Origin of the sequence: Halalkalibaculum sp. DA3122 (genome assembly GCF_043951865.1) — a bacterium.
Lineage (GTDB): Bacteria > Bacteroidota > Rhodothermia > Balneolales > Balneolaceae > JAMQKA01.
In genome coordinates, this window is sequence record NZ_JBINJF010000025.1 from 1 (window position 1) to 57,671 (window position 57,671).

At 51.0% G+C, this 57,671-nt stretch carries 42 protein-coding genes; 24 read left to right on the forward strand and 18 right to left on the reverse strand.

All coding sequences use genetic code 11. The features are described 5' to 3' along the window. Window positions 1-908: 908 nt before the first annotated feature. Window positions 909-1,475, forward strand: coding sequence for an RNA polymerase sigma factor (locus tag ACG2F4_RS14545; protein ID WP_395261610.1), 567 nt, complete (start codon window positions 909-911; stop codon window positions 1,473-1,475). A 189-nt stretch (window positions 1,476-1,664) separates the two neighbouring features. Here ACG2F4_RS14545 and pdeM read toward each other — a convergent pair whose 3' ends face one another. Beyond that, a complete protein-coding gene (pdeM, locus tag ACG2F4_RS14550) occupies window positions 1,665-2,342 on the reverse strand; it encodes a ligase-associated DNA damage response endonuclease PdeM (protein ID WP_395261611.1) in 678 nt (225 codons plus the stop codon). Window positions 2,343-2,344: 2 nt separating this feature from the next. After that, the gene (locus ACG2F4_RS14555) at window positions 2,345-4,813 is read right to left on the reverse strand and encodes a ligase-associated DNA damage response DEXH box helicase (protein WP_395261612.1); all 2,469 of its coding nucleotides are present in this window, start codon (window positions 4,811-4,813) and stop codon (window positions 2,345-2,347) included. A gap of 200 nt (window positions 4,814-5,013) precedes the next feature. On the opposite strand from ACG2F4_RS14555, the gene ACG2F4_RS14560 reads away from it, so the two are divergent. The 3 genes from ACG2F4_RS14560 to acs all read left to right on the forward strand — a co-directional run bounded on the left by ACG2F4_RS14560 (window position 5,014) and on the right by acs (window position 9,274). Then, window positions 5,014-5,277, forward strand: a complete 264-nt coding sequence (locus ACG2F4_RS14560) for a DUF4212 domain-containing protein (RefSeq protein ID WP_395261613.1) — start codon at window positions 5,014-5,016, stop codon at window positions 5,275-5,277. Between the two features lie 141 nt (window positions 5,278-5,418). Then, entirely contained in the window at window positions 5,419-7,134 is a 1,716-nt protein-coding gene (locus ACG2F4_RS14565) for a sodium:solute symporter family protein (RefSeq protein ID WP_395261614.1), read from the forward strand. A gap of 241 nt (window positions 7,135-7,375) precedes the next feature. Further along, window positions 7,376-9,274 carry an acetate--CoA ligase gene (acs, locus tag ACG2F4_RS14570; RefSeq protein WP_395261615.1) on the forward strand — a complete coding sequence of 633 codons (1,899 nt, stop codon included), beginning with the start codon at window positions 7,376-7,378 and terminating at the stop codon, window positions 9,272-9,274. 147 nt (window positions 9,275-9,421) lie between these two features. On the opposite strand, the gene ACG2F4_RS14575 is transcribed toward acs, so the two are convergent. Next, window positions 9,422-9,790, reverse strand: a complete 369-nt coding sequence (locus ACG2F4_RS14575; RefSeq protein WP_395261616.1) for a hypothetical protein — start codon at window positions 9,788-9,790, stop codon at window positions 9,422-9,424. A 252-nt stretch (window positions 9,791-10,042) separates the two neighbouring features. Beyond that, the gene (locus tag ACG2F4_RS14580) at window positions 10,043-11,257 is read right to left on the reverse strand and encodes an alanine dehydrogenase (protein WP_395261617.1); all 1,215 of its coding nucleotides are present in this window, start codon (window positions 11,255-11,257) and stop codon (window positions 10,043-10,045) included. A 337-nt stretch (window positions 11,258-11,594) separates the two neighbouring features. Here ACG2F4_RS14580 and rsmA point away from each other — a divergent pair, with 337 nt between their 5' ends. The 3 genes from rsmA to groL all read left to right on the forward strand — a co-directional run bounded on the left by rsmA (window position 11,595) and on the right by groL (window position 14,647). Then, window positions 11,595-12,371 carry a 16S rRNA (adenine(1518)-N(6)/adenine(1519)-N(6))-dimethyltransferase RsmA gene (gene rsmA / locus ACG2F4_RS14585; protein WP_395261618.1) on the forward strand — a complete coding sequence of 259 codons (777 nt, stop codon included), beginning with the start codon at window positions 11,595-11,597 and terminating at the stop codon, window positions 12,369-12,371. Between the two features lie 241 nt (window positions 12,372-12,612). Further along, a complete protein-coding gene (groES, locus tag ACG2F4_RS14590) occupies window positions 12,613-12,906 on the forward strand; it encodes a co-chaperone GroES (RefSeq protein WP_310685076.1) in 294 nt (97 codons plus the stop codon). Window positions 12,907-12,967: 61 nt separating this feature from the next. After that, the gene (groL, locus tag ACG2F4_RS14595) at window positions 12,968-14,647 is read left to right on the forward strand and encodes a chaperonin GroEL (protein WP_395261619.1); all 1,680 of its coding nucleotides are present in this window, start codon (window positions 12,968-12,970) and stop codon (window positions 14,645-14,647) included. A 527-nt stretch (window positions 14,648-15,174) separates the two neighbouring features. Here the strand turns inward: groL and ACG2F4_RS14600 are convergent. The 5 genes from ACG2F4_RS14600 to ACG2F4_RS14620 form a co-directional block, all read right to left on the reverse strand. After that, window positions 15,175-16,041: a lytic murein transglycosylase gene (locus tag ACG2F4_RS14600; RefSeq protein ID WP_395261620.1), complete on the reverse strand. Its 867-nt coding sequence runs from the start codon at window positions 16,039-16,041 to the stop codon at window positions 15,175-15,177. Between the two features lie 235 nt (window positions 16,042-16,276). Continuing rightward, window positions 16,277-17,863: a beta-N-acetylhexosaminidase gene (locus tag ACG2F4_RS14605; RefSeq protein ID WP_395261621.1), complete on the reverse strand. Its 1,587-nt coding sequence runs from the start codon at window positions 17,861-17,863 to the stop codon at window positions 16,277-16,279. 443 nt (window positions 17,864-18,306) lie between these two features. Beyond that, window positions 18,307-19,263 (reverse strand): DUF1080 domain-containing protein, encoded by a 957-nt coding sequence (locus ACG2F4_RS14610; protein WP_395261622.1) that lies wholly within the window; start codon window positions 19,261-19,263, stop codon window positions 18,307-18,309. 83 nt (window positions 19,264-19,346) lie between these two features. Then, window positions 19,347-23,330, reverse strand: a complete 3,984-nt coding sequence (locus tag ACG2F4_RS14615; RefSeq protein WP_395261623.1) for a DUF1080 domain-containing protein — start codon at window positions 23,328-23,330, stop codon at window positions 19,347-19,349. A 58-nt stretch (window positions 23,331-23,388) separates the two neighbouring features. Continuing rightward, window positions 23,389-24,657, reverse strand: coding sequence for a Gfo/Idh/MocA family oxidoreductase (locus tag ACG2F4_RS14620; RefSeq protein ID WP_395261624.1), 1,269 nt, complete (start codon window positions 24,655-24,657; stop codon window positions 23,389-23,391). A gap of 428 nt (window positions 24,658-25,085) precedes the next feature. Here ACG2F4_RS14620 and ACG2F4_RS14625 point away from each other — a divergent pair, with 428 nt between their 5' ends. The 5 genes from ACG2F4_RS14625 to ACG2F4_RS14645 all read left to right on the forward strand — a co-directional run bounded on the left by ACG2F4_RS14625 (window position 25,086) and on the right by ACG2F4_RS14645 (window position 31,303). Further along, entirely contained in the window at window positions 25,086-26,909 is a 1,824-nt protein-coding gene (locus ACG2F4_RS14625; RefSeq protein WP_395261625.1) for a sodium:solute symporter family protein, read from the forward strand. 320 nt (window positions 26,910-27,229) lie between these two features. Then, window positions 27,230-28,099, forward strand: coding sequence for an endonuclease/exonuclease/phosphatase family protein (locus tag ACG2F4_RS14630; protein WP_395261626.1), 870 nt, complete (start codon window positions 27,230-27,232; stop codon window positions 28,097-28,099). A 29-nt stretch (window positions 28,100-28,128) separates the two neighbouring features. Further along, window positions 28,129-28,944, forward strand: coding sequence for an endonuclease/exonuclease/phosphatase family protein (locus ACG2F4_RS14635; RefSeq protein ID WP_395261627.1), 816 nt, complete (start codon window positions 28,129-28,131; stop codon window positions 28,942-28,944). A 196-nt stretch (window positions 28,945-29,140) separates the two neighbouring features. Then, complete coding sequence (locus ACG2F4_RS14640) at window positions 29,141-30,526, forward strand: Gfo/Idh/MocA family protein (protein ID WP_395261628.1); 1,386 nt, start codon at window positions 29,141-29,143, stop codon at window positions 30,524-30,526. A gap of 21 nt (window positions 30,527-30,547) precedes the next feature. Then, window positions 30,548-31,303 (forward strand): DUF1080 domain-containing protein, encoded by a 756-nt coding sequence (locus ACG2F4_RS14645; RefSeq protein ID WP_395261629.1) that lies wholly within the window; start codon window positions 30,548-30,550, stop codon window positions 31,301-31,303. 173 nt (window positions 31,304-31,476) lie between these two features. On the opposite strand, the gene ACG2F4_RS14650 is transcribed toward ACG2F4_RS14645, so the two are convergent. The 3 genes from ACG2F4_RS14650 to ACG2F4_RS14660 form a co-directional block, all read right to left on the reverse strand. Then, window positions 31,477-32,424, reverse strand: a complete 948-nt coding sequence (locus tag ACG2F4_RS14650) for a DNA-3-methyladenine glycosylase family protein (RefSeq protein ID WP_395261630.1) — start codon at window positions 32,422-32,424, stop codon at window positions 31,477-31,479. Window positions 32,425-32,762: 338 nt separating this feature from the next. Then, a complete protein-coding gene (locus ACG2F4_RS14655) occupies window positions 32,763-34,613 on the reverse strand; it encodes a 7TM diverse intracellular signaling domain-containing protein (RefSeq protein WP_395261631.1) in 1,851 nt (616 codons plus the stop codon). Beyond that, on the reverse strand, window positions 34,600-35,217 hold the full coding sequence (locus tag ACG2F4_RS14660) for a response regulator (protein ID WP_395261632.1): 618 nt from the start codon (window positions 35,215-35,217) through the stop codon (window positions 34,600-34,602). Before ACG2F4_RS14660 ends, ACG2F4_RS14655 begins: the two co-directional genes overlap by 14 nt. Before the next feature lie 516 nt (window positions 35,218-35,733). Here ACG2F4_RS14660 and ACG2F4_RS14665 point away from each other — a divergent pair. Further along, window positions 35,734-36,783, forward strand: a complete 1,050-nt coding sequence (locus tag ACG2F4_RS14665; RefSeq protein ID WP_395261633.1) for a T9SS type A sorting domain-containing protein — start codon at window positions 35,734-35,736, stop codon at window positions 36,781-36,783. 81 nt (window positions 36,784-36,864) lie between these two features. Continuing rightward, the gene (locus ACG2F4_RS14670; protein WP_395261634.1) at window positions 36,865-37,356 is read left to right on the forward strand and encodes a fibronectin type III domain-containing protein; all 492 of its coding nucleotides are present in this window, start codon (window positions 36,865-36,867) and stop codon (window positions 37,354-37,356) included. 66 nt (window positions 37,357-37,422) lie between these two features. Here the strand turns inward: ACG2F4_RS14670 and ACG2F4_RS14675 are convergent, their stop codons facing one another. The 5 genes from ACG2F4_RS14675 to ACG2F4_RS14695 all read right to left on the reverse strand — a co-directional run bounded on the left by ACG2F4_RS14675 (window position 37,423) and on the right by ACG2F4_RS14695 (window position 43,181). Beyond that, on the reverse strand, window positions 37,423-39,135 hold the full coding sequence (locus ACG2F4_RS14675) for an ATP-dependent DNA ligase (protein ID WP_395261635.1): 1,713 nt from the start codon (window positions 39,133-39,135) through the stop codon (window positions 37,423-37,425). Between the two features lie 385 nt (window positions 39,136-39,520). Continuing rightward, window positions 39,521-40,504, reverse strand: a complete 984-nt coding sequence (locus ACG2F4_RS14680; RefSeq protein WP_395261636.1) for a hypothetical protein — start codon at window positions 40,502-40,504, stop codon at window positions 39,521-39,523. Between the two features lie 116 nt (window positions 40,505-40,620). Beyond that, window positions 40,621-41,058 carry a hypothetical protein gene (locus ACG2F4_RS14685; RefSeq protein ID WP_395261637.1) on the reverse strand — a complete coding sequence of 146 codons (438 nt, stop codon included), beginning with the start codon at window positions 41,056-41,058 and terminating at the stop codon, window positions 40,621-40,623. Then, complete coding sequence (locus tag ACG2F4_RS14690) at window positions 41,055-42,008, reverse strand: TerC family protein (RefSeq protein ID WP_395261638.1); 954 nt, start codon at window positions 42,006-42,008, stop codon at window positions 41,055-41,057. The genes ACG2F4_RS14685 and ACG2F4_RS14690 overlap by 4 nt, the downstream gene beginning before the upstream one ends. Before the next feature lie 234 nt (window positions 42,009-42,242). Beyond that, complete coding sequence (locus ACG2F4_RS14695; RefSeq protein WP_395261639.1) at window positions 42,243-43,181, reverse strand: hydrogen peroxide-inducible genes activator; 939 nt, start codon at window positions 43,179-43,181, stop codon at window positions 42,243-42,245. A 140-nt stretch (window positions 43,182-43,321) separates the two neighbouring features. Here ACG2F4_RS14695 and ACG2F4_RS14700 point away from each other — a divergent pair, with 140 nt between their 5' ends. From ACG2F4_RS14700 to ACG2F4_RS14745, 10 genes are all read left to right on the forward strand, one after another. Further along, window positions 43,322-43,594 (forward strand): acylphosphatase, encoded by a 273-nt coding sequence (locus tag ACG2F4_RS14700; protein WP_395261640.1) that lies wholly within the window; start codon window positions 43,322-43,324, stop codon window positions 43,592-43,594. Between the two features lie 96 nt (window positions 43,595-43,690). Beyond that, window positions 43,691-44,242 carry an RNA 2',3'-cyclic phosphodiesterase gene (gene thpR / locus ACG2F4_RS14705; RefSeq protein WP_395261641.1) on the forward strand — a complete coding sequence of 184 codons (552 nt, stop codon included), beginning with the start codon at window positions 43,691-43,693 and terminating at the stop codon, window positions 44,240-44,242. Beyond that, the gene (locus tag ACG2F4_RS14710; RefSeq protein ID WP_395261642.1) at window positions 44,239-45,096 is read left to right on the forward strand and encodes an alpha/beta hydrolase; all 858 of its coding nucleotides are present in this window, start codon (window positions 44,239-44,241) and stop codon (window positions 45,094-45,096) included. The genes thpR and ACG2F4_RS14710 overlap by 4 nt, the downstream gene beginning before the upstream one ends. A gap of 5 nt (window positions 45,097-45,101) precedes the next feature. Then, window positions 45,102-45,524, forward strand: coding sequence for a secondary thiamine-phosphate synthase enzyme YjbQ (locus ACG2F4_RS14715; RefSeq protein ID WP_395261643.1), 423 nt, complete (start codon window positions 45,102-45,104; stop codon window positions 45,522-45,524). Between the two features lie 129 nt (window positions 45,525-45,653). Continuing rightward, window positions 45,654-49,136, forward strand: a complete 3,483-nt coding sequence (dnaE, locus tag ACG2F4_RS14720) for a DNA polymerase III subunit alpha (RefSeq protein ID WP_395261644.1) — start codon at window positions 45,654-45,656, stop codon at window positions 49,134-49,136. Between the two features lie 256 nt (window positions 49,137-49,392). Further along, window positions 49,393-49,719, forward strand: a complete 327-nt coding sequence (gene trxA / locus ACG2F4_RS14725) for a thioredoxin TrxA (protein WP_395261645.1) — start codon at window positions 49,393-49,395, stop codon at window positions 49,717-49,719. 210 nt (window positions 49,720-49,929) lie between these two features. After that, window positions 49,930-51,000: an efflux RND transporter periplasmic adaptor subunit gene (locus ACG2F4_RS14730; protein ID WP_395261646.1), complete on the forward strand. Its 1,071-nt coding sequence runs from the start codon at window positions 49,930-49,932 to the stop codon at window positions 50,998-51,000. A 20-nt stretch (window positions 51,001-51,020) separates the two neighbouring features. After that, window positions 51,021-54,128, forward strand: coding sequence for an efflux RND transporter permease subunit (locus ACG2F4_RS14735; RefSeq protein ID WP_395261647.1), 3,108 nt, complete (start codon window positions 51,021-51,023; stop codon window positions 54,126-54,128). 107 nt (window positions 54,129-54,235) lie between these two features. Beyond that, on the forward strand, window positions 54,236-55,567 hold the full coding sequence (locus tag ACG2F4_RS14740) for a TolC family protein (RefSeq protein WP_395261648.1): 1,332 nt from the start codon (window positions 54,236-54,238) through the stop codon (window positions 55,565-55,567). Window positions 55,568-56,126: 559 nt separating this feature from the next. After that, window positions 56,127-56,756 (forward strand): RNA polymerase sigma factor, encoded by a 630-nt coding sequence (locus ACG2F4_RS14745; protein WP_395261649.1) that lies wholly within the window; start codon window positions 56,127-56,129, stop codon window positions 56,754-56,756. Between the two features lie 213 nt (window positions 56,757-56,969). Here the strand turns inward: ACG2F4_RS14745 and ACG2F4_RS14750 are convergent, their stop codons facing one another. Continuing rightward, entirely contained in the window at window positions 56,970-57,452 is a 483-nt protein-coding gene (locus tag ACG2F4_RS14750; protein WP_395261650.1) for a hypothetical protein, read from the reverse strand. Window positions 57,453-57,671 lie beyond the last annotated feature (219 nt).

The following is a 57,671-nucleotide window of genomic DNA, read 5'->3' on the forward strand; positions in this document are numbered from 1 at the left end:
AGGGTGGCATCGGTGACGGATCCGCACGCGGCGGCGGTCCCGAGGATGAGGATGAACGCGAATGTTTTGGCGGCAAATGTTTTGATGGTCTTCATAACTATGCTGTTTTTTAGGATTATGGATTGCGAAAGTAAATCTATTTGCAGGTTCTTATTTACAAGAAGGTAAATCTTCCCATCAGAATAAGAGTGATCTTTCAGGTAATTGTTACAAAAAAATATGCCTTCTTGGTTTTTAAGTGTGCAAATATCTTTTGTAACAATTTATTAGACTAATATAAATTTTAAAATAAATACAAAATTTGTAGGTAACATAAATTATTATGTTATTTTATTATTACAGTTTATATTATAAATTAAATTTCAAAAGGAATCTAGCGTTTGTTTGAGTTTTAATATTTTATAAATTTTGATAACTCTCGGCGAGGCAAATGCCCTCATTGCTATGAATTTCTTGCAGAACCCAATAGTTGTCTGCAGTTTTTTGGTGACAGGCGTGAATATCCATATTTCCACGAATTCGAAATCCTCATTTATGGAGTCTAAGCTCCGGTTACGAATCCGTTCAGGTGTTGACCCTGACCAAAACCCCTGGTTTTGCAAAACCCTTAAATCGGGATCTGAAAATATGAGTACGTCGCTTTGGCCGCGCCCCTGAGATGCTGAATTCTGAAGGCACAGATCTTTATTGAAGAAAGGAACACTGGCAAGTTATTTCTTTATATTAAAGGGCGTGCAAAATCGTTGGTTTCCGGTCCCGGTATTTTTACAATGCGGATTTCTCAAAAAAAGACAATAGATTGTGGTTTCGAACACGCTCGGTGACTGGCGCTGGAAAATCCCGGGTTTTTAAAGCCCTGTTTTTTCAAATTATGGAGCTAAAACAGAAATAGGTAGAGATTTATCCCATTGAGTTCTTCCAGAGTTGATTATTCAGAGTTGGTTTTCGCTTTACAGGAAAATAGGGAGGCCAAAGCAAATGAGCTGCTCGAAGAGCTGCTTCCCCGTTTGATCGATTACCTGAAAGTGACGATGGGTGCGTCCGAGCAGGATGCGGAAGAGTGTGTGCACCAGGCGATATTAAATGTATTGGAACAGATCCGAAAGGATAATATTCGAAGGGAGAAATATATATTCATGTATATGATCCGGGCGTGCAAACATGAATATATTCGTTATGCAAAAGATAAGCACAAATTTAACCATCCAATTGAGGATCATGAACAGCACATGGTGGAGCCGGCCGAACAATATGAAAACCTGCTGGAAGAAGAGCGGCAGGTAATTCTCAGAGAGTGCCTGCAGGAACTGCGACCCAAATCAAGACGATTTATTAAATATTTTATAGATAAACCGCAGGCAACAACAAAGCAGGCCAGTGACCATTTTGATATATCAGGGGCCAATGTTCGAACCAAGAAGTCGCGGATTTTGAGTCGCCTGCATCACTGCGTGAAGAGGAAATCCAGCCAGTAGTCATATCGCCTGGATGGACATAAATCCCCAAATTGTACAAGACACACAAGACAAATTTTTTGCCAATCTGACTTACACATCTTTTTTTGTTTAGAAACTACGGGATGTATTCATCTCCTGCCAGGTGATCGCCGCTTCATAGTTCTGAATGGTAACCTGGAATGGAATTTTATGCTTGCAACCGGTAGTTCAGCTTGACCTATCAAAAGGTAAAATATGATCCTCAACGACGGCATACACCCGGTCGTTTGGGGCCGGTTTTACCACATGCGTACCGGTGAAGGCCCCGAATGCTGGTAAAATTCCTTTGTTTGCACTAAAATAGAAACAGGGCAATTTCATTGATTGGCGACCTTTGCCCCGCAGTCTCACAGCCGGATGAATATGTCCGCTGAGCAGGTAACCGGGACGAGTACCATGACGTTGCAGCGTTTCGGGATCGTGGACAAGTAAAAACGGCCCGATTCGTAGCTTGTTAAAGAGATTGATGTGCGAGGCGTGGTACGCCTGGTGTTCCAGGATGTCATGATTGCCCATAACGAGTGTAATTTCGAGGCCTGCATGGCGCGATCTCCACTCAAAAAAATGATCCCACTCCCGGTTTTTTCGGCTGTGGAACAGGTCGCCCAGCATAATGAGATGCCGAGCATCCACCGATTCCAGCAGGTGGTCGAACCGATCCAGGTTGGAGACGTTGAGATGACCAGGCACGGGGATGCCGTTTTTGCGAAAATGTCCCGCTTTGCCCAGGTGAAGGTCGGCCACCATCAATATCTGCTTTTCCTCCCAAAAGAGAGCGTGTTGCGGCAGCAGCCACATTGACTGTTGCTGCAACTGAATTTTTCGGGCATTTGCAACATCGATCATAATCAAACTTCGTTCTCGAGTTCAACCTGCATTCTTTTAACCTGGTCAATCAGTTTTTCTGAAGTAAGTCGTTCACGAAGCCGATCTACCATAATGGGAAAGGCGAACGGGGTGAATTTTTTGGTATTCTTCAGCGTAATTTTTTGAGACTGAATGCGCTTCAGGGCTCTGCGCAATCGCGCTTCATCCAGCTGGTGGGAGAGTACCTCGTCATAGGCTTGTTGCAGGAGCAGGTTGTCGGGTTCATATTCAGAAAACACATCGAAAAAGAGGCCCGATGACATCTGAAGGTGCCTTCCCGTTTTTTTCTGACCGGGAAATCCCGGGAAAACCAATCCTGAAATCTGGCAGATTTGCCGAAAGCGGTGCCGGGCCATTTCGGTGTCATTGAGACTGGAGAAAATGTCTTCCACCAACTGTTTGTCTGAAAAAAGATTTTGCTTCAGCGCTTTTTCTATGGGGATATCCTGATCCGAGAGGAGTTCGAAACCGTAGTTGTTCATCGCAATGGAGAAGGTGATCGGGGTCATTTGGGAGATCCGGTAGGCAATCAGTGCAGACATCCCCTCATGAACATAGCGACCTTCAAATGGAAAGAAGAACAGGTGACAGCCTTCCTCCGAGAATGTTTTTTCGATGACCAGCTCATCCTCATCCGGGAGCATCGACCAGTCGTTTTGCACCTTCAGAATAGGTTGTATGGCAGTCAGCTCGATATCCTCGGAGGTGCCTTCAATCGCTTCGTGGATTTTTTGGCGCAGCAGTTTTGACATGTTGGAAGAGAGCGACATCCGTCCGCCCATCCAGCTGGGGACAATCGCTTTGGAGGCGTTGGAACGGCGTACATATGCCGTCATGTCTTTGGTGCGGATCAATTCCACTGCACGACCGGCAAACCAGAATGTATCACCGGGGTTAAGCCTGGTGATAAACCACTCCTCAATATGGCCCAGCGTGGCTCCTTTCATATATTTCACCTTCATCATGGTATCGCTGGTGATAGTACCGATCGACATCCGGTGGCGGCGCTTTATTTTTCGGTCCGTTACTTTGTACATCCCCTTTTCCTGAACCAGTTTTGAATACTCGTCGTAACGGGTCAGGGATTTACCGCCGGTAGTCAGAAACTGCATTATCCAGTTCCATTCCTTTTCGGAAAGCGCCTGGTAGACAAAGGTTGTTTTAAGTTCTGAGAAAATCTGCCCGGGATGAAAGCCCTCCGAGACTCCAAGGGTGACCAGGTACTGGACAAGCACATCGAACGGTTTGAGGATCGGATCCCGGCTTTCGAGGGCCGTCCTGTTTTGCGCGGCTGTTTTAAGGGCAGCGGCTTCAAACAGTTCCAAAGCGTTGGTCGGAACGAAATGGATTCGGCTCGTAGCCCCGGGTTGATGACCGCTGCGCCCGGCGCGTTGCAGGAAACGGGCCACCCCCTTGGGACTCCCCACCTGTATGACCGTCTCCACCGGGGTGAAGTCTACGCCCAGATCCAGGCTGGAAGTACAGACCACCGCTTTTAGTGCTCCTTCATGCAGCGAAGTTTCTACCCATGAGCGTATTTTGGGATCCAGGGACCCGTGGTGGAGGGCGATAGAGCCTGCCAGTTCCGGCTGGGCCTCCAGCAGTTGCTGGAACCAGACCTCTGACTGCGAACGCGTGTTGCAGAAAATGAGTGTGGAGTGGCTTTTATTGATAATGGGCAATACTTTTGGAAGCAGCCGGGTACCGAGATGCCCGGACCACGGGAATGTTTCCACATCATCGGGCAGCACAGAACGGACCTCCAGCTTTTTTTCAACGTCCGCTTTGATGATAACCGAGGAGTCGGAGTTGTGATCAGCTCCCAAAAGAACCTGCAATGCCTCGTCAATGTTGCCGATTGTCGCGGAAATGCCCCAGATCTGGAGCTCTTTTTGGAGGTGCTTCAGCCGGGAGAGTCCCAGCTCTACCTGCGTGCCGCGCTTCGATCCCAAAAGTTCATGCCATTCGTCCACTACAACCGCCTGCAGATCCTCAAAATAGGTCGGATATCCTTTTTGCGCCAGCAGAATATGCAGGCTTTCCGGGGTCGTGATCAAGACTTCGGGCATCTGCTGTTTCATTTTTCTCTTTTTGTACGCGGAGACGTCCCCGGTACGGCGTGCCACCTCCCAGGGAATACCCAGTTCATCAACCACGGTTTGGAGAGCCTGTTCAAGATCTTTTGCCAGGGCCCGCAGCGGGGTAATCCACAAAAGCTGAAGTCCGTTGCCGGTCAGTTCGCGATACGTTTCGGGATGTTCGTTAATCCACCGGATCAGGATCGGGATCCACAGAGCATAGGTTTTTCCGCTTCCGGTCGGGGCGTTGAGTAAGCCGTTACGGCCGGATAATACGTTATTCCAGACCTCCCGCTGGTAACTGAACGGTTCCCAGGCCCGTTCTTCAAACCACGTTTCAATAATCTTTAACCCTGGATGTTGCTTCGACATTTTTTTGTTTTTTCATTCAATGAGGACTAACGCAAACGATCGAAATATAATTTATAAACTGTTGCAAAAAACAGCGACAGAAACAGATTTGGTATTTGACTTACTCCTCGAACACAATTATTTAGGAGACTGGAATAATTGCAGGGCAGCATCCTGCCTTGTACGGGGATAAGCTATGATAAAACCAACGCATTAGCAGCATGGAAAAGAAGGAGCATTTGGAAGGATACTGGCGTGCCAATCTAAAATATGTCGGTATCCTGTTGTCGATCTGGTTCGTCGTTTCTTTCGGTTTTGGAATACTGCTTGTGGAACCGCTCAATACCATTCAGATTGGTGGATTTAAACTGGGGTTCTGGTTCGCCCAGCAGGGATCGATCTACGTGTTTGTGGTACTCATTTTCGTCTACGTCTGGCTGATGAACCGGCTGGACAAAAAGTTTGATCTGGATGAAGAGGATTGATGCCCGACTTTAGATCCGCGGGTACCGTTACCCAAAACTGCGACCTCGAGTGAAATGATATAAGCGAGCTTCCCGGGCACAGGTCGCAGGATCTGTTTAAAGGAAAATTTGCTAACTGCTATTTAAATTTAAGGATAGAATATGGGAATTCAGGGATGGACCTATTTATTAGTCGGACTCACATTTGCAGTGTATGTAGGCATCGCGATATGGTCGCGTGCCGGTTCCACCAGTGATTTCTATATCGCCGGAACCGGTGTTTCGCCCCTGGCCAATGGCATGGCTACTGCCGCCGACTGGATGTCGGCCGCCTCCTTTATATCCATGGCCGGCCTGATTTCGTTTATGGGCTACGACGGGGCCGTGTACCTCATGGGATGGACCGGCGGCTATGTACTCCTGGCACTGCTGCTGGCACCATACCTCCGAAAATTTGGCAAATTTACGGTACCCGACTTTATCGGAGATCGCTATTACTCGAACCTGGCGCGTACCGTTGCGGTTATTTGTGCTGTTATTGTCTCCTTTACCTACGTGGCCGGCCAGATGCGCGGGGTGGGCGTCGTCTTTGCCCGTTTCCTGGAGGTGCCGGTGAATATAGGCGTCTACATCGGTATGTTGATTGTGTTTTCCTATGCCGTACTGGGTGGAATGAAAGGGATCACCTACACCCAGGTGGCACAGTATTGTATTCTCATTTTTGCATTCATGGTTCCCGCCTTCTTTATCTCTTTCCAGTTGACGGGCGTGTTTATTCCCCAGATCGGCTTTGGGAGCACACTGGCCGACAGCTCTACCTACCTGCTTGAAAAGCTTAATCAGCTTAATACCGATCTCGGGTTTTCGGAATATACCTCCGGAACGCGTTCCATGATCGACGTATTTGCTATTACGCTGGCACTAATGATCGGGACCGCCGGACTCCCGCACGTGATTGTACGGTTTTTTACGGTACCCAAGGTCCGTGATGCACGAAAGTCGGTAGGCTATGCATTGCTCTTTATCGCCATCCTCTATACCACGGCACCAGCCATTGCCGCTTTTGCCCGCGTTAACTTGATTCAAACGGTCTCAAATACCGAATATACGGAGGTGCCCGCCTGGTTCACCACGTGGGAGCAGACCGGGCTCATCGAGTTTGAAGACAAAAACAGTGATGGCAAGATCCAGTACGTGGCAGACGAAAATGCCAACGAACTGACCGTCGATCGCGATATTATGGTGCTGGCCAATCCGGAAATTGCCAATCTCCCCAGCTGGGTGGTGGGACTGGTCGCCGCCGGTGGACTGGCAGCCGCGCTTTCAACGGCAGCGGGCCTGCTGCTTGTTATCTCAACCAGTATTTCCCATGACTTGATCAAGAAACAGATATATCCCTCAATTTCTGAAAAGATGGAGCTGGTGTGGGCACGGGTGGCCGCCGGGTTTGCGGTCATCGTGGCGGGCTATTTTGGAATCAATCCCCCCGGATTTGTAGCTGCCACCGTGGCCCTTGCATTCGGGCTGGCTGCGGCTTCGTTCTTCCCGGCCATCTTGCTCGGAATATTTGACAAGAGAATGAACCGGGAGGGGGCCATTACCGGTATGATTGTAGGAATTTTGCTGATGCTGTTTTACATGATCAAGTACAAGCTCGGCGGATTCGGAGGGGGAACGGAGGCCGACTGGTGGTTCGGTATTTCACCGGAAGGATTCGGTACCATTGCCGGCCTGGTGAATCTCGTGGTCGCATTTACCATTTCGCGGCTGACCTCCACCCCCCCGGAGGATGTACAGGAGATGGTGGAACAGATCCGGTATCCCGCACAGGTAGTCAGGGGTTTTGATGAGGAATCACCGCCAGATAGCGAGTCATAGAGAGCTGTAGCTCAATGTAGTAACTCGTCGAATATCGCGTGGCAGGAAATTGCTGGTGCAGGGGCCGAAAGCAAGCCTCAGCGTGGAATCGAGCTTTCCTCCAAATTTCTGTAAAAACAATTAAAGTCGGTGTTTTCTTTGAAACAGAATGGGTATTTAAACTTGATTCTGATCTTAAATTATTTAACATACGAGAACCAAAGTTTAACGAAATTTCAATTAGCAACAAGGGGATGAACCTATGTGGTTGAATATTAAATCTTTTGAGGAATACAAGAAGGTCTATGATGAAAGCATAAAAAATCCCGAAGCGTTTTGGGAGCATGAAGCGGGTACCTTCTACTGGCGCAAGCGTTGGGACAAAACGCACAGCGGCAGCTTTGAAGAAGGGAACGTCAAATGGTTTGAAGGCGGCAAAATGAATATCACCGAAAATTGCTTGGATCGGCACCTGAGCACGATGGGCAACAAGCCCGCCTTTATTTTTGAACCCAATCACCCGGATTCTTTCCGCCGGACGATCACCTACCGCCAGCTTCACGAAGATGTGTGCCGGTTTGCCAATGTGCTGCAGGAGCAGGGCATACGAAAAGGCGACCGCGTGGCAATCTATATGGCGATGACCCCGGAACTGGCTATTGCAGCCCTGGCCTGTGCGCGGATCGGGGCCGTTCACTCCATCGTTTTTGCCGGGTTTTCGGCCCAGTCGCTGGCCGAGCGCATCCAGGACTGTGACGCCAAAATGCTGATCACAAATGACGGGTTGCGGCGGGGCGACAAGCACGTACCGCTGAAGGATATTTCAGACGAAGCGCTGGAAGAGTGTCCCTCGGTGGATAAAGTGATCGTCTGCCAGCGAACCAACCGCGAGATCGACTGGGTGGAAGGGCGCGACCACTGGTGGCACATGCTCATCCGCAACGCCTCGAAAGAACACAAAGCGGTGGAGATGGATGCAGAAGATCCGCTGTTTATCCTGTATACTTCCGGCTCCACGGGCAAGCCGAAAGGACAGGTCCACACGTGTGGTGGCTACATGGTGTATGTCAGCTACACGATGCGGAATGTATTCCAGGTAGAAGAAAATGATGTGTACTGGTGTACGGCGGACGCCGGATGGATTACGGGGCACTCATATGTGACCTACGGGCCGCTGCTGAATGGGAATACCAGCATTATATTTGAAGGTACGCCGACCTATCCCGACCCGGGTCGATTCTGGGAAGTAGTGGAGAAATACAACGTTACTCACTTTTACACGGCGCCAACCGCTATCCGCGCGCTGATGAAGGAGGATATCGAATACGTGAACAAGTATGATCTCAGCTCCCTGAAAGTTCTGGGAACGGTCGGGGAGCCGATCAACGAGGAGGCCTGGCACTGGTATCACGACAAGATCGGGAACGGCGAGTGTCCCATTGTTGACACCTGGTGGCAGACCGAAACCGGCGGCATCATGATTTCCCCGCTTGCGGGCATCACCCCAACCAAGCCGGGTTATGCCACCCTGCCGCTGCCGGGCATTGAGCCGGCACTGGTGGATGAAAACGGCGAGGAGATCAAGGGCAACGGCGTGCAGGGGAACCTGGTAATCAAACAGCCGTGGCCCGGAATGACCCGCGGCATATGGGGCGAACATGAACGGTATATGGAAACCTATTTTACGCCCTATGAAGGATATTACTTTACCGGCGACGGGTGCCGGCGCGATGAGGATGGGTACTATCGCATCACCGGTCGGGTAGACGACGTGTTGAACGTGAGCGGCCACCGGCTGGGCACGGCTGAAATTGAAAATGCCATTGACGAGCATCCCAAGGTCGTGGAATCGGCTGTCGTTGGATATCCGCATGATGTGAAGGGAGAGGGGGTATTTGCCTTCATGATTACCGAAAACAGCGTATCCAGTGCCGAAGATTTTAAAAAGGAGATCCACGACCTGGTTTCTAAAATTATCAGTCCTATTGCCAAACCGGATAAAATCCAGATTGTACCGGGACTCCCCAAAACGCGTTCCGGGAAAATTATGCGCCGTATTCTGCGCAAAGTGGCCGCCGGTGAAGCCGACGATCTGGGAGATACCTCTACGCTGCTCGATCCGAGTGTGGTTGAGGAGATTAGAAACGGCAAGGCGTATTAACGCAGGCTCATGTACGGGCTTTTATTAAACCTCCGGGGTTTTTAGAATCCTGGAGGTTTTTTATTGATAGAAATTACCGTTTTTTCAACTAAAATCACTATAAGAGGGCTTTAAAAAAAACGGTTTTGCAAAGAGCTCTATAAAATGTTAACTCCAGAAATACCCCCATGCCAAAAGAATACCGCTGGCGACAAGCAGTGCCAGGCGAAAACGGGTTTTGGTAAAGATGTCGTGGAAGAATAAGCCGTGGGTATAGGGTTTGTCCAACAGCCAGTTATAGTAGTGGTGACGATGCGCAGCACCAAGCGCCATGGTTACGTGCCCGTGAAGAATGGTAAACAGGAATGGCAGGGAAAACAGGAAGGACCCGCTGAAGGCAAAGATCCGGTCAATTTGCAGGTAGCTGCACAGGTAGAGAAAAGGCCATCCGAAAAGGACGATGAGCGGAAAGCACAATCCCCAGTTGATCAGGCTGATCCGTTTAAAATTTTGTTCGCTGAGTTCGGAATGTGACAATTTTTAGTTACTGGTTGTTAGTTATATGAGGGCTTTGCAAAACCCTCTATTCCTCGTTTTAAAGGCATTGTATTCCCGTTTAAAGGTCATAAAGGTCATAAAGGTCGGTAGTACAGCTACCTCCCAACAAAATAGCAGGTTCTGCAAAGGCCCCTTATTTGTGTATCTAAGATGGAATGCTGTTTCTGTTGATCGAGTATATCAATTGATTGCACACCTGTAAACTAATAACTGGTTACGAATAACAAATAACTAAATCTGGCTGGCGATCAGCATCTCAATTTCACGGTAGGGCATGTCAAAAATATCGGCCAGGGATTTTTTGGTGAGATGCTTCTTATACACGTAGGTCCCGTTTCTGAGCGCCGTATTCGACCACAGGCACTGCTTGATTCCCCCGGCATCCCCAATCGAAAGCAGGTAGGGGGCAATAACGTTGTTCAGGGCGTAGGTGGCGGTTCGGGCGACGTTGGATGGTATGTTGGGCACACAGTAGTGGATGACATCATGCTTTTTGTACACGGGATCGGAATGCACGGTCGCCCGGCTGGTGGCGATGCACCCGCCCTGGTCGATCACCGTATCCACAATTACGCTGCCCGGTTTCATGTTGGCAACCATCGTTTCCGTAACCAGGACCGGGGCCCTCTCCCCCTCTGACATCGCCGCTCCAATCACCACATCCGCGTATTGCAGGGCAGAACTGAGGTACTGGTAGTTGGCCGTGGCGGTGATAATGCGACGGTCGAGCGCATTTTCGAGGTGGCGCAGCTTGGCCAGGTCGTTGTCCATCACAAAAACCTGGGCCCCGTAGCCGAGGGCGGTACGCGCGGAATACTCCGCGGTGATCCCTGCACCAAGAATCAATACAGTAGCGGGGGGGATGCCGGAGATGCCGCCCAGCATGATACCCTGGCCGCCGTCATTTTTCTCAAGGTAATGGGCCGCAATTTGAACCGACATCGAGCCGGTGATCTCATGCATCATCCGCACGATCGGGAACTCCTTGTCTTCGCCCTGGATAAATTCGTACCCGATGGCGGTGATGTTTTTTTTAATGAGCAGATCCATAAAATCTTCCGTGGTATTACCCAGGTGCAGTGCCGAGATAAGCGTTTGATCTGGTTCCAGCAGATCAAATTCATCCTCGCTTGGGGGCGCCACCTTCACAATCAACTCCGACTTTTTATAGAGTTCGTCCACGCTGTAGGTGATTTCTGCACCGGCATCCGCAAACTCGGTATCGTCAAAATTGGCTTCCTCGCCAGCCCCCTTTTCGATAAACACCTCGTGCCCGTTGGCCACCAGCACCGACACGCCGCCCGGGGTCAGGGAAAGGCGACGTTCATCATTGTTGACCTCTTTCGGCAGACCTATTTTCAGGGAGATCTCGGAGTTGGATTTCATCAACCGCTGCTCTAGAGTCTTTATGCCGATCTCTTCGGTTTCAAGGGGATTGATATCCATAAATAAATGTTGTTTGCCCAATGTTGTGTGAATATTTTGAACAAATTAATTTAAACAGTTCCTCGAAGCAAAAAGGGTTTGAAAAACGTGAGAAGCACGGATGCCAGAGTAACACAAGTGGTTATGAGAAATAATGACAATGGAATCGAAAAAGGTAACGCGAGCTGAAGCTCGCAAAGGAATGCAGGATAGATTACGTTAAAGCAGGCATAAGGAAGAGTGAATATTTAAAGAAAGCCTGAGGTCACGAACCAAAGCTCCCAGTACAGGTATAAACAAACCCGGGTTGAATCATATTTAAAACAAAGAATCAATTACCAATAACTAACAGCCAAAAATGAGTATCCGTCCCAAAAAAAGTTTAGGCCAGCATTTTTTAAAAGATACCAACATGATTGAGAAAATTGTGGGTGCGCTGAATGCGGGCCCGGGGCATCGCATAATTGAAATCGGTCCGGGTACCGGCCTGCTGACGGAGGGCCTATTGAAACGGTATGAGGATGTCGTAGCAGTTGAACTGGACCAGCGGGCGGTTGAGGTGCTGAAGCAGAAATTCCCGGAATTGAGGATCCTCCACAAAGACATTCTTGATATAGATTTTGAAGAGCTCGTCCTTGAAAAAGAGAAGACCCATGTAATCGGGAACCTGCCCTACTATATAACCAGCCAGATCCTGTTTCTTCTGCTGGAAAATCGTGCACTGCTTGCTGACGCCCTGCTGATGATGCAGAAGGAGGTGGCCGAGCGACTGGTCGCCAATATCCGTACAAAAGACTACGGAATACTCAGCGTGCAGACGCAGCTGATGTGCACGCCCGAAATCCTGTTCGAGGTGCCCCGCCAGGTCTTTACTCCCCAGCCCAACGTTGACAGCGCCATGGTGCGACTGCATTTTGACCAAGGGCCGCTTTCATGCTCCGATCCGCATCTCAAAACGGTGGTCCGCACCGCCTTTAACCAGCGCAGAAAAAAGCTGAGTAACGCGCTTAAACCGATTATCGACAAGAGCGCCCTGCCCGATGGCTTCGATTTTGACAAACGGGCAGAAGCCTGGGAGCCATCTGTTTATGAAAAGTTGACAGCCCTTCTTGAGGAAGATGGCATTTTGACCTGAAATTTCGGCTTCCAAAATTAGTTGACATTGACCAATATTTTGTAGTTGGCATGTTTCAGCCGGCAAACCGCCCTTTCAGTGTTTGTTGATAACATTTTTATCCATTCCCCAAAGTTTGGTACGGTACTTGCTCATATATGTACCTGAGATACTCAGTGATGTTGTAATGGACTGAGTCAAAAAATTACATGGAACTGAATTTTCAACTTCAACTATTAACTTAAATTAGGGAGTCATACATATGGCTAAAACAAAAATTAAACCCTTGAGTGATCGCGTGTTGGTTCAGCCTGAACCCGCCGAAGAAAAGACAAGTTCGGGTATTATTATCCCGGATACAGCTAAAGAAAAACCTCAAAAAGGTACTGTGGTTGCTGCCGGTCCGGGAAAGGTAGAAAATGGAACCAAGATCGACATGTCGGTTGCCGAAGGCGACAAAGTTCTGTATGGCAAGTACTCAGGTACCGAAATTACATTGGATGGTGAGGAATACCTGATAATGCGAGAAGCCGATATTTTAGGAATTGTTTCCTAATGCAATTCACGAATTTTTTCAAAATTATAAAACTGAAAATTAATCAAACTACAGGAGAACTATGTCTGCAAAATTAGTTCACTACGATATGGAAGCCCGCGATGCGCTAAAGCGCGGCGTTGACAAGCTGGCGAATGCTGTCAAGGTTACGTTGGGCCCACGTGGACGCAACGTTGTAATTGAAAAATCATTTGGCGCGCCAACCGTAACCAAAGACGGTGTAACGGTTGCTAAAGAGATTGAGCTTTCCAACAAGCGTGAAAACATGGGAGCTCAGATGGTAAAGCAGGTTGCTTCCAAAACGAGCGATAACGCTGGTGATGGAACCACCACTGCTACCGTGCTTGCCCAGTCCATTATTCAAACGGGACTGAAAAACGTAACGGCCGGTGCCAACCCGATGGAACTGAAGCGGGGAATCGAAAAGGCTGTTGACGCTATTGTTGCCAGTCTTCAGGCACAAAGCAAGGAGATCAGCGACCGAAACGAGATCGCCCAGGTTGGTACTATTTCTGCCAACAATGACGAAACGATCGGCAACCTGATTGCCGATGCGATGGAAAAAGTGGGTAAAGATGGTGTTATAACGGTTGAAGAAGCCAAAGGCATCGAAACCCATCTCGAAACGGTTGAAGGTATGCAGTTCGACCGCGGCTATCTTTCCCCGTACTTTGTGACCGATTCTGAGAATATGGTCGCTGCGATGGAAGAGCCCCAGATCCTGATCTTCGACAGCAAGATCTCCAACATGAAGGATCTGCTTCCCATCCTTGAAAAAGTGATCCAAACCAACAAGCCGCTGTTGATCATCGCCGAGGATATCGAAGGCGAAGCACTGGCTACGCTGGTTGTTAACAAACTGCGCGGTTCACTGAAGATTGCTGCGGTCAAAGCTCCCGGCTTTGGCGACCGTCGCAAGCAGATGCTCGAAGATATCGCCATCCTTACCGGCGGTACCGTGATCTCTGAGGAGCGTGGATACAAGCTTGAAAATGCTACGCTCGATTATCTTGGTACGGCTGACCGCATCAACGTGGACAAAGACACCACGACAATTGTTGGCGGCCAGGGTAACGACAAGGATATCAAGGCGCGCATCAACCAGATTAAAGGTCAGATCGAAAGCACCACGTCTGACTATGACCGCGAAAAACTGCAGGAACGCCTTGCCAAGCTGAGCGGCGGCGTGGCTGTGCTGAATATCGGCGCGGCTTCCGAGGTTGAGATGAAAGAGAAGAAAGCACGCGTAGAAGATGCGCTTCACGCTACCCGGGCTGCCGTTGAAGAAGGTATCGTACCCGGTGGCGGAGTTGCCTTTATCCGTGCACAGAAAGCCCTGGATGATCTTGAAGGAGAAAACCCGGATCAGCAGGTAGGATTCGATATTATCCGGCGTGCGCTTGAAGCACCGCTGCGAAGTATCGCTGACAATGCCGGCGCTGAAGGCTCTATCGTTGTTCAGAAAGTCAAAGAAGGAAAAGATGCATTCGGCTACAACGCTCGTACCGATGTGTACGAAGACCTGATTGAAGCCGGTGTGATTGACCCGACGAAAGTAGCCCGAACGGCTCTCCAGAACGCCGCTTCTGTAGCCGGACTGATGCTGACCACCGAAGCCCTCGTCTCCGACAAGCCTGGCAAAGGCGATGATGACGACGATGACGGACCTGCCGGCGGTGGCGGAATGCCTGGCGGTATGGGCGGCATGGGAGGAATGGGTGGCATGGGCGGCATGATGTAAGCCGACCTGTTTAACCACTCAGACTTTTCGTGCGTCTGAACATATTAAGGCCTCATTCCCGTTTCGGGAGTGGGGCTTTTTTATTGACTATTCATGGGATAAATGGGTTCCTCTCTGGAGAAGGAGAAATCTATGATTAGGCCAGTAGATGGGTAGGAACAAGTTGCTAACCGGTACATGCTAGGATGCCCAGTCAGGATCTTGCGCTATTAAAAAGTCACGAAAGCCATTTTTCTTGGCAGGGAGCATTCCTTTTTTATGAATATAAACGAAGCCAACAAATCACCGGTCGGGAATTGTATATGCAGAATGAAGAAGGATGATTTTCGAAGGGGGGGAGGAAGGTTTAAAGCTGAAGGTTGCAGGTTGAAAGTTCGTCCAGGGGCGAATGAAAATTGCCTGCTCTCACGGCCTTGAATGGGGCGCGGAAGCCGGAGCAAAATCCAGTACAGAACCAGGCTGCATGTCGCGTCTAAACGAGCTTCCACACGGAGCGTGGGCCCATTTTTTTGGAGTAAGAGGTTGAGCTATCGTCTTGTTGTATTGGTATGCATCTCCTCGGCTTCACGGGCAAGAGAGAGAACGGCATCGCGGTACAGGCTGCTGGGGTTGTACCGGAGCACCGCGGTTTCGATGCTGCCGGTCCGCTCTTTAAAATATGACAGGTAGTTGGCGATAGAGAGAATGTTGTTGTTAACGTCAAAAATGTCGCTGCCAACAAACCATTTATTGATGGAATAGGGGATGAATTGACCATATGACATCGCCCCGGCATAACTTGATTTAAGTTCAAAAACATCCAGCTTGTTACGGGTGGTAAAATCCAGCAGTTCCTTGAGCTGGGCTTGCGCAAAATCAGCCCGGTAATCCACCAGATACATCGAAACATACGAATTAAAGGGGTTGTAGCTACCAAAGTTCTTTCCGAAATCTGACTCAATTCCAATGATGGCGGCAATCACATATTTCGAAATTCCGTACGTTTCTTCCGCTTTTTGGAGTTGTTCGGTGTGGGTCTCCATAAAGCTGGTGATGTTCCGTTTTTTGTGCTCAAATCCCAGTATGCGTTTGTATTGCTCCATACCCAGGGATTTTTTTTCGGCTGAATTCCGGAAGCGATCCCCGATCTTTTCATAAATTTCGAACCGTTCATCCTCCAACAGCGAGCCGATGGTATATCCCTGTTGCTTGAGGTAGGCAACAAGAGTTTGCAACCGCTCGTCATATTTGTCAAGCGGGGAGAGGGAGTCTTGCTCCTCCGTAACGGTAAGAACGGCAGTTGAGCTGTTTTGCGAGAGCAGTGCCTGCCCTTGGCCCAGACTTGCTGTTCCCGTAAAAAGGATAAGAAAAAAGATAGCAGTTTTCCCTGCTGTAGCCTGTAGAATATTACCCATTATATCACTCCAACTAAATGATTGTTAACCCATCTATATGTAAGATAAAATATCGTGGGTAACAGGCAAATAGGGGATCTCATTATTTTCAGCATCTGATGTTGTGTTTTTACTGTTCCCTGAATGCAGTCGCATTCGTTTTTCCTAGATAAAAGGCGAACGGAATAAAGGTAACCGTCATAAAAAAGGCCCGGTCGTCATGGCCGACGACCGGGCTAAAAGCAGGGTGGGAGGTTTACTCGTTGTTCAATACGGGCATGATCCCCCTGTAATGTTCGGCGGCGTTGATATCCATGATGTCAAACCGCTTAAAATGGTTCTGCAGGCGCCTCCAGAACAGGGTAAAGTTTTTCTTTGATTTTGGGGTCCAGTCCAGTTCTGCGATCGCCATTGCGCGCGGGTATGCCATATACTCTGCCTTGTCGGGCGACTTTATATACTCGGTCCATACATTGCCCTGGGCCCCCAGTACGTGTTGAGCCTCCTCCTCGTTAAGTACGTCGGGCACCGGTTCAAAGGAGTAGGTTTTTTCCAGGGTGGTAAACCCACCGATAGCAAGGGGCTCGGTCTCCGGGTCGGCCTGGTAGTAGTCCAGGTAGACGTGGGAGGTGGGGGTCATTACGACGTCGTGCCCCTGCCTGGCGGCAGCGATGCCGCCTTCGATTCCGCGCCAGCTCATGACCGTGGCGTTGGGGGCCAGGCCGCCCTCAAGGATCTCATCCCACCCGATAATCTGTCGTCCATGCTCATTGAGAAAACGCTCCATGCGGGTGATAAAGTAGCTCTGCAGTTCGTGCTCGTCCTCCAGTCCCTCGCGCTGGATCACTTGTTGCGCCACTTCGCTCTCTTCCCACTGCGCCTTGGGCGCTTCATCGCCACCGATATGGACGTATTCGCTGGGAAACAGTTCCATCGTTTCGGTCAGCACATCCTCCAGGAATTCAAAGGTTTCTTCCCTGGGACAGTAAATATCCTCGAAAATACCCCATGTCGTCTGTACCTGGTAATCACCGTCTTCCCGGCAGCCAAACTGTGGGTAGGCGGCGAGGGCGGCACTGGAATGACCGGGCATCTCAATTTCGGGGACGATCGTGACATACCGTTCCCGGGCATATTCAACGACTTCCCGGATCTCTTCCTGAGTGTAGTATCCGCCGTAGCGCTCCCCGTCATAGATGCCGGAGCCGTAATGGCCCACCAGCGTGGAATCGCGCCACGCTCCCACTTCTGTGAGCCTGGGATACTGCTCGATTTCGATACGCCAGCCCTGGTCTTCTGTCAGGTGCCAGTGGAACCGGTTCATCTTGTACATAGCCAGGATGTCAATATATTTTTTAATAAACTCGACCGGAAAGAAATGGCGGGCCACATCCAGGTGCATGCCGCGGTAGGAAAATCGGGGATAATCATCAATCTCCACGGCAGGTACCATCCACTCTACGTCCTGCGGTGTCAGTGACGGATCGGTGTGCTCTATCTCGGGCGGAAGAAGCTGCCGCAGCGTTTGAACACCGTAGAAAACGCCTTGAGCGGAGGGCGACTGAATAGTTACTCCCTCTTCATCAGAGGTCAGGATGTACGCCTCCTTATTTTGATAGCTTCCCTCGTCGTCGATTGTGAGACGGATGCTGTTTTCGTTGCTGGCGGAAGTGGTTACCTCCAGAGAGTACCAGGTAGCCGAGTTGATCAATTCAGCCAGGAATTCTCCCAGTTCCTCGAGTTCGGCATTGCCTTCGTCCACAACGATCGAGGTTTCAGGGGTAAGTTGAAACTGCCCCTGGTTGACTTGCTTGTGTACTGGTTCGGGTATGAGGCTCAACATTTGGCGTTTGACCTGATCTGGCGAACCGCAGCCTGCAACAATGGCTGCAATGGATAATAGAATTAAAAGTCGTTGTACTTTCATCTCAATCTGCTTTAAATGGTTGAGTTATTCGATAAAATTCTATTTAAAGGATAGGGCTTTGCACAAGCCTCAATTCTTTGTTCTGAGGGAGTTTTGCTCTCCCGTTAAAAGGTCAATAAGGTCGGGGGTACAACTAACTCCCAATAAAATAGCAGGTTCAGCAAAGGTCCCAGGATTGTCTATCTACTAATGCCTGGTGAATAATCTGTATTACACCCATTTGATCTTAAATAGACTGTCGTGCAGCAATGGTTTTGGCCCTATCACGTGGCGAAAAAGCAATAGATGATTGTTCATTTAAGTTTTGCGACAATGCGTGAAGGCGAACATTTAAAATGTTTTTGACAGGTTACCTGTCATTATTGATTTATAGCGGGTGTAATAATAATTTTCCTGAATTCAATAGGTCCATGGTCGCCCTGCAGCATGACCGGGCCGGGTTCTCCTTCGTTACTGTCGAGCGCCCCGCCCGTGATGCCGGGAATGGGTCGGTTGCAGATTACTTCGGTTCCGTTGAGTTCCACGGTCACCATCCGGCCGCTCAGCGTGATGTCGTAGGTTTGCCATTCGCCCGCTTTTTTGGCCGCATTAACCGTGGGATCAATAAAACCGTAGATGCCGCCGATGTAGTGGCTTTCCGGTTCAACCCCGTAATTATCGGCGATCTGCACTTCATATCGTCCCCGGAGATAAATTCCGCTGTTGCTGCCTTCCGGGTACCGGAACTCCACATGCAGCTTGAAATCGTCGAATTTCTGTTTGGTTACCAGGTTGCCGCCCGCTTCCGGGTTCACCAGGATGCCGTTTTCCATCCGGAACTGGTTGTTTTCCGGAATGATCCACTGGGAAAGATCCTGATCGAGCAGGTCGATTGGCTGGCCCCATTCCGGTTTTTCATCCCGCACCAGGGAAGGCGCCCGCACTCCTGTCCATTCCAGCTTGTTGCCATCGGGCCCGATCGTCCATCCCGAAAGGGTGCCGTCGTTTAGTGAAAATACGAAATGAGGGTCGGGATACTGCTGCATCCATTGTGGCGGAATGGTAAAACTGTAGGTATCGCTTTGCTCATCATACTTTATCTCCGAAATAGGACGAGCACTGCCCGCGGCGCCCACATACCGGCCGACAAGCGCCTGGTTACCGGAGGTCTTGATTTCCAGCCAGGAGGGCAATTGTCCGTCCGGCGTTTCTATTGTTATATCCCATTGCCCGGCAGCTTCAGCACCCGGAATGCCGGATTGAGCCAGCGAGCTGCCGGCAGCAAGTGAGAAAATAAGCATTGATACCGTTGCGAGTATAATGTTGGATATCTTCATGGATGTTTGAATGAACATATTGAGATAAAATGTTAAGGCCCGGGTATTTCGTCTGGTCATTTTGTCCCATACCCGGGTGTATGTTATTTGATTTCAGTAATGTTGATGTTTCTGAATTCCACGCGCGAATTATGATTTTGCAGGCCGATATAGCCTTTCCTGTGTTTCAGACCCGGATGCTCCGTCACCTTTTTCAGGTGATTCACAAGGCTTGTGTTGAGAATCAACTGGCCATTCAGCGTTACCTTGATATTCGGGCCGTCTGCCACGATCACCATCTGTTGCCATTCGCCGGCTGGTTTGGATACGCGCCTGGAGGGCGCCTTGATATCGTAGATACTGCCGGTATATTGCCAGGGCTGCAGACCCGCATATTGGTCTGCATAATCATCCAGCAGTTGAATTTCGAGTCCCTGGTAAGCGGGGTCGCCCTGGTGCGGAGCTCGAAGGAAAACACCGCTGTTTCCGCCTTCCGGCAGCCGGTATTCAAGCTCCAGCTTGAAATTATCGTACATTTCCGTAGTCGAAAGCCATCCGCCTCCGGCGCCTTTTTCCCATTCTTCTCCGTCGCCTTTAGTATAAAGCAGGCCGTCATCGGCGTTCCAGCTTCCGGCATTGCCGCCGACCCGCTCCCAGCCGGCAAGGTCTTCGCCGTTGAACAGCGGTTCCGTACGTGGTATCTCACGAATAAATACATTTTTAAAATACAGCGGTGTATTGTGCGCCTGCAGTTCGATCTGTCCTTCCGGGTAGATCGGCTTGTCGCGGTTCCAGTAATTTTCGAGCACAACATTTGGTACCACGAGCTGACCGTTCAGGTGCACAGTCACGCGCTCACCAATCATTTTAATTCGCATATGATTCCACTCACCAACCGGATTATCGGCATTTACCAGCGGCTCACTCAGGTGATTTTGGTTGTTGTAAAGTCCACCGGAGCCGACCGGCCACTGCGTGATGTCCCAGATCTGAACCTGGGGCGTGCCGCGCAGGTAGACGCCACTGTCGCCGCCCGGCTCAATTTTCCAGTCCAGGAGCATCTCAAAATCCTTGTAATCTTTTTCAGTGGCCAGGCTTTCACCATTACCGTCGAAAAAGAGGATGCCGTCACGGACCGACCAGTGCTGCTGCATGATGCGGTCGGCCTCTTTTTGGGCTTCAGCCAGTTCCTCTTTACTCATTTGAGCGCGTACTTCGGGATTTTCGACGAGTCCTTTCCACCCCTCGAGATTTTCTCCGTTAAACAGGGCCGTGAAGCCTTCGGGCGGGTGGTTCATCCCTCCGGCCACTTCCGTATCGCCGGAATAATCCGGGTAGTAAACATTCAGGTCGCGTACCTGGATATTCCGGAAAGCGACTTCATCACCGTGGCCAAGAAAGCCGATATGCCCGCTGGTACGCAATAATCCGGGATGCTCTTCTCCATCCACCGTGTTGGGGGTGGCGGCCTCCTCGAGGTTGGTATCCAGGATGGTCACGCCGTTGAGCTTGACCGTAATCTGCGAACCGTTGGCGATGACTTCCTGGGTATTCCACTCACCGACCGGTTTCAGGTGGCCGCGCTGTGCCGGGGCAACGCCATATACGGAACCATGATACTGGTAAGGCTGGAGATCGGTATACTTCTCGGCGGTATTGTCCAGGATCTGAAGTTCCATGCCCTCGTAGGCGGGATTACCCTGCAATGGCGACCGAATTGCCAGGCCATTGTTGGCCCCGGGCGTCAGCTTGAATTGAAAACGCAGGATAAAGTCGCTGTACTCCTGCGTGGTAAAAATATTGCCACTTTCCCCATCCCGGTGGATCAGCTGGCCGTCGCGGACTTGGTAGGCCTCCGTGTCGCCGGTCCAGCCGGAAAGGTTTTCCCCGTTGAACAACGAGGTAAAGCCTTCGGCAGCCTGCTCCTGGGTTTGGATCTCACCGATAAACTGCTCTATTTGTGCTCTTGTGGTGCTGTCCGTGGTAGCCTCCAGTACCGCAAGTGTTTTGTCAGTACCGTCAAACTCATTGGCAAAATTGTAGGAAGGCGCCAGTATCTCGGCAGCAGAACGGAGCGCTTCATTCCTCACCGGTTCATCATGGCTGTCAAAATAGTGAGCCACCGCTTTTAAAGAGGCCGTGGACTGGATGCCTGAAAGTGCTTCCAGCAGTGTACTCTTTTGTTCATTTCCAGATACGATTTCAATGGCATCCGTTAGAAATTGCACTTTATCAGAGTCCGAATACCTGGAATCCCGTACAAGCCGGATATAGCCGTCAACAAGTGCGGGACGTTCTGACGGAGAGGTATTTTGGATCACGGTTTTAAGCGGCTGGATGGCATCGGCTTCAGGCCAGTTTGCCAGCGCCGTTTTTGCAGCTGACTGAATTTCTCCGTTTGAATGCGTTGTGGTCTCAATGGCCGTCTCCATTGCTTGTTGCCCACCGATCGCCGGTAGTATTTCTATCAGGTGGACGGACTGGCTCTCAGAGCCGCTACCCAGGGCCTCAATAACAGGAGCGGCCGCGTTTTCCTCCCCGGATGTATTAGCCACATGTACCACCGCTTCCTTGACAAGGTTGATTTCCTGGTCATTACGGGCCTGGTTTAAAAGTCCCACCAGGGTTGAGAGATCATCCGCGGTGGCGATGTCTCTTGCGGAACGGAGGATCGCCAGGCGTACCTGGCGGTCGGCACTGCCGAGTTGCCCCAACAGGTCATCGAGATACTCACTGCTTTGGCGCTCGCCCACAATTTCAATAAGAGCGACCCGCGCCCCGGTTGAGAAGCGAGCCCATCGCTGGGTTGCAGCGGCGTACAACGGCTTCGATGGCAGTTGCTGGAGTGCAGTTTGAATCGCCTTAATTTCACCCGGTTGGTCGGCACGGTCCAGCGACTGCAGCAGAACGGGGATCGACTCTGTTTTCCCGAGTGGAACGGATGCATTGATTGCTGCGAGTCGGACATCTGGATTGCTATCCCGTAAAAATGGTCTCACCTCCGACCAGGCTGAGCTGTCACCGCGTTTCCCGAGCGCTTCAATAATGTCGGCCTGCACAGAAGGATTACTCTGGTCAAGTTGATCAACCAGCCTCTCGGTAATCTCACTACCATCCATTTTCTGTATCAGGGAAAGGGAGGCGGCCCGTAATTCGGGATTGGGATCCTGCACGGCATCAAACAGAAGGCCGGCTGCGATCTCCCCTTCAACTTCAAAAATGGTGGTTAGTGCTGCCGTCTGGACATGAGTGGGATGATCCCCGGCATAGATATCCCGGGCCAGTTGGCTGCCTTGCTGCGCGTATCCCTCTTCTGCCAGCCGATGCGCCAGGGTAAGCCTGTACTGAACCGGGTCTCCGGCCGAAATGAACGGGGTAGCCCCGGGATCTCCCGTGTTGGCAAGAGCGTAGAGCAGTGCGTCCCGTGTATCCGGATCACTGCTTTCGGTTAACGAGGACGCCTGGTTTATGAGGGCAGGTACGGGGCGCTGCATATCGCCAAGCGCTTTCAAGGGGGCGACTTTTTGGGAGCCTTCCAGGTCGGAAAGTTCCTCTGCCAGTGCGTTCGCTGCTTGTTCCGTATTGATACTCCGCAGCGCATGGGCCGCCGGGCCGTTGAGTGCTGCATCTCCCAGGAATGATCGCAGGAGCGGAACCGACCGGTTCGTGCCGATCAGTTCAAGCTGTTCCAGCAGGAAAATGTCAACCGCGACCGGGTGATCTCCGCGCAGCTCTTCGAGGATTACTTGTTCCACCTGGGCGCGCCCGTCACCATTTCCGGGATCCGATACAAATTTTGCGAGACCGTTTACGGCGTAGCGGGCGTTGGTGTCATCCCCGGTGGCCGTCCCGTCGAGCATATCCACCAGGTTGTGAACCGCGGGAGGGCCCATTTCGAGGATCCTGCTGTTCAGCCAATCCCGTTCGGTTTTGTCGGCAGCCGGCATCTGGGCGACAACTTCCGTCAGATTATCGAGCTGGTCAGGGGTCAGTTGCCGGCTGGTACTTTGTACAGCCTGGTTGGACGGCGCGCAGGAGGCTGCTGCAAAGACCAGCAGGAGTACAATTATTGGGTTAAAACGTTTCATTGTCGAGGAGTGATCTAGTTTATTTGATATCATTTCAGGCATTTGTTTCAGTCAGTACTTATATCTTCCAGGGGGCCCGCATCGGCTGATTGATCAGTCGGTTGGCCGCTTCGTCATCTATAAATTGCTCATTCTCGGGGTCGAATTTCAGCTCACGCCCCAGGCGTATGGCGATTTTCCCGAGGTTGACCAGCGTGCAGGACCGGTGCCCGTTTGCTTCATTTAAAGCGAACGTTTGCCGGCTCCGGACCGCCTGACTAAAGTCAGTGATCTGCGGTTCCGGATCCGGCAGGGAGGCAGCCAGGCGTCGAATATCCGGGATATCAGATTCAAACCCACGGTTCAGTTTGCCGTTGGGTCCTTCAATAAAAGCGGCGTCCGTATCTTTGTTCTCTCCATCGAGGATGATTTTGCATCCATCCTCATACTCCATCTCGATCCGCTTCCAGGTTCCCACGGCATCCGGGTGCTGCTGCTCGGCATCCGCCACCACTCGTATGGGACTGGTGTGGTCTTTGTCCAGGATATACTGCACGGGATCGAGGTAATGTTGCCCCATATCTCCCAGGCCGCCCCCGTCGTAATCCCAATAGCCGCGGAACGTCACATGGGTGCGGTGCTGGTGGTACGGCTTGTAGGGAGCCGGGCCCAGCCACTGCTCATAATCCAGGGTTTCCGGGGTCCATTGGGGAGGCAGGTTGGTAAGTCCGCTCCAGTTGAATTTCCAGTTGAATCCTGTGCTCTCGTTGATTGTAACCTTTAGAGGCCATCCGAACACATCATTTTCCACCAGTTTTTTGATCGGCTTGACCGGCGTTCCCATCCCGTAGAAGATATCCCGGAAACGGAACCAGGTATTCAGCCGGAAGATGCGCCCGTTTTCCCGGACCGCCTCAACAACTTTACGACCTTCCCCGATGGTGCGGGTCATTGGCTTTTCGCACCAGATGTCTTTGCCTGCTTCTGCCGCCTCTTTGGCCATAACGCCGTGCCAGTGGGGAGGAGTGGCGATATGTATAATATCAATGTCATCCCGGGCCAGTACTTCCCGGTAGTCGGTATAGCCATTCACCTCGGGCCCCGTAATGTCCAGTGCCTGCTGCAGGTGTTGCTGGTCTACATCACAGACAGCCAAAAGGCGGGCGCCGGGGTATCGCAGGTGCCCCTTTCCCATCATACCCACCCCGATTACAGCTTTTGTAAGCTCGTCGCTGGGAGCGGTATATCCGGTTCCCCCCAATACGCTCCGGGGTACAATGGAGAAGAGGCCAATGGTGCCCAGTGCACTTTTAATAAAGGATTTTCTATCAATGCTATTTTTTGACATAATCAGCGAATTGGTTTAGAAAGTTGAAAATATTACCGTACCCGACCTGGTTCCATTACAGGAATCATGGAATTTATAATGTACTAAAAAAGCAGGCTACCACGATTTTTACAAATATTTTGATTTTTGAGCAATCAGGAGCAATCATGCCGGTCCCGTATCGATTTTTTTCAGCCCATATGGTACAACGGCAGAACCCTCCTGTATGCAAATCTTGAAATAGACAATAAATTGAAAATAAAAACAAATAAAAACCTTTCGTTTAATTTCTTTTTGAAAGTTTAAACTTCCATTTATTTTTATATCCGCTTCTTAGGCTCTTTCATTAATTTTTTTATTTATGTATTGTCATGATTGACGTCGAGACTTGAACAACATTCGGGATTGATTCATATTTCTAACTCCTTCCACATCAACAGTAACAGAACATGGTGTTTTTAGAAACAATTGACTGGTTCATTATTGCGCTCTACATGGTTTTTTCGCTGGCCATCGGACTCTACGTAGCCAGGCAGGCCGGCAAAAATTCTACCGAGTTTTTTGCAGCCGGTAAAAATATGCCCTGGTGGCTGCTGGGCGTATCGATGGTTGCCACCACCTTTTCGACCGACACCCCGAATTTGGTTGCAAATATTGTACGTACTGATGGGGTTTCGGGGAACTGGGTATGGTGGGCGTTCCTGCTGACCGGTATGCTGACGGTGTTTGTGTATGCCAACCTGTGGAAACGGTCGGGCGTGCTGACTGATGTGGAGTTTTATGAACTCCGGTACAGTGGAAAAATGGCGGCTTTCCTGCGGGGTTTCCGTTCTGTTTACCTGGGATTTATTTTTAACGTAGTGGTGATGGCAACGGTATCGCTGGCGGCTATTAAAATAAGCGGCGTGTTGATGGGGCTTACCCCGCTGCAGACGGTTGTAATTGCAGGAATAGTGACGGTGCTGTACAGTTCGCTCGGGGGACTGAAAGGAGTCTTGCTTACCGACTTTTTCCAGTTTTTCCTGGCCATCGGCGGAAGTTTGATTGCGGCCTATGTAGCGCTCCAGCATCCCCAGGTTGGAGGGCTGGAGGGGCTGCTCTCACACAAAGAAGTGGTATCCCAGCTTAATATTCTGCCCGATTTTTCCGATCCCTCGCAGGCGATGGGCATCTTTATTATTCCATTGCTTATTCAGTGGTGGAGTGTCTATTACCCGGGTGCCGAACCGGGCGGCGGCGGGTACATAGCCCAGCGGATGTTTGCTGCAAAAAACGAGAATAATTCAATAGCCGCGGTCTTCTTTTTTAATGCCGCCCATTTTGCCCTGCGTCCCTGGCCGTGGATTATTGTGGGATTGTGCTCCATTATCGTATTCCCGGATATCGCATCCCTGAAAGAGGCTTTCCCGAACGCTTCCAGCGTGGCCGGAGATGATATGGGATATCCTGCCATGTTAACTTTTATTCCCACCGGGTGGCTTGGGCTGGTCGTGGCGTCGCTCACGGCCGCATACATGTCTACGATTTCAACGCACCTGAACTGGGGATCCTCGTACCTGGTCAATGATTTTTACAAGCGGTTTGTGCGGCCAGGAAGTTCGGAAAAGGAACTGGTAACCGTGGGACGAATCTCAACCGTTGTACTGATGATCGTTGCCGGTGCGCTGGCCCTGCTCCTGCGCGATGCCCTCGACAGTTTCCAGATAATCCTGCAGATCGGTGCGGGTACGGGGCTGCTGTTTATCATGCGCTGGTTTTGGTGGCGGATCAACGCCGGCAGCGAAATCGCCGCCATGTTTATTTCGTTTGCCGTGGCGATGTATTTCCAGTTTGCGCATGTTTATACCGGTCTGCCTGAGCTTACCAGCTGGCAGGAGCTGATCGTCGGGATCGTCATTACCACCATCGGATGGGTTTCTGTAACATTCCTGACGCGCCCGACAGATGAGGAGACGCTGGTGAATTTCTGTAAAATTGCCCGGCCCGGCGGACCCGGCTGGAAAAGGGTGGTCAACAAGGCCAAAGCAGAGGGCAAAGATGTGGAACCGCTCGAAGATGAAGCATGGCGGGTACCTCAGGGAATGCTCTGCATGGTATTGGGCTGTATCGCCGTTTATGGGGCGCTGTTTGCAACGGGGTATTGGATCTACGGCCGTTGGATGCTGGCAGGGATTATTACCGTGGTGGCCATTGCAGCCAGTGGATTTTTGTATAAAGCATGGAGAAAACTGATTGAAATCCGGCCGGAAGACCAGGAGCTCTACAGCGGGTAGCGTACCGGCGAAACAGTGGAATCCAATGTCTGTCAAAATAATGTAACGTGAGTTCTATTCGATATGACTTCCTGTTTTGTAATTGTTTCTAAACTTCCCGGGACAGGTCCTTAATCTCCCCTTCAGGGGAGCGCCGCCAAAGGCGGGAGGGGTGTTATTCTCTATGTCAGACCTGCACCTCCCGACCCAATCGCGTGGCTCTCGCGATTGGCCCACCCTCCTCAAGGAGGGACTGGTTTTTTGCCATTTCAAGGCAAACAGGCATTCTGGTTGAGATCATTATGCCGAGTTCAGGTTAATGTTACCAAAAAATGCAGATTATGAATATTCTCTTTTCCAACATGGTGTTCGGTTTTTTGATTCTTATGCTTACGGGTGTCAGCGAGAGCAAAGCCCAGACGAATGTTTCAGTGATGACCTACAACATTCGCTACGATAATCCGGACGACGGGAACAACCGGTGGGACCTCCGCAAAGCGGAGCTGCTGAACCAGGTCAAATTCTTCGATCCCGATTTCCTGGGTACCCAGGAAGCGCTTGTTCACCAGGTGGAATATATGGACCGGGAACTGGCCGGGATGGATTACATCGGCATCGGGCGTGCCCAGGGGGGAGAGAGTGACGAGTATTCCGCCATCTTTTACGATACCGGACAATACGAGCTTATAGCAGAATCCGACAGCACGATATGGCTTTCTGAAACCCCGGGACAGGTGAGTACGGGGTGGGATGCGGCGCTTCCACGCATCATGACGTGGGGTAAGTTCCGGGACAGGTCGACCGGTTCCGAACTGTACGTGTTTAATACGCATTTTGACCACCGCGGGGAGCAGGCCCGGGCGGAGAGTGCGAAGCTGATCCTGCAAATTATTGATAAAATTGCCGGTGACGACCCGGTGGTTTTGACCGGGGATTTCAATGTTGAACCGGGCAGCCGGCCCTACAGCACGCTCACCAGTTCTTCTCTGCGGGATGCCTGGCAGCACAGCACCATTCCCGCAGTGGGACCCGATTTTACCTACTCCGGGTGGGAGGTCGCCGAATCGCTGGATAACCAGGGGCGCCGTATCGATTACGTATTTGTGAATGACGGAGTGGAAGTTCGAAGTATTTCAGCGCTTACCACGTTTCGGGACGGCCGCTTTCTGTCAGATCATCTGGCGGTGTTCAGCGTGCTTGAACTGCGGTAATTCAGTTATAAAGAATAAAGTGACCTGTTGTGAAGTCTTTTTCCTCCCCAATTTTGCTTTTGGTATTGATGGCCCTGCTGCCTGTAGCTGGAATCGGCCAGTCAGCGGATACGATTAAAGTGATGACCTACAACATCTATCACGGGGAAGATCCGGAAAATCCCGGCAGCAGCAATATCGAGGATGTCGCCATGCTGATCCGCAACGAACGCCCCGATTTTGTAGCGTTGCAGGAAGTGGACAGCCTCACCGGCCGGTCGGCCAGACTGAATAACGGGGTGCCACAAAATCTCGTGGAAAAACTGGCTGATCTGACCGGAATGCACGGCTATTTCGGCAAGGCAATCAATTTTGACGGTGGCGGATATGGCGAGGGAATATTGACCCCGCACCCGGTTTCGGTAGAGAAAGTGATGCTCCCGATACCCAAAGGGGGAGAGAAAAGGGCACTGCTGGTCGCCCGGACAGAGCTTGATGAGGGAGGAGAACTGCTGTTTGCAGGGACGCATCTCTGTCACCAGTACCCGGAGAACAGGGCGGCACAGATGCAGAAGATAAATGAGTTTTTTAGCGGTGCGGATATTCCCGTGATCCTGGGGGGAGATCTGAATTTTACGCCTGGATCGGATCCCTATAACATACTGCGTGATCAATGGATTGACATGGCTCAAAATGTCGGGCTGCCGGAAGCTACGTATCCGTATGGGGATCCCGAAAAACGTATCGACTACCTGCTGGTGCATGCAGCCATGCGCGATGTCGTGGAAGTGGTGGATCTTAGGGTGCTGGGGGTCGGCTACTCAGATCACCTCCCGGTCGTTGCCACGCTGAAGATTTACAATTAAAATGCAGAAGGTTTGTCCCGACATTGCTGAACGCAATGTCATTTGCGTAAAAAGTTATATTTTTATTTCAATAAGAACCTTGTTTAATTCTTTTAATACAGAGTATTTTTTTGCACGCTTTTCAGGAAAAGGATGGGCGCCGGATGTGCAAAAGATCTGGCGTGAGGTAAATGCTTAAATAAATGGAATAGATGGTATGGAAAAGAAGGGACAAAGTCGTCGGGAATTTCTGTCAAATGTAACCTTGGGCACGCTTGGGACAATCGGCGCAGGAGGACTACTGAGCAGCTGCGCGGGTAGCCGGGCTGTGCAGAAGGGCGGGGAGAGTACTGCGATTTCACTGGCACCGCAGGCCCCGGACGGACCGGTCCTGAAAGCCGGTTTGGTGGGGTGTGGCGGTCGTGGTGGCGGTGCAGCCATTAACTTCCATGACGCAGGACCCAACCTTGAAATTGTGGCCCTGGGGGATGTCTTCAGGGATCAGCTGGACCAGTGCCGCTCGCATCTGAAGGCGGCGAGGGGAATTGAAGTTGCCGATAAAAACTGCTTTGTCGGCTTTGACAGCTACAAAAAGGTAATCGATTCCGGCGTCGATGTGGTGTTGCTTGCCACACCGCCCCATTTCCGCCCCCGGCACGTGAAAGCGGCCATTGATGCCGGCAAACATGTGTTCCAGGAAAAGCCGGTGGCCATCGATCCTGCGGGAGCCCGCTTGATGATGGAGACGACCCGGAAAGCGAAAGCAAACAACCTCTGCATGGTCAGCGGTACCATTCGTCGATACCAGAAAGATTATATTGAGACCCGGCGGAGAGTCGCCCGGGGAGCGATAGGCGAAGTCGTAGGGGCGAATATCATACGGAACGGGGGAGCGCTCTGGTGGGTCGAACGCCGGCCGGAATGGTCTGACATGGAGTATATGCTGCGAAACTGGGGGAACTTCACTTGGCTTTCGGGAGACCATTATGTTGAGATGTTTATCCATGAGCTGGATGTAATGAGCTGGTATATGGGCGGCCACCCGGTTAAAGCGGTCGGGTATGGGGGGCGTCACCAGCGGGTGTCGGGCGATCAGTTCGATCATTTTAGCGTCAGCTATGAGTACCAGAATGGGAAAAAAGTGCACTGTGCCACCCGGCAGATCAATGGATGCGACAACGGGAAAGAGCAGTATATTACCGGTACCCGCGGTCGTGTCGATGCCAGTGGAACGATTTATAACCACGACGGGGAGGTGACCTGGAAGTATCCATACCCGGAGGAAGAGGATGTCCATTCCAAATGGAGTGTGAAGGATCCCTACGTCCAGGAACATATTGAGCTGGTGACGGCTATCCGGAACGGTGACTACATTAATGATTCGGAAGAACAGATAAAGTCGGCCCGAATTGCCATCATGGGGCGGATGGCGGCCTATACCGGCCGGGAAATTACGTGGGAGGAAGTTCTCGAGTCGGAATCGCGGCTGGGACCTGAGACATATGAACTGGGCCCGGTCCCCGAGATCACCGAGGAGCCACCGATTGTGGGTACATCTCCGGCCCCCACCAACAGGTATGACTACGCAAGTGCAAATTCTTAATCCTGAATAATAAATATTGATATGAACAGAAGGGAATTTACCGGGCAGATGTTGCTGGGAGCGTTCGCTGCAACCACGGCGGGCAAGGGAATACGGCAATTTCAGCCGCAGGGGGAGAGAGATTCTGATTTGGGATTCCGGCCGCTGTTCAACGGCACCGATTTGAGCGGTTTTGTGGATGTTAATACCTCTGAAGAAACCTGGTGGGTGGAAGATGGATTGCTAAAATGTACGGGAGAGCCGATCGGCGTGATACGTACAGAGAGACAGTACGAGAATTTTATCCTGGACATCGAATGGCGCCATATGGAACCCGGCGGGAATTCCGGCTTTTTTGTCTGGGCTGACGGCACCCCGTTTGAGGACAATCCCTTCCCCAGGGGCATGGAGATACAGATGCTGGATCCCCAGTGGCCGGTCATCCATGAGAGGCCTTCGGAGTATGCCCACGGTCACCTGTTTCCGGTCATGGGACTCGAGGGGGCCATTCCTGACAATCCCTCGGAAGCAGTTCCCGGCCGAAGTTATGCGCTGGAGGAGCGGGTCCGCGAGGCGGGAGAATGGAACAGGTACCTGGTCGTATGCATTGACGGCGCGATTAAACTGGCTGTAAATGGAAAGTTTGTCAACGGAATACGATCCACAAAGCGTAAGAAGGGGTACATCTGTCCGGAGTCGGAAGGGTCAGAGATCCATTTCAGGAAGATCGATATCCTGGAACTGCCCGGTGGCGTGTTAACAGAGGATCAGCAGGCCCCGGTCGTAGAACATTCGTGAACCCCGGGCCCCGACTCCTGCATTCAGTCAAAAGAGTGTTCTGGCTTATTAAGACCTTTTCAGAACCTGCTATTTTATTGGGAGATGGTTGTACCACCGACCTTGGTGACCTTTTAAACGGGAGTACAACTTCCTCAGAACGAGGAAGTGAGGGTTTTTCAAAACCCTCCTTATTATGATTTTTGTTGCTTTTCCTTTTCTGAGAGCACCCAGTCTGCGAACATAAATTCAAGGGCGGCCGCCTCGTATCCCTGCCAGTGGGCAATCATCTGCTGAAACTCCTCTTCCGTAACCGAATCCGGATCTCCGCCATAGCTCAGGATAATCCATTTGCGGAGGCCTTTTTCTTCGCCCGATTTCTTGTTGCTGGGGAAGGCCGCATCTGTGCGGTTGCGGAACAGCATCAGCTGCTGGGCCGAGGTGGGACCGATGCCGCGCACCTCTTTAATGGTCTCGTAAAATTGCCGCGGATCACACTCTTCCAGGTAATCCAAATCGATCTCTCCGGAAAGGATATCCTCCGCCATGCCGATGATAAACTCCCCTTTCCGCTTGGTGGGTCCCAGCTTGCGGATGCTCATCGGGTCGGCTTTCACCAGCTGATGGGGCCGCGGCCAGGCGGGAATGTTCTTGCCGTTGTGGACCAGCGTGGTGCCGTATTTTTCGCGGACATCGTGCACCATCCGCTTGGCGGTAGGTTTGTGGGAGAGGCGCATCTCAATGATTCGGTTTACCGCATCCTCAAAAAGATTGGCGCGGGCCATGCGTTTTAACCCGTACAGGTCGGTGAGCTTGGGGCTCAGTACGGGGTCGTCTTCAATCCGGTCATACAGGGGACGCAGATCTAGCCCGGTGCCAAAAATGCGGGCCAGGCTTTTGTTGGCCAGCTCGATCTCCTGTTTGCTCAGCGATTCCGGGCTTTGACAGTGAAACTCGGGATTCTCTACATCCCCATTAAAAAAAGCGGTGACGATGATGTCGCGGTCGCCCGCGGGGATGGGGCGGGTGAAGCCGTCCTCAAAAACTGTTTCGGGATCATGTTCGTGATCAAAATACTGCTCAATGTCCAGGCAGAGAAACCAGTCGTGCGGGGGTGTTGAGGGAAGCGTCCAGCTGCTCATAACAAAAGGGCAAAGATTACAAGTTGATGCAGATTATCCAATGTAACTCCGGATGGTGAAGTCTAACCGAAGTGCGGCTCACTTGCAATTTTTGTTGTCATTTCTAAATTGGGATATATCAGGGAGAGAAAATTTCTATTTACTCAGCCGTTTGGAGAAAAAATTACCGATTCAACGCAGGAAGCTATGTCTGTGGGACTATTTCCCCTTCTCCTAGCAGACAAACCAATTTCTTGGTGCGAAATGCAGGCTAACTTCCTTAAAAAGAACTATGCCCTTGACAAAGAACTTTTAAAGGGTGGGAAAGAGTGAATTTTCAGTTTAGGCTAAAACAATTTTTAAGGCTGATGGGCTATGGGCAGGACCACTAAAATATGAGTGCCCCTGTTCGGGGCGGAGGAGATCTCGACCGTGCCATTCAGCTGTTCCACGCGGTAATGGAGGTTCCGCAGACCGATCCCCTGATCAGCATGATAACCGGCCGGTAATCCCACCCCGTCATCTTCGATGGTTAACACGAGTTTATCCCCGTGATTAATCAGTTGAATGTCTGCCTGATCTGCCTGGCTGTGCTTTTCTATGTTGTTGATGCCCTCCTGAACCAACCGGTATACATTCGTGGAAACCTCGGTCGATAGTTTTTCCGGCAGGTCCAGTATCTGCAGGTGGTACTGAATGGAGCTGTTTGTGTCCGATTCCCGAACCAATTGCTGTATATTCTGTTCCAGTGTGGTAAGCTGCAGCCCGGGAGGTGATAATTGGTGCGAAATAGATCGTACATCTGTAATAATTTGCTGTATCCGCCCGGCCAGACCATTGCTGGAGCCGCGCTCAACCAGGTGTTTGAGATGAGTGAGGCGCGACCCTACTGCATCGTGCAGATCTCTGGCAATGCGGTGGCGCTCTTTATCAACCCCATCCACAAATGCCTGCAGCTTCTCGTTCTGCAGCTTGTTGATGCGCGAACGGAACTCCGCCTGCTCGCGATCCAGTTGGCGGACCTGCCAGCCCATCCCTACCGAAAGAATAATAATTTCGAAAAAAAAGCCGATTTGAAGCGGCGTTAAGGGATATACCACCCGGGGAACCAGCCCAAATTGAGCAATTGCTTTATAGACTGCACTCAGAAGCATGGCTGAAAAAGCCGCCAGGTAGAAGCGCGCAGGAATACGGTTAACCCCAAGCTGAATAACCCCGTGGTACAGCAAAAACAGCAGGCACAATAGAATGATCAGGTTTTTGGTACTAAGGGCCAGGATACCGTCAACATTACCCAGCAGAAACCAGGTGGTGAACACCACAAAGTGCAGAAGGGCAAGGCCCAGAAGTATATTGAATCCCCTGTGGTACGAAGGCAGCGTACGACCGGTAGAAAAGTAATGCTGGGTAAACGGAATAAAGGTAAACAGGAAGCCGTAGGTCAGCACCATGCGAGCGTAGTTCGGGATGGTAGCGGATCCGGGGTAGATAAACTGGTGGGCCAGGCCGGTGTCGGCCAGGATGTACAAGCCGATGGTTAAAATATAGAGCAGATACCACAGGTACACCTGCTTGCGAGAAAAGGCAAAGATACAACCGGTCGCTATTATAACCAGCAGTAAAATTCCGAAATAGCCCCCGTACACGGTATATTGAACCTGCTGCTGGCGGCTGAAATCGGCCTGTTCCCACAACCGCAGGTTAAAGTTGAGGGACGAGTGCTGCTTGTAGAGCATCACCAGCAGGTCGAGCTGCGACCGGCCGGTAAAATCTATCGGTAGTGCAGGGTTGTAGTGAGATAGCGATCGAACGTGGTGCGGCACCCGGTCTCCGGATTGCTCGATTTTGATCCAGTCTCCGGTTCCCGGCGACCGGATATACAGTGTGATATAATCGATATGGGGATTTTCAACCTCCAAAATCCACTGCTGGTAAGCGGACAGGTTCTCAAGTTGTAACCCCACCCAATACCGGTGATCGGTAAAGCCGAAATCGTTAAAATGGGTAGTGCCGGATTGTTGGATCTTTTCCCAGGCTTGACCGGGAGACAGGTTTTGTTCGGTATGAAAGATGGCCGCCGAATCGGTGATCTGCTGGCCGGAGGCCGCCCCGGCAAGCGGGAGCGAGGGTAACTGCTGGGCCGGTATGCTTCCCGCGGCCATGAGCCATATTACCAGGCTTCCCCATATCGACCGGTTAGACCAACCCATGCGTGTGAGCAAAATGTATTAATTGTTTAACGCCGTCGATATCAAGCTTTTTATAGATATTGCGACGGTGTGTATCCACCGTGTGTTTACTGATATGGAGGATCTCGGCGACTTCCCGGGCCGACTTTCCACTGGCGGTGTATGCAATAATCTCCTTTTCCCGGGGTGTGAGTTGAAGCGTACCGCTGAAGCCGTCGGTTTGCAGCGATTGGCGGATACCGGGACTCACATAAAAGGTGTCGTGTTCAATAGATTTTAGCGCCTGCAGCAGTTCATTGCGCCCGAAATCCTTCAGCATGTAGCCGTTGCCCCCCAGTGTCTCAATCTGATCCAGAATGAATGCGTCTTTATGCATCGTAAGTACTAGAATCGGCAATTCGGGGTGCCGGCTTCGTATTTTCTTCATCAGGCCAAGACCGTTGACATCAGGGAGATTGAGGTCCAGTATCAACAGGTCGGGCAGGTGGTGCTGCAGATACTGCAGGCACTTTTTCCCAGTCTTGACAGTCTGGAGCTTCAGCCGCCCGTATTTTCCAGATAAAATATGCCCGATGCCTTCCGCCACAATCGGGTGATCATCGCAAATGCAGATGGTTCGTTCCATGAGATCAGTCCGATAGCCTGTAGTTTTTACAACGCCAACGCTGGTTTTAAATCGCAGGGTAAATTACCTGCAGTGCCGACGAATAATTATCCAAATATTTAAAAAAATCAGGGTTTTGGAAAGAATTTTATGGTGAAGATGCGATGGTCGTTCAAAAGTAACGTCTACGTAAAAATACTCACTTCTGATTATTGACGGTCTTGCATGTCTCATATATACTGCGGGTGTTGAACCGGTTATGTTCGATACAATCAATAGAGATATGTATTCCTATTCCCTGTTACTTGAGCGCTTTTTATAACCTTGTAATATCAACTACAGCGGGAAGAAGTTTTTGCAACGATGGACCTTGAAAACCGATAGCGAACATGGATAGTGACGGTTTCAGGAAGGTGTTGTGATCTGTATCGGTGGTAATGCCACTATACCCGCTCTATTGCGCGCTGCCGCGACAGGATGACGATTTCAGCTGCTTATTTAGGGGACGGGGTTATCAATGCCAGGATATAATATGGAATGAGTCGCTCAAGACGGCTTCATCTGCAAACAGTAACGGTGCCTTCGGTAACACTTACAGAAAACCGTGAGGCAACTATACCGCTGCATCCCGGCTGGAATATCATCTCCAATCCGCTCGATATTGATGTGTCATGGAGTGCTGTTGAACAGGCAAACGGGGTAGACTTGCAACCGATATGGGGCTTTGAAGGCAGCTTTAGCGAGTCTGCTGCATTTGCGTCTGCCAAAAGTGGCCGGGCCTTTTATTTTTTGAATGATCAGCAGCTGGAAACTCTTGTCATTCCCTACCAAATCGCGACCGAAAAGCAGAAATCAGTATCGGAACCGGAACTCCATATTACTCTAGAGCTGGAGATAGAGGGGGAGGTGGTCTCGAAAAGTGGCATTACATTTATTGATCACGCACGAGAAAAGGCGGATGTAGTCGCACCGCCAGGTACTTTTGAACAAGGATCCCTGCGATTTGTGCGCAGTGCCCTCGACGAGGACTCAAGCCGGAACGACGCGCTTGCACGGAAGTATCACAGGCATGATCCGGTGGGGCAACAGTTTTCCCTGGTACTAAACGCGGTGGATGGTGAACCGGTAGTCGTCCGGTTGCGTGAAAATAAAGAAATTCCCAATGCAGACGTAGCCTTGGTCAATCCTGCCACGGGAAGGCAATACAGCCTGGATGCAACTGAAATCGAAATTACGTTGACGCCTGAATCAGCAGTCACTGACATGGTGTTGCTGGTGGGTGACGAGCAGTACCTTGAGCGGCAAAAGTCGGAATATCTGCCCCAAACGGTGGATATACAACCGAATTACCCGAACCCTTTTAATCCGACGACGACGTTGCAGTTCGCCCTGCCGGAGCAGGCGAAAGTTCGGCTGAGAGTCTATGATGTGTTGGGACGCCGGGTGGCAACCCTCGTCAACGAAGTGCGGGAGGCTGGAGTACATTCAGTGGATTTTGACGCGAGCCGTCATTCGAGTGGGCTATATTTTGCGGTCTTCGAGATCGGGACGCGCCGATTTACCCAAAAAATGATGCTTATTAAGTAGTCAGGCTTGAGTCGTGGGTCTTGAGTCATGAGTTGTGAGATATTAACAGGTGAGAAATTTTAAAATGGAACAGGAGCTATTATGAAGATTCAAGCACTGTTAACTGCAATACTAATATTGGGGCTGCTGGCCGGTTGCGGCGGCAGCCCGTCAGATTCGGGCGGTGATGGCAATAATGACGGGGTGGACGATCCGCCGGACCAGACCGAAGACACCACGCCGCCGTCGGCTCCCGGAAGTGTGGAGGGAACTTCCGGGGGTCAGGTGGTGGAGCTGACCTGGAGTCCCAACTCCGAGGATGACCTGGACGGCTACAACCTGTACCGTTCAGAAAGTAATTTTTCGGATGTTTCGGGCCTCGATCCAGTCAACGGGTCACCGCTAACGCAAACTTCATTTAAGGATGAGGACCTGCAAAACGGCACCACCTATTACTACCGGCTGACAGCCGTCGACGAGGCGGGCAACCAGAGTGATCCTTCGGCACAGGTTGAGTCACCCCGTTTTCGGATCCGCCGGACCGGCCGTAGTAACCTAGTCACGGGGCTCGATCCGGGAAGAAAAGACGTATAGGGTCGAAGAGTAGATGAGCCAGAGACTAAAATTCGAAATACGCAATACGCAGTACGCCATACGGATTCAATCTCCACTGTAATAGAACGATGGGTTTACCGACTGCTTCAGCCGGTCCCGTTCAATTTTTTGCTGATACAGCCGCTCCACATCTTTGAGCGTATCCGCATCTTTCGGGCTCATATCCCACCGGATCGCCTTGAAGCGCGGCAGCCGCAGCGTGTAATTAGCCTTGGTGCGTTTATTTACCTGGATATCGTCAAACTCCAGCTCCACCACAATTTCAGGAATCAGGCCGAGCGTGGGACCGTACTTTTCCACCGTCAAATCTTTGATCCGTTCGTTCAGCCGCTTCATCTCCTCATCCGTATACCCGCCGTACGCCTTGCCGATCGGGATGAACTCCTCCTCGTATCGCTCATCCTCCTTCACGCTGATGCCCAGCGTAAAATCGGAGTAGTATCCGCCGCGCTTGCCGCTTCCGGCGTGGGCGTACATCAGCACCGTATCGAGCGTGCCGCCCGGTTTTTTAACCTTGAGCCACGATTTGCGCCGCTGCCCGTACTCGTAGGTGCTGTCTTTCTTTTTGAGCATGAGTCCTTCGTTGCCGTGGGCCAGCGCCCGTTCAAACAGCTCATCCACATGTTCGTGGTTATCTACTTCAAACTGGTTGGTGATCGGCAGGTTTTGGGATTCGGCCAGTTCCCGGAGGCAGGCCCGCCGTTCCATCAGCGAGAAGTCAAAAATTGGCCGGTCCTCCAGGTATAGCAGGTCATAGGCGATGAATAGTACCGGATACTTCTCCATTATTTTTTTACCCGGTTTTTTTCGTCCCATCCGCTTTTGCAGGAGCTGGAAGGGCAGTATTTCATCATTTTTGAACACACATATTTCACCGTCCAGTACGATATCCGGCAGACCGCGCCTGGCAAAAAACTGGACGATTTCCGGGAAGGAGTGCGTGACATCGTTGAGGTCGCGGGAGTAGAGTTCCACTTTTTGTCCGCTTATATGGGCCTGTGCGCGCATGCCGTCGAATTTTTCTTCGGCGATGTAGCCTTCCAGGCTCTCCACGGCGCGGCTTTCGATCGGGGAGGCCAGCATGAACGAGAGCGGGTGAAACAGCTTGAAGTTGGCCTCATCCAGGCTGTTATTTTTGCTGAGCGTCGCCGTGCGACCGATGCTGCCGGTGATCATGTGGGCGTACCGGACTGCTTCCAACGTTTTGTCAAACGCTTCGGCGATGGCAGAGGTCACGCTGCGAGATTCAAACCCGATCCGCAGCGAACCCTGGCTCATGATCCGGATGTAGTACTTGATCTCCACCGGCGTCATCTGTTTCCACATTCCGCGCAGAATATCCTGTTTGTCCTGGCGGGAAGAAACCCGGTACAACTCCTCGTAGCTTTCCTGGATCTGCAGCAATGTCAGCTGTTGGGGGTCCCGCTTCTCCCGCGCCAGATCGATGTTCTGCATCAGTTTTTCGATCGCCTCCGATGAGCTGCCCAGCGCCGTGCGGCAGGGCTTGAATACTTTTTCGTAGTCTATATCGCAAAACTCAGCCGCACAGGTGGAATAGGTGCGGCTGCCCACCGAAGCCCGCCTGCCGGAGATTGACGAAAAGGCTCCTTCTCCCAGGAATTGGGCTGCCAGGTTCAGATCCTCATCCTGTTCAATAGATCGGAAATAATCCGCACAGATCGCAATCTTGGAGTTGGTACTGCGTGTCTCCGCAATACGCTGTGCGGTTTCTGCCAGTTGTTGGAAAGAGTTACTCATTTTTAAAGTCTGGATTATACAGCTTGAAATACAAGTGGTCGAGAATTCAAATCAACGCTCTGTCATCCTTCGATTCCGCTTAGCTCCAATCAGATGACGTACCTTTGTTCTTAAACGCTTTACTTCGGGTTTTAACTTAACTTGAGTTATATAGCTTCCAGCTTTAACATTGTTTCTTAATTTCTTGGGGCAGGCCTTTAATCTCCCCTTGAGGGGAGCCCCGCCGAAGGCGGGAGGGGTGTTATTCTATGTTGGACCTGCACCTCCCGACCTAATCGCGAACCCCACGCGATTAGCCCACCCTCCTCAAGGAGGGACTGTTTTCTTGCCATTTCAAGGCAAACAGGCATTCTGGTTGAGATCACTATGTAGAACTCAGGTTAACTTAATCATCCGTTTCAGCTTCCAGGTCGAGAAATCGGGAGTCTATATCGTATTTATCAAGGTAGTGCCGCACCACGCTGGCGTTGGGGGTGTGGGTGATTAAAACCTGTTTGGGATCCAGGGTCTTGCAGAGGTTGATCAGCTCAAAGAAGTCAAGGTGATCGGAGAGCGGAATCAGCTCATCGACCGTGAGCTGGGTACGCGTGGCCTCCCGCGCAGCCCATCCCGAGCAATAGGCAATTCTCTTTTTACTTACATTTGAGGCAAAGCCGTTATTCAGTGCTGAGGTGGTGGTAATCAGGATGTTACCTTCACAGGTCTCACGATCGTAGCTTTCATACCGTCCCAGGTCGATCCCCGCCTCCTCATACACCGAACAGAGTTTGTATCCCGCACCGTGAATCTGCACGGTATGATCCAGCGGCGCCAGCATATGCATGACCTCCTGCGCCTTGCCGAGGTTGTACGCCAGGAATACCGGTGTGTAGCCCTCATCCAGGGTTGTGCGTGCAAAATTTCGAACCTGCCCGGTCAGTTCCTCCACCGAACTCCACCGATACACCGGGAGGCTGAAAGTAGCTTCCGTGATGAAATAATCCACGTTCTCAGGCAGCTCAAATCCCTCAGTGGCGGGAGAGGGCGGCGTGCGGTAATCCCCCGTATAAAGTACATTGCCCAGATCACTTTCCACATACGTCATGGCCGAACCCAGGATATGTCCTGCAGGATAAAATGTGATGCATGCGTCCTCGGTTTCTACCGGTTCCCCAAAATCCAGCGTGGTTGCCTCACCGGAGTAGCCGCGTTTCTTCATCAGCTTGTAGGTGTTCGGGGTGCAGTACACCGACTCCTTCCGGTTTCGCGGCATGTGGTCGGAATGGGCATGCGATATAAAGATGTGATCCACCTCCGGCGTGCTGAAATCAAACCCGATGTTCAGCTCCGGCAACAAAATTCCGTGATATCCGGCTTTCGTTATTTGCATAGATTCTTTTGGAAGTCCCCCATTTATTCAACAGTCTCTTAGACGTTAGACGTAAAGCGTTGTCAAGTGTCGAGAGACAAGTACGGCTGCAATTACTCATTACCTGTTACTCGTTACTACGTGTCAAGTGCTAAAATCTTCATGTAGCTGAGAAGTAGAATAACAACGGCTGCTGACACCATACCGACACCCAGCCAGCGAACAGCTGTCGATACCGTGGATGGGTTTTCCCTAATGACCATGCGGAGTTGCGGCCAGCGCACCAGTTGTGCTCCCGCCAGGTACACCATCAACAAACTCCAAACCGAGAACAGAAGTTCGGTAAGCGAAAACGGGACAAACGAAAGTACCAGGCAGGGCAGGGTAAACAGCAGCCAGTATTTCAGTATGGATCGGAGGAGAGGCGGCGTATCTTTTTTCTCTGCTCGTTGAACCAGGTGATGTTTAAATTTGGAAGGTGTAACGGCCAGCCACCCGCCGCAGACCAGCATCAACATTCCAAACACGCTGTAATAAAGTGTGAACCATTTTATGGAGAAATCTTCCGGGATCATTCTTCGGCGGGTATTTCTTCAACGGGAAGGGAATTCTCATCTTCTTTGGGAAACAGCAGGGAAGCGATGACGGAAGCGATCAGCGTAAGTGCGACGAAACCCAAGGCCCAGGGAGTAGGGATGTGGTAGAAGTCGGCAATCAGCATTTTGATCCCCACAAAAACAAGGATCATGGAGAGGCCGTAGTGCAGGTAGTGAAATAGTTTCATGACGCCGGCCAGGGCAAAATAAAGAGCCCTCAGCCCGAGGATGGCAAAAGCGTTGGAGCTGTAGATAATAAACTCGTCGGTGGTAATGGCCAGGATCGCGGGGATGGAGTCGAGGGCAAAAACCACATCAGTCGTTTCAATAACGATAAGGACCACAAACATCGGCGTGGCGATGCGCCGTCCCATCTTTTTAATGAAAAAGTTGGAACCGTGGTAGCTTTTGGTGATCGGAATAAATCGCCGCACCAGCTTCAGTACCGGGTTTTTCTCGGGGTGAACTTCCTTGTCCTTTTCCAGCGCCAGCTTGATACCGGTAAAGACGAGAAATCCCCCGAATACGTAGATAATCCAGTGGAACCGTTCCAGCAGCGCCACACCGGTAAAGATAAACAGGAGCCGCATGACCAGTGCACCGAAAATACCCCAGAAAAGCACTTTATGCTGGTACTTGGCGGGTACCTTGAAGTAGGTGAATACCAGCAGGAATACAAAAATATTGTCGACACTCAGCGATTTTTCGATCAGGTAGCCGGTGTAATAGTCCAGCGCGGTGCTACCACCCATATAGTAATATACACCAATGCCAAACAACAGGGCCTGGACAATCCAAACTCCGGTCCATATCAGCGCTTCCTTGATGCTTTCCTCGTGCTCTTTGCCGTGGAATACCACGAGGTCTACAATCAACATCGCTACAATAAATGCGTTGAATACGATCCAGAGGGTTAAGCTGTGTTCCACTTGTTAAATTTATTGAGCATTCTGTTGTCAAAAATAAACACCAAAGGTAGGGATAAAAGCGTGAAGTGAAAAGTCAGAAGTGAGATGGCAGAAGTGAGACGGCAGGAGTGAGATGTGAGACGTTCTTACGAGAAAGGTTAAAAAAGTTAATTATTCTTTTACAAATATCTGAGAGTAGAAAACAACGTCTCACGTCTGCCATCTCACGTTTCACGTCTCACTTCTCACGTCTGCCTATTCAACAACAACGCCCTCTTCCGCTTTCCTGAGTTCTTCGGGAACGCAGGATCTTATTTCATCAGCAAATGCCTCGATAATATTGTTTTTGAGGAATTCCCGGCTGTAGGCCAGGCGGACTTTGCGGCGGGGCACCGGGTCCTTAAAATAGCGCAGGTGGGCTGTGGCACACTGCTGGTTGATCTGGTTGATCGCCAGGTAGGGCAGCAGCGTCATGCCGAAATCCTGCTCCACCAGCTGCTTCAGGGTTTCCAGGTTGCCGCTTTCAAACTCGATATTGAGATCTTTCGATGCCTCGCGGCGATGTTTTTTGCACAGCTTCATCGTCTGGTCGCGGAAGCAGTGCCCCTCGTTCAGCAGCCACAGGTTGCTCGCTTCAAGATCGTCAATAGTCAGGTGTTCCTCCTTCGAAAGGGGGTGGTCTCCTGAAACGTAACCCACGAACGGCTCGTAGTAAAGATCCACTTCATGCACAAAACTCTGCTCGACAGGTGTAGCTATAATAGCCACATCCAGCTGATCCTGCTCCAGCAGCTCCAGCAGTTCGTTAGTGACCATCTCTTCAAAAATGAGCTTCACTTTTGGGTATTTTTCCGTAAAGCTCCTCAGGAAAAGGGGCAGCAAATAGGGGGCGACCGTGGGAATAATGCCGATTCGAAATTCCCCTTTTAGTTCCTCGTCGTTGATTAAGGCCAGGTCTTCAATGCGCTTGGACTGCTTGAGCATCTCTTTGGCCTGCTCGATGATGCGCTCCCCGATCTCGGTCGGGACAACCGGCGACTTGGATCGATCAAAAATGGTGACCCCCAGCTCCTCTTCCAGCTTGTGAATCTGCATGCTCAGCGTGGGCTGGGTGACGTAGGTTTTCTCAGCAGCGGTGGCAAAGTGGCGGTACCGGTCTACGGCAACAATGTACGAGAGTTGAGTTAATGTCATGAAACGAAAATCATATTTCCGAGGTGTTTCTGCAAAGAAGTATACTAACTTTTGGGGATCTTTTGGAATCCATTTTGAATGGTATACATTTGAGTGGAATGGATGGAATGAAATCAGTAATCAAAAAACCGAACATTCTGATGAAGCGAGCACATATTTTTATCGAAGGCCGCGTGCAAGGGGTCGGATTTCGCCATTTTACCAAAACCAATGCCCGTCAGCTTGGAGTCAACGGCTGGGTGAAAAACCTGCCGGACGGGCGGGTGGAGGCGGTGTTTGAGGGAGAGGCCCCCCCGGTTAAAAAGATGGTTGAACGGGTAAAAGAGGGTCCGCGTGCCAGCAGTGTCTCCAATGTAGAGGTAGAATGGGAAACGCCCAGCCGGGAATTCAGCAACTTCCGGGTCACATATTGACCGGCCCGAACCTCTCTAAAGGGATGGGGCATAACCGGCCTTGTTGGTTGGTGACCGTTAAAAAGTGATTAAAACTAAACTCCACACCCCGTAATTATGCGTCTGTTTATTGCCATAGATTTACCGGATTGGGTCGCCGCGCGGCTTTCGGAATTGCAGGACCACGGCCTGGATATTCGGTGGACCACTCCAGAGACGATGCATCTGACCCTGCGGTTTGTCGGGGATATGGAGGATACAGCTGAACGGGAACAGTTGATAGAGAACCTTTACGAGATCCGGGTTCCGGCGTTTGAAATGTCGATTAACGAGCTCGGATATTTTCCGCCGCGTAAACATCCGAAAATTATTTGGGCGGGTATACAGGAAAACAGGACCCTTCTGAATCTACAGGAAATGGTGGAACAGGCTTGTCGAACGGCAGGAGTTGAGCCGGAGGACCGAACATTTATTCCCCATGTCACGATTGGCAGGGTTGGCGGCGAGTCAAGGAAAGAGGTGCATTCCTTTTTTAACAGGAACAAAAAGATTCAAATCGAGGGCATACCTGTGGATAAATTTATACTGTATCAGAGCAAGCTGCGACCGGAGGGAGCGCAGCATATTCCCGTAGAATATTTTGCCCTGAGAAACAATGACGAGGCATGAAGATGTTAACCACACTTTTTTGGACATTGGCAGCCCTCGCAGCAGGATATCTGCTGATTTTTCTGCTACTCTACCTTTTCCAGTCGTACCTGATTTTTCATCCTGTTTCCGACCTTCCCTATACGCCCGAATTTATGGGACTGAAATATGAAGATGTTACCTTTGAGAGTGAAGACGGTGTGAGGCTCCACGGGTGGTACGTTCCGCATGAAAATTCGCGGGGAACGGTCCTTTTTCAACATGGAAATGCAGGCAACATTTCCGGTCGGCTGGAAACCATAGAGCTGCTTAATCGAATCGGGCTGAATGTGTTTATTTATGACTACCGGGGATATGGACAAAGCGAGGGAGCGCCCTCGGAAACAGGAGCCTATAAAGATGCGATGGCCGCCTGGCGGTACCTTACGGAAGAACGGGACATACCGGCAGATGAAATTATCCTGATGGGGCGCTCACTGGGCGGAGCTATCACGGGCTGGCTGGCCAACCGGGTTACGCCGGTCGCCGTTATCCTGGAATCCACATTTATCTCGGCTCCCGACCTGGCCGCCGATTTGTACCCGATATTTCCCACCCGCATGATGGTGAAATATGACTTCCCCAATAAACGGTATATCAGGAATATTCAGGTACCAATACTGGTTGCCCACAGCACGGAAGATGACCTCATTCCCTACTCTCACGGCCGCCGCCTGTTTGAGCTTGCCAACGAGCCCAAAACGTTTTTTACAATGCAGGGCGACCACGGAAACGGGTTCCTGGAGACCGGGAGCGCCTACATACGGGCGATTGATAATTTTATAAGCGGAGTACTGGAAACGAAGCGAATCAAAAACAAGCAAAAAGAGCAGTAGAAATAATGGATATTTACAGCGAGGAAATCACCATCAATTCGGAAGGATTTTCGGAAATTACAAATATAACGGAGAAGGTGGCCTCGGTATCTGACCATTCAAAATTTGGGGAGGGGCTCGTCCACATATTCCCGATCGGCTCCACGGCCTCCATCTCCACTATCGAGTTTGAGCCGGCCCTGGTACAGGATATGAAGGACAAACTGGAGGAGTTTGCGTCCCGCGACCAGACGACCCGCCACGGAGAGACCTGGGGCGATGACAACGGTTTTTCGCACATGCGCGCCACCATGATGGGACCGGGCATCACCGTGCCGCTGCACAACGGCGGGCTGGTACTGGGCACCTGGCAGCAGATCGTCATTTTTAACCATGACAACCACAGGCGCGACCGCCGCATTTTTGTGCAGGTCATCGGGAAGGAGTGAATTTAGAATGTGATCTTAATTCGATCAATGGGCATCCAAATTTTAAAAATTGAATCCTTTAATCTTTCCTCATCCTCTGGTAAATTGGCTGGGGTAACAACGTAACGCATCCTCCAAAAACAGACGATTATGCCCGACTTTTCACACCTTCATTCGCACACGCAATTCAGCATGCTGGATGGGGCGGCCAGTATCTCCAACATGATCAAGAAGGCTAAAAACACCGGTATGCCGGCCGCGGCGATCACCGACCACGGCAACATGTTCGGGGTGCCGGAGTTTGTAAATGAGGCCCAAAAGCAGGGTGTAAAGCCGATCATCGGGTGTGAGTTTTATGTGACGCCTTCAGGCATGGACGACCGCAAAGACCGCACGCGCTACCACCAGGTATTGTTGGCCAAAAATATGGCCGGCTATAAAAACCTGATGAAACTATGCTCACTCGGCTATGTTGACGGCCTCTACTACAAGCCGCGTATCGACAAGGAAACCCTGGCCGAACACGCCGAGGGACTGATCGCCACCACCTGCTGTATCGCCAGTGAAATCAACCAGACGATCATCAATAAAAGTGAGGCGGAGGCCAAGCGCATTTTTGAGTGGTATCTGAACCTGTTTGGGGATGATTACTACGTGGAACTGCAGCGCCACGGGCTGGAAGATCAGAAACGCTGCAACGAAGTGCTGAAAAAATGGGCCCGGGAGTACAAGGTGAAAATGATCGCCACCAACGATTCCCATTACATCGAAAAAGAGGACTCCGAGGCCCACGACGTGCTGCTGGCCCTGCAGACCAATGCCGACATCGACGATCCCAACCGGTTCCGGTTTACTGACGATCACAACAACCTGAATCCGGAATTTTACATGAAGACGCCGGATGAGATGCGGGAGCTGTTCAACGACGTGCCGGAGGCGATCGACAATACCAACGAGATCGTCGAAAAGGTGGACAATATCGATCTCAGTTCTGAACTGCTGCTGCCTCACTACAGTATCCCGGATGAGTACGATTCGATGGACGCCTACCTGCGGGAGCTCACCTACAGTGGGGCAAAAAAGCGATACGGTGAGATTACCCAGGATGTGAGCGAGCGGATCGACCAGGAGCTGGGGATCATTAAAAACATGGGCTTTACCGGCTATTTTCTAATTGTACAGGATTTTACCTCCGAGGCACGCAACCGGGGGGTATTCGTCGGACCGGGCCGGGGATCGGCAGCGGGCTCGGTTGTGGCTTACTGCCTGGGTATCATCAACATCGATCCGCTGAAGTATGACCTGCTGTTCGAGCGGTTTCTCAACCCGGAGCGGGTGAGTCCCCCGGATATCGATATCGATTTTGACGATTCCGGGCGACAGGAAGTGATCGACTATGTAGTGGAGGAGTACGGGCGCGAAAATGTGGCGCAGATTGTAACCTATGGCACCATGAAGGCCAAGACGGCGATTCGGGATGTAGGCCGCGTGCTGGGGGTGCCACTGCAGGAGGTTAACCAGATCTCCAAGATGTTCCCCGACAAACCGGGCCTCGATACGTTCGACAAGGTGCTGGACCCGAGTCGCAACCCGGAATCGGCCAAAGACCTGCAGCAGTTGTTTGAACATTCTGATCCCCAGATTGCCAAGATGATGCGCTATGCCCGCACGCTGGAGGGCTCGGCGCGGCAGACCGGCATCCACGCGGCGGGCGTGATTATAGCCCCGGGAGAGATCAGCGAGTACGTGCCGGTGGCGCTCTCCAAGGAAAAAGAGATGATCACCCAGTACGATGGTCCCTGGGCCGAGGATTGCGGCCTTCTGAAAATGGATTTCCTGGGACTTAAAACGCTCTCCATTCTCAAAACCTCCATCAAGTACGTAGAGGAAAATTACGGGAAAACCTACGACCTGGATGAGATCCCTTTTGACAATGAAAAAACCTTCGAACTCTACCAGAAGGGCCAGACCATCGGCACCTTCCAGTTTGAGTCGGACGGCATGCGCAAGTATCTCAAGCAGCTTAAACCGACATCGCTGGACGACCTGATCGCCATGAACGCGCTCTACCGCCCGGGCCCAATGCAGTTTATCCCGGAATATATCGACCGCAAACACGGCCGCAAAGAGGTGGAATATCCCCATCCCGATCTTAAGGAGATCCTGGAGCCGACCTATGGTATTATGATCTACCAGGAGCAGATTATGAAAGCGGCCCAGAAGATGGCCAACTATTCGCTGGGCGATGCCGACCTGCTGCGTCGTGCCATGGGGAAGAAGAAGAAAAAGGTGATGGAGGAGCAGGAGGAGATCTTTGTAAACCGGGCCATTGAAAACGGGGTGGAAAAGGGCAAGGCCAAAGAGATTTTTGACATGATGGCCGAGTTTGCCAACTACGGCTTCAATAAATCGCACTCGGCAGCGTACTCGGTTGTGGCCTACCAGACCGCCTACTTCAAGGCTAACTACCCGGCCGAGTATATGGCCGCGGTCCTCAGCCACAATATGGGCGATATCGACAAGGTCTCCAAGTTTATCGAGGAGTGTTACAAGATGGGCATACGGGTCGATCCGCCCAATGTGAATACCGGGGAGGGCAAGTTCGTAGCCCGCGACGGCCATATTCAGTACGGCATGGAGGCGATCAAGGGCGTTGGCTCCAACGCCGTGGAGGAACTGGTGGAGGAGCGGAAAGAGAACGGGGCGTTCGAATCCATTTTCGATTTCACCAAGCGGATGGATCTCCGGGTCTGCAACAAGCGCACGCTGGAGAGCCTGGCACAGGCGGGGGCCTTCGATAGCTTTAACAAGAATCGCCGCCAGTTGATCGAAAACCTGGATATTATCGTAACCTATGCGCACCGAATGCAGGAGCTGGAAGACTCCAACCAGTCCGATCTTTTTGGAGATGGCGGCGGCTCGGCCACGGTCATTGAGGAACCGGCCCTGCAAGAGGTCGAACCGTGGTCCAATATTGAACGGCTGAACAAGGAACGGGAGCTGATCGGTTTCTACCTGAGCGGGCATCCGCTGAACAAGTTCAGAGAAGATATCGATATTTTCTGCTCCCATACGCTGGCGCCGGATGAGCTGGAACAACTGAACGATCGCACCGAAGTGCGGGTGGCCGGAATTATTACCGAGGTAAAACGTGTTACCGACAAGCGCGGCCGCCCGTTTGCCTTTGTCCAGATGGAGGACCTGTACGGCACGGTGGAGGTTATCACCTTTAACGATGTCTATGACAGTCACTTGGGTATGATTCAGGTTGATACGCTGGTGGTCGTAGATGGCCATATCGACACGCGAAACGGACCCACGAAAATTATCGCAAGCTCACTTGAACGGATAGAAAGCATGCGCGAAAAGTACCAGGACCAGATTGAACTGCAGCTGGATATCGATACTTCCTCGATCACGGAAGAAGAGCTCCGAAAAATGGCTGAGCTCTTTGCCGGCCACAAGGGGGAGACCAATATCCAGTTTAACGTGTTGAGCCGGGAGGCCAAACGCCCATTTGTGATGCATTCCAGAAAATTTGTTGTTGATCCCACCCAGGAACTGCTGGGTGAGCTCAAGGGACTGATTGGGGAAGATGCCGTGGCGCTTAAGAGGACAAACGGGGCTTCATAGGGGGGATGGTTGAAGGTTGCAAGTTAAATGTTGAAGGTTTGTTTTTAAGTGGTTGGTGGGCCGTTAACCAGTAACCTTGTCCTTCAACCTGTAACCTTGAATCTTCAACTTTGAACTTACAACCTTAATCGGTAAGATAAGTTTTTGTAATACCGTCTATAGTAAGAAATGATAAGCATTAAAGAATTTTATCTTGCATATTTGCGTTTGCAGTTGTGAGATGAACGAAAATTACAATCGAAGAAGATAATTTGTTATGAGTAAAGCAGTAAAGTTTACAGACGATTCCTTCCAGGAAGATGTTCTCGAATCTGAAAAACCGGTGTTAGTCGATTTTTGGGCCGAATGGTGTGGTCCCTGTAAAATGGTCGGTCCGGTAGTAGACGAGATGGCCGGAGAATATGAAGGAAAAGCAAAAATCGGCAAGGTTAATGTTGATGAAAATCCCGAGATTTCGACCAAGTACGGTATCCGGAGCATACCCTCGCTGCTGATTTTCAAAGATGGCGAAGTGGTAGATCAAATTGTGGGAGCAGTACCGAAGTCACAGCTTAAAAAGCAGCTTGAAGCACAGCTGGCGTAAGTTGAAGTAATGAATGCTTAAGTAGTTTCAGCCCGGAGATCGAACTCCGGGCTTTTTATTTTGTTGGAAGTCGGCCGGAAATAACCGGGTTCAGGAGACAATCTGGCTGAAAAGTGTCACTGCCTTTTACAACAATTGTCAAAAACTTAAATAATCATCTTCTTATATTAATTATTATGCCTGTAATTACAAACAGTTATCATATGAAGTATGAGCAGTTTGGCAAGTAAAATAATCGCGGTGGTAACGGTGTTCCTGGTGGTCGGATTGTTGATGTATCCGAAGATTAAACCTCTGCTGGGTGAAGAGAATGCGTCATCATCTACTGCTGGAAATAATGCCCCCCTCAAAGTGGAGGCGTTCGAAGTAAAGCCGGATACCGTTAATGATATCATTTATACCACCGGCACCCTTATTGCCAACGAAGATATTGAGCTTCGGAGTGAAGTTTCAGGGCTGATTACTGACATTTACCTGCAGGAGGGCCGCCCGGTAAAAAAGGGCGATCTGCTGATTAAGATTAATGACAGCGAGCTGCAGGCACAGCTCAAACGGGCCCAATATCGCCTGGAGCTGGCTGCCGAGCGGGAGAGTCGCCAAAAAAAGCTGCTTGAAAAGGGCGGGATCAGCCAGGAAGATTATGATGCCACGCTGAATGAGGTGAACGTCCTGCGCTCCGAAGTGGCCCTGATCCAGGCACAGATCGACAAAACCGAAATCCGGGCTCCTTTTGATGGTCAAATCGGGTTAAAATATGTAAGTGACGGCAGCTACATATCTCCTGCTACGCGCATAGCATCGCTGCAGAGCATCGACCCGATAAAGATAGATTTTTCTATACCGGAGCGATATGCGGGTAAAGTACAGGAAGGTGACCGTATCCGTTTTTCCGTGCAGGGAACGGATGAGGAATTCACAGGTGAAATTTACGCCATCGAGCCCAAAATTGAGTCCGAAACCAGAACGCTGCAAATACGCGCGCGAAGTGAAAATAAGCAACGTAAACTGATGCCGGGCGCTTTTGCCGATCTGGAACTCACGCTTGAGACGATCACAGATGCAAAGATGATTCCCACCATTGCGCTTGTCCCGGAACTTCAGGGACAGAAGGTGTATATATATCGGGATGGGCAGGTCGAACAGCAAAGCGTGCAGACGGGGCTCCGTACGGAATCAAGCGTGCAGATTATCGAAGGTGTCGAGTTTGGGGACACCATTTTGACGACCGGCCTGCTGCAGGTGCGTCCCGGGATGCCGGTCCAGCTTCAGCAGGTCCAATAAAAATTGTAAACGGGATTGCTATGAGTCTCTCATCACTAAGCATTCGCCGGCCGGTGCTGGCCACGGTATTCTCTATCGTGATTCTTCTGTTTGGAATCATTGCGTTTACCTTCCTGGGCGTGCGCGAATACCCTGCCGTTGATCCCCCGATTATTACGGTCAGTACCAGCTATATCGGGGCTAATGCGGAAATTATTGAGTCGCAGATCACCGAGCCGCTCGAGGAGCAGATCAACGGCATTGCCGGAATCCGGACCCTGACCTCGGTAAGCCGGGAGGGACGGAGCACGGTGACGGTGGAATTTGATCTGGATGTGGACCTCGAGACCGCCGCCAACGACGTGCGCGCCCGGGTATCGCGTGCCGTGGGGAACCTGCCGCCTGATGCGGAACCCCCGGTCGTCACCAAGGCCGATGCGGATGCCAGCCCGATCCTTTTTTACAACATAAAGAGCGATTCCCGCAACCTGCTACAGCTTACCGAAATTGCGGAAAACGCGTTCAAGGAGCGCGTTCAAACCATCCCAGGGGTGAGCAATGTGATGATCTGGGGCGACAAGACGTACGCCATGCGCCTCTGGATGGACCCGATGAAACTGGCGGCCTACGATCTTACCCCGCTGGATGTCAGAAACGCCGTGCTCCGCGAAAATGTGGAACTGCCCTCCGGGCGTATAGAGGGGAACCTGACCGAGCTTACGGTTCGTACCATGGGCCGGATGACCCAGGTGGAGGAATTCAATAACCTGGTCATCAAGGAATCCGGCGGGAACACCATCCGTTTTCGGGATATCGGCCGGGCGGAACTGGGACCACAAAACGAGCGAACCATCCTGAAGCGGGATGGGGTGCCGATGGTAGGCGTGGTGCTGGTGCCGCAGCCGGGAGCCAACCAGATTGCGATCGCTGATGAATTCTATAGACGGGTGGAAAGCATCAAGCAGGACCTGCCCGCCGATATCGAAACAGCGGTGGGCTTTGATACGACCGAGTACGTGCGGGCGTCGATAGATGAGGTGCAACAGACGATCTTTATCGCGCTGGCGCTGGTTATTCTAATTATTTTCCTGTTCCTGCGCGATTGGCGTACCACATTCATCCCGATTATCGTTATTCCGATCGCCTTGATCGGCTCCTTTTTTGTGATGTATATCGCCGGCTTTTCCATTAATGTGCTGACATTGCTGGCTATTGTGCTGGCCATCGGCCTGGTCGTGGATGATGCGATCGTGGTGCTTGAAAATATCTATTCCAAAATGGAGCAGGGACTGCCGCCCATCCAGGCAGGAATTGTAGGGTCAAGAGAAATTTTCTTTGCGGTTATCGCCACCTCGCTCGCGCTGGTTTCTGTGTTTATGCCGATACTGTTCCTGGGCGGCGTTACCGGTCGCCTGTTCCGGGAGTTTGGAGTGGTGATTGCAGGTGCGGTCGTGATCTCCTCGTTTGTGGCGTTGACACTGACCCCGATGCTCTCTTCAAAAATGTTGAGGGCGGGACAAAAACACAGCTGGTTCTATATCAAAACAGAACCCTATTTTAAGCGCTTGAACAAAGCGTATAAAAGCACGCTTGAATCATTTATGAGGCACCGGTGGATTTCCATAGCCACAATTGGGATTTGCGGGCTCTTTATCTGGGGACTGCTGAACGTGGTGCAGCAAGAGGTGGCCCCGCTGGAAGATCGCAGCCGCATTCGAATGTTTGCCCAGGCACCCGAGGGCGCTTCTTTTGAGTATATGGATAACTACATGGACCGGCTCATCACGCTCGTTCAGGACAGCGTGCCCGAAGCAAAATCCATTATCTCGGTCACTTCGCCCGGCTTTGGGGCTTCCAGCTCGGTCAACTCGGGATTTGCATTCGCAATTCTTACCGACCCGGATACCCGGGAACGTTCGCAGGATGAGATCGCAAATGATTTGACCCGCATGGTCGGGAATCTTTCCGGGGCGCGGACTTTTGTCACTCAGGAACAGACCATCGGAAACAGCCGCGGCGGGCTGCCGGTGCAGTTTGTGCTGCAGGCTCAAAACCTTGACAAGCTGAAGGAGGCGATACCCGTTTTTCAGGAAGAGGTCCGCAACAGCAACGTATTCACCGTACAGGATGTGGATCTGAAATTCAACAAGCCGGAACTGCAGGTTCAGATCAATCGGAACCGGGCCAAAACACTGGGAGTATCCGTACGCGATATTGCCCAAACCCTGCAGCTGTCGCTGAGCGGGCAACGATTCGATTTTTTTGTGATGGACGGCAAGCAGTACCAGGTTATCGGGCAGGTGGAGCGGGCCAACCGGGATGAGCCTGTAGATTTGAAAACACTCTATGTCCGGAATAACCAGGACAGGCTGATCCAGGTTGACAACCTGGTATCGGTGGCAGAGCGGAGCAGCCCGCCACAGTTGTACCGCTACAATCGCTACGCATCGGCCACCATTTCTGCGGGACTAACCCCGGGCAATACCATTGCCAACGGCATTGACGAAATGAATGCGATCGCTGACCGCGTGCTTGATGCCTCCTACACTACCAGCCTTGCGGGACCTTCCCGCGATTTCGTGGAGAGCTCCTCCAGCCTTTGGTTTATCTTTGCGCTCGCACTCGTCCTTATTTACCTGGTGCTGTCGGCCCAGTTCGAGAGTTTTAGAGACCCGTTTACGATCATGCTTACCGTACCGCTGGCCCTGACCGGCGCGCTGATTACGCTCTGGTACTTCAATGACACGCTCAATATCTTCAGCCAGATCGGGATGATTATGCTGATCGGGCTGGTTACCAAAAACGGCATCCTGATTGTGGAGTTTGCCAACCAGCGGCAGCGCCAGGGTCTAAGCATATACGATGCCATTATGGATGCGGCGGCAGTACGGTTTCGCCCCATCCTGATGACCAGTCTTTCAACGGTGCTCGGCATTTTGCCAATTGCCCTGGCCCTGGGAGCGGGAGCGGAAAGCCGCACCTCGATGGGTATTGCCGTCATCGGCGGACTTATTTTCGGCAGCGTCCTGACGTTGTACGTAATCCCCGCAATGTACACATACCTGTCGCCGGTAAAAAGCGCGGATGATATCATCGACCAGGAAGTGGTTGAAGAAGCCGAGCGTAAATATGAGCCGGTGAAAGTTTGATTTCATTAAATCAACTAAATTTATCAAATCTGTTGAAAGTTGAGGGTTACAGGTTGAAAGATAAACCTTCAACCTTCAACCTGTAACCTTCAACACGAAGTATGTATATGTTTCGAAGTCCTATCCTGACCCTGATTCTCATCGGTGCTATAACCACAAATGTAACAGCCCAAAACCAGGAGCTGCTCACACTTGACCAGGCGATCCGCATTTCCCTCGATAATAATTTTTCGATCCAGATTGCCCGGAATAATGCAGCTATTGACGATAATAACCAGTCGTACGGCAACGCAGGCTTTTTCCCTGAGCTTACGGCAGCGGCTTCGCGCAGCAAAAGGATCGAAGACAGCAAATCTGAGTTTTCCGGCAACAGTATTCCTGACCGGGACGTGAAGGGAGCCGAGACAACAACCACCAACGCCACGGCCTCCCTGAACTGGACGATATTTGACGGACTGGGTATGTTCACCACGTATGAAAAACTGGGGGAGCTGAAGAAGCTGGGGGCGATAGAATCGCGATTGACGATCGAAAACAATGTGGCCCAGATTATTACGGCATATTTTAATATCGTTCGGCAGCAAAAGATAGCAGAGGTACTTGAAAGCACGTTGGAGGTGTCGGAACAGCGTATCCAGATTGCCGAGACGCGCAAGGATCTGGGGTCAGGATCGGAATATGATCTGTTGCAGGCGCGGGCCGACTATAATGCTGATCGGGCCGCCGTGATCCGGCAGGAAGTCACCCTGGAGGATGCCAAAATTCTGCTGAACGAGCTTATGGGTCGGAATGTGGAAAGCACCTTTTCCGTACAGTCCGAGATCCCTGTAAATACCGACTTGGTATATGGCGAAATCATTACCCGGGCGTTGTCCGGAAATATAGAGCTGGCGCTGGCTAAAACGAATGAACGGGTTACCGAGCTTGAGATTCAAGAGATTAGGGCAGAACGGTTTCCTGAAATTGATCTGAACGTGGGATACGGGTATAACCTGAATGAGTCGGCTGCGGGTTTTATGGAGCTCAGCCAGAATAAAGGCTTTAACTACGGGCTCACGGCTCGCGTTACCTTGTTTGACGGGTTCGATCTAGAGCGTCGCAGGCAAAACGCCGAGATAGCACTCAAAAATCGCCGGCTCTCTATACGGGAACAGGAGCAGCGGATAAAGGCGGGCATTAATTCCGAATTCAACAACTATCTCAGCGCTCTTCGGCTGGTTGAGCTGGAGGAGGAAAATCTTTCATACGCCGAACAAACGGTTGATATCGCCCTTGAACGATTCAAGCTGGGTACGATCAACTCTATCGAACTTCGGGAAGCCCAGCGCACCCTGATTGATGCGGAAAGCCGCCTTATCCAGGCCCGGTTTGAAGCCAAGGCCGCTGAAGCTGAACTTTTCCGACTGATGGGCATCGGGAGCAGCCAGGTTGATCGGTAAACTAAACGGGTCTGAAAAGCAGAGATTAAATTGGCTAAATGGGGCTTGGACTAGGTGTACCTAGTGTTGACCAAGAGAATATCTCAAAAAATACCCTCCCCCGATTACATCAGGTTCTCACAAGATAGTGGCCAGCACCTGCAAATTGAACTCCTTACCACGATAGCCGGGAATCGGGAAGAGTTATTTTTTTACTCTGCGATTAGATCTTTCGATAAAGAAACAATCATGTAAGTGAAGTATTTTCAAATGTTTGTAACAACTATTGAAGTGGGAGTTCTTACTTGTAGATCAGGTAAATGTTTTTTGAATATTTACCGGGAGAAGAAGTGTGGCAAAGGATTGATCAACAGGTAGTGGATAGTACATTTTACATAACTGCCTGATACCCGTCGGGCGGATTGGGAAATGTTGAATATTATCACTTATTTTAGACTGCTGAATCTAAGGGAACCGATAAACCGGGAAAGGCAGGTCAATCATATCCACATCAAAACGAAATAAACACCAAATGTTAATCAAGAGGTATATGAACTAGATAGGTACGGGATCTATTGCCATGTCAGATAAAAAGATTCATTCGGTAAGAAAGGTAACCCCGGATGAAAACAATCTTTGGGAACTGTTTTTGAATGGAAATCTGGATGCGTGGGAACAGATTTTCACCCTGTACTATGAGGACTTGTATGGATATGGCCTCAAGCTGTCGGGACGCCCGGAGCTTACCAAAGACTGCATCCACGAGCTTTTTGTCGTGCTTTGGGATCGCAGGGAGCATCTCTCCGAAGTGGATTCCACAAAGGCATACTTGCTGGCCTCCCTGCGAAGAAGTCTGCTGAAAAAGATAAAGAAACGTCGCAAATATTTTGAGGAGCAGGAAGAACCGTTGGAGAGTATACCAAAGATTCAGTTCTCACCAGAAGTCATCTTGATCAAGGATGAAGTGAAGGCGGAAAAATTGAAAGCGCTGTATAAAGCGCTGGATGATTTGCCCAGCCGCCAAAAAGAGGTGCTCTACCTGAAATATTTCAACGGGATGAGCTACGATGAGATAGAAGATATCCTGTCAATCAAGTACCAGTCGATCAAAAACCACATCTACCGGGCGATATCCAATCTCCGTGAGATTATGGGAGATGATATCACCAAAATTGCAATTTCATTACTTCCCCTCCTATTGTTTGTGTAGCCTCTTGCATGAAAGCCTGCTTTCAATCCATCATTCGACTACATCACGCTGTAGTATCGTCTCCGCGATTTGGTTTTATCACACATCCGACGAGAAGCCCCGTCTATGGTTGAGGGCTTGTGCATCCACGCATCCCCATTCCGGGTTAAAGACGAAGATGAGTGAAGGAACACGAGCAACCAGGGCTAATTCAGGGACGGACGACCCGGTGGATCAGGTAGCTCGGTTGCCCCCCTCTCCCGTAAGCAGGGTAACACCGAGGGTAACGGCGGTGGTAGCCGCGGCAGGGAGAATCCACCAACGCGGATGCCGTTCCCAAAAGGTTGCAGGTGGAGATCCGGGCGATGAGGCAAAAGCCGTTTTTGTGAGTGTGCTTGCCCTGCTGCTCGAGGACAGCGCCGGCGGGCGGAGTTTGGTAACCAGCGGAATATCTGTTGCCAGTTGGCCGGTTGGCGGAGCGGATTCATACCAGTTGCGAAGATGAATTACCGGCTCATCATTGATTTCGATTATCAAGACCAGGTAGCCGTTGTCGGCATAGGCGGGGCTGTTCCACCGCTGCTGAAGTGTTACTGCAACAATACCGGGTCGCGTGGGATGCTCATAGACTGTAGCCCGGCGGAAATCGATCTCTATATGATGACCGGAATCGTATACTTTGCGCTTCAGGCGTTGAATATATTGCGAAGGTGACATGCTTAGGTACCAGAATCCGGGATTGCCGTCCTCCCGGGGATATGCGTTTATCGAGCCGGTAACGATCTGGGCATTGTCAGTAAAAAAGGTGGGTATGGCCGCAGTATCTTGTCGTGCCAGGGTGGTACGGAACGTATTAAGAAATGACTGAACGTACAGCTGTTTTTCGGGAGTCGCCGGTATTTTGTAGTCCAGTATCAGCTGAAAGTTATGGATGTC

Coding starts and splice junctions, on each gene's coding strand:
- ACG2F4_RS14605 (WP_395261621.1), bottom strand. CDS start 17,863: ATGTTGAGCCTCATACCCGAACCAGTACACAAGCAAGTCAACCAGGGG.
- ACG2F4_RS14695 (WP_395261639.1), bottom strand. CDS start 43,181: ATGACATTAACTCAACTCTCGTACATTGTTGCCGTAGACCGGTACCGC.
- ACG2F4_RS14610 (WP_395261622.1), bottom strand. CDS start 19,263: ATGAAGATATCCAACATTATACTCGCAACGGTATCAATGCTTATTTTC.
- ACG2F4_RS14740 (WP_395261648.1), top strand. CDS start 54,236: ATGTTTCGAAGTCCTATCCTGACCCTGATTCTCATCGGTGCTATAACC.
- ACG2F4_RS14555 (WP_395261612.1), bottom strand. CDS start 4,813: ATGTCGAAGCAACATCCAGGGTTAAAGATTATTGAAACGTGGTTTGAA.
- ACG2F4_RS14640 (WP_395261628.1), top strand. CDS start 29,141: ATGGAAAAGAAGGGACAAAGTCGTCGGGAATTTCTGTCAAATGTAACC.
- ACG2F4_RS14650 (WP_395261630.1), bottom strand. CDS start 32,424: ATGAGCAGCTGGACGCTTCCCTCAACACCCCCGCACGACTGGTTTCTC.
- ACG2F4_RS14565 (WP_395261614.1), top strand. CDS start 5,419: ATGGGAATTCAGGGATGGACCTATTTATTAGTCGGACTCACATTTGCA.
- ACG2F4_RS14685 (WP_395261637.1), bottom strand. CDS start 41,058: ATGATCCCGGAAGATTTCTCCATAAAATGGTTCACACTTTATTACAGC.
- ACG2F4_RS14560 (WP_395261613.1), top strand. CDS start 5,014: ATGGAAAAGAAGGAGCATTTGGAAGGATACTGGCGTGCCAATCTAAAA.
- ACG2F4_RS14730 (WP_395261646.1), top strand. CDS start 49,930: ATGAGCAGTTTGGCAAGTAAAATAATCGCGGTGGTAACGGTGTTCCTG.
- ACG2F4_RS14700 (WP_395261640.1), top strand. CDS start 43,322: ATGAAGCGAGCACATATTTTTATCGAAGGCCGCGTGCAAGGGGTCGGA.
- ACG2F4_RS14655 (WP_395261631.1), bottom strand. CDS start 34,613: ATGGGTTGGTCTAACCGGTCGATATGGGGAAGCCTGGTAATATGGCTC.
- ACG2F4_RS14615 (WP_395261623.1), bottom strand. CDS start 23,330: ATGAAACGTTTTAACCCAATAATTGTACTCCTGCTGGTCTTTGCAGCA.
- groES (WP_310685076.1), top strand. CDS start 12,613: ATGGCTAAAACAAAAATTAAACCCTTGAGTGATCGCGTGTTGGTTCAG.
- trxA (WP_395261645.1), top strand. CDS start 49,393: ATGAGTAAAGCAGTAAAGTTTACAGACGATTCCTTCCAGGAAGATGTT.
- dnaE (WP_395261644.1), top strand. CDS start 45,654: ATGCCCGACTTTTCACACCTTCATTCGCACACGCAATTCAGCATGCTG.
- ACG2F4_RS14745 (WP_395261649.1), top strand. CDS start 56,127: ATGTCAGATAAAAAGATTCATTCGGTAAGAAAGGTAACCCCGGATGAA.
- ACG2F4_RS14630 (WP_395261626.1), top strand. CDS start 27,230: ATGAATATTCTCTTTTCCAACATGGTGTTCGGTTTTTTGATTCTTATG.
- ACG2F4_RS14600 (WP_395261620.1), bottom strand. CDS start 16,041: ATGGGTAATATTCTACAGGCTACAGCAGGGAAAACTGCTATCTTTTTT.
- ACG2F4_RS14675 (WP_395261635.1), bottom strand. CDS start 39,135: ATGAGTAACTCTTTCCAACAACTGGCAGAAACCGCACAGCGTATTGCG.
- thpR (WP_395261641.1), top strand. CDS start 43,691: ATGCGTCTGTTTATTGCCATAGATTTACCGGATTGGGTCGCCGCGCGG.
- ACG2F4_RS14625 (WP_395261625.1), top strand. CDS start 25,086: ATGGTGTTTTTAGAAACAATTGACTGGTTCATTATTGCGCTCTACATG.
- rsmA (WP_395261618.1), top strand. CDS start 11,595: ATGAGTATCCGTCCCAAAAAAAGTTTAGGCCAGCATTTTTTAAAAGAT.
- ACG2F4_RS14660 (WP_395261632.1), bottom strand. CDS start 35,217: ATGGAACGAACCATCTGCATTTGCGATGATCACCCGATTGTGGCGGAA.
- ACG2F4_RS14680 (WP_395261636.1), bottom strand. CDS start 40,504: ATGCAAATAACGAAAGCCGGATATCACGGAATTTTGTTGCCGGAGCTG.
- ACG2F4_RS14735 (WP_395261647.1), top strand. CDS start 51,021: ATGAGTCTCTCATCACTAAGCATTCGCCGGCCGGTGCTGGCCACGGTA.
- ACG2F4_RS14580 (WP_395261617.1), bottom strand. CDS start 11,257: ATGGATATCAATCCCCTTGAAACCGAAGAGATCGGCATAAAGACTCTA.
- ACG2F4_RS14670 (WP_395261634.1), top strand. CDS start 36,865: ATGAAGATTCAAGCACTGTTAACTGCAATACTAATATTGGGGCTGCTG.
- ACG2F4_RS14645 (WP_395261629.1), top strand. CDS start 30,548: ATGAACAGAAGGGAATTTACCGGGCAGATGTTGCTGGGAGCGTTCGCT.
- ACG2F4_RS14710 (WP_395261642.1), top strand. CDS start 44,239: ATGAAGATGTTAACCACACTTTTTTGGACATTGGCAGCCCTCGCAGCA.
- ACG2F4_RS14715 (WP_395261643.1), top strand. CDS start 45,102: ATGGATATTTACAGCGAGGAAATCACCATCAATTCGGAAGGATTTTCG.
- ACG2F4_RS14665 (WP_395261633.1), top strand. CDS start 35,734: ATGAGTCGCTCAAGACGGCTTCATCTGCAAACAGTAACGGTGCCTTCG.
- pdeM (WP_395261611.1), bottom strand. CDS start 2,342: ATGATCGATGTTGCAAATGCCCGAAAAATTCAGTTGCAGCAACAGTCA.
- acs (WP_395261615.1), top strand. CDS start 7,376: ATGTGGTTGAATATTAAATCTTTTGAGGAATACAAGAAGGTCTATGAT.
- ACG2F4_RS14750 (WP_395261650.1), bottom strand. CDS start 57,452: ATGTCACCTTCGCAATATATTCAACGCCTGAAGCGCAAAGTATACGAT.
- ACG2F4_RS14620 (WP_395261624.1), bottom strand. CDS start 24,657: ATGTCAAAAAATAGCATTGATAGAAAATCCTTTATTAAAAGTGCACTG.
- groL (WP_395261619.1), top strand. CDS start 12,968: ATGTCTGCAAAATTAGTTCACTACGATATGGAAGCCCGCGATGCGCTA.